Raw genomic sequence first — 53,547 nt, 5'->3', positions numbered from 1 at the left:
CACGACACCATGAAGCTCGACTTCGTCTCCGGCTCCGCCGAGAACCTGGCCCCGGGCCGGATCGCCGTCTCCAGCACCCTCGCCCGCGAGCACGGGGTGACCACCGGCGGCCTGCTGAACGTCCGGCTGGGCCGCGAAGGGAAGTTCGCCGCGTACAAGGTCGTGGGTGTCTACAAGGACAGCCCCGTCGCCCACGACGCGCTCGGCAGCCGCGCCGAGGTCGCCAGGAACAGCTTCCTGCCCGGCTCCGTCCAGCGCGTCCTGCTGCGCACCGACGGCCCGGGGACGAAGGAGTTGGAGGCCCGGCTGCGCACCGCCGTGGGCAACAACCCGCTCCTCAAGGTGCAGGACCGGGACCAACTCGTCCGCGAGGCGGCGGGCACCATGGCCGACCTGCTGAACGTGATGTACGGGATGCTCGGCATCGGCGTCGTCATCAGCGCGCTCGGCATCGTGAACACGCTGGCCATGTCGGTCGCCGAACGCACCCGTGAGATCGGCGCGTTGCGGGCTCTCGGCATGGACCGCGCGGGCGTCCGCCGGATGATCCGTCTGGAGGCGCTGACCGTCGCGGGCTTCGGGACGTTCCTCGGCCTGGCGGGCGGACTGTTCGGCGCCTGGTCGGTCGGCTCCCTCGCCAACGGCGCCATCGACCAGTACGCCCTGGCCCTGCCCTGGGGGACGCTGCTCCTCGTGTGCCTGCTCTCCCTCGCGATCGGCGTCCTCGCGGCCGCCGTCCCGGCCCGCCGGGCGGCCGCCCTGAGCCCCTTGGAGGCGGTCGCGGACGTCTGACGCGCGGTGCGGGGCCGTGGGAAGCCACCGACGACGCCGGCGGGTTCCCGGACCTCTCCGGCGCCGGAGAGGTCCGGGAACCGGACGACGAGGAGGCCGTGGTCGGCAACGCACGCCTCCTTACACCTGGCACATCGCCGGCCCAGACGTCCCGGGGCGGGGGCCGAGGCGCTCGGCGGCCTCGTCGACCGTACGGAGGCGGCCTTCGATGGCACCCGTGTGGCGTCACCTGTCTCCAAGGCGCATTCTGGTGGCGAGATCACCGGTGACGGGCCCGGCTTCTGCCCGGCTTCCCGGCCCGCCGGGCCGCTGCGCGAGGCGCCGCGCAGCCCGTCCGCCGCCCTGCGGAAGGGAGCGGGATGACAGTCGGATCGCCCGGGGATCCGGATCGCTCGGAGAGCTTCGGGGAGAGGCTGCTGGGCGGGCTCCTGGACCGGGCCCACGAGCTGCCGCCCCATCTGGTGGGGCCGGTACTCGCCGACACGGTGGCGCGGCTGGGGGGACGGGATACACAGATCCTGCTCCAGGACTACGGGCAACAGAGGCTGGTCCCCCTGCCGGGCGAAGGACTGGCGGGCGGCGAGCCGCAGTCCATCGACAGCTCGGACGCCGGCCGGTGTTTCCTCACCTCGCGCCCGGTCGAACTCGCGCTGCCCGACGGCGTACGGGTCCTGCTGCCGTTGCTGGACGGGGGCGACCAGGCGGGCGTCCTGGGCGTCACCCTGGACGCCGTCGATGACGACGACCGCCGCCTGCTGCGCAGGATCGCCAGTCTGATCGCCGACCTGCTGCAGACCAAGAACGGCCACACCGACCTCTTCTTCCGGACCCGTCGCGGTGAACCGATGAGCGTGGCCGCGGAGATCCAGTGGTCCTTGTTGCCCCCGCTGTCGATGGTGATGCCGCGCGTCGCGGTCGCCGGAGTCCTGGAGCCCGCCTACGCCGTGGCGGGGGACAGCTTCGACTACGCCCTGAACGGCGACGTCCTGCACCTCGCCATGATCGACGCCATGGGGCACGGCCTGGACGCGGCCACGATGGCCACGGTGGCCATCGGCGCGTACCGCCACGCCCGCCGGATCAGCATCGAACTGTCCGAGATCTACCTCTTCATGGACCGGGCCATCGCCGAGCAGTTCGACCCGGACCACTTCGTGACCGCCCAGATGATGCGCCTGGACACGGACACGGGGCGCCTCCAGTGGGTCAACGCGGGGCATCCCGCGCCGATGCTGATACGCGCGCACCGCGTCGTAGGCCGTCTGGACAGCCCCACGACCCTCCCCGTCGGCTTCGGAGGGGCCCAGCCGCAGGTCAGCGCAGTGGTGCTGGAGCCGGGCGACCGCGTCCTCTGCTTCACCGACGGTCTGATCGAAGAACACGAAAGCGGGCAGGAGCAGTTCGGCGAGGAGCAGCTGATCGGCTGGGTGAACCAGCTGGAGCAGGCTGACCACGGGATCCGCACGGTGGCCAGGAACCTGTCCCACACCCTCAAGCGGGCACGCGGCGAAACCACTTCGGACGACGCGACGCTCGTCCTGTTCGAGTGGCGCGGATGACGGAAGGCCGTGCCACGGCGTGCCGGTGGGAACGGTGAACCAGGAGGCGAGGGTGAGCCGGTCCCCCAGGTCGGACGGGGGCTTCGTCGCTGTCCGGGCCGGCGCCCCGTGTGTCGGGTCACCGGAGCGGGCGATGGCGGGCGGAGCGGCGCGTGCGCAGGCCGATGTAGACGAGATCCGCCACGAACAGCACGATGCCGATGAACAGGAGGAAGAGCAGGCCGTCGACGACGGCGCCGATGAGGCCCAGCACGATCGCCACGATGATCAGGGCCAGGAAGAGCGACATGAGGGCCACCTCTTCGGTCGGTCGGGGGGCTCAGCGACGGGCCAACTGCCGTTCACCGTTCGCCCCGGGCTCGTAGGGGAGGTCGTAGTGCCGGAAGACCGCTTCCTCGTCCCCGGCGGGAAGGACGTCGTCGGTGCCGATCGAAGGGCACTGCTTCACCAGTGCCTTGTCGTGAACGACCTTCACATAGCCCGGCCCCACCACTGCCCCTTCCAGGGGGACGAACACCAGCCGGTGCCGGGTGGGCAGGCCGACCCGGATCGTGGCCATGGCCGGCTCGTCGGTGCCGGTGTCGACGTAGATCGCCTCCAGCTCTCCGATCCTGTGGCCCCGCGTGTCCACCACGTCGTGGGTTCGCCACTCACGGATGTCCGCCATCCGGATCATGCCGACTCCTCGCGGTCGGTCGCTGGTTCGGGAAGCGTGGCGACGAGGATCTCGGCGGCCTGGGTGACGTTGTCGGCTCGGACCGCACGGGCCATGGCGTCACGTGCCGCATCGGGCGTCGTGTCCGGCGGCACCACCAGGAGCGCGAAGTGGTCGTTGTCGCCACGGGTGATGAGGACGGTGTCGTCGCCGACGGGGAAGGAGCCGAGGTGGACGACCCGGCCGTCGACGACCACGCGAGTCGGGACCTCCTCCCAGGCGTCCGTGTCCAGGCCGACCCGCGTGATGGGGCCGAGGTGCGCGGTGAGCGCCTGGATCAGGGCGGGCAGCTCGGTCGGGACGTCCCGGGAGCGGGGCCACCAAGCGCCGTCGAGGACGCCTTCGCGGGAGTGGGTCGTCTGCAGCCGGAGCAGGGCGGTGCCGGGCTTCACCGCTCGGTGGATCTCGTCCGGGAGGAGCCTGGGAGGGGTGGGAGTGTCGGATTCGGCCATGGTGGTCCGCCTGCCTGCGCGGGGCCGCCGGCACCTCACGGCCGGCGAGATACCGCCGTGGTCTCACGTTACTCCGCGCGCCTGTGGTCGTGCCCGTGGCCATCGGCCGGGCGGTGCTCCCGGCGGGAAATCACCTGGTCGGAACGGCTCGTCCGACCGCTGGGCGGAGTACGCTGAAGGTACCGGGAGTAACTCGAGCACCCGCTCCCACGCGGACGTCGTTTCCGGCGATCAAGACACTGGGCCGCCCCGCAGGGCGGCCCGGAGACGGGTCCGCGATCATGACCAGCACCCTGGCACCCACGCTTTCGGCGCGCCTGTCGCTGACACCGAAGACACTCCTCGCCGGCCTCCTGGACGGCGCCTGGTGGCCTCGCTCGCGTGACCTCGCCGCCGAGCTTCCGCCTCTGGTCGACGCGCTGGAAGGGCGCTACGGACGCATCACGCGCGTCACGGTGAACCCCACCCGCTGGCCCGTCGTCCCGCACAAGGTCGCCGTCACCGGGCACACCGTGCACGTCGGCTGGTTCACCGAACAGGATCCCGACAAGATGATCCTGCTCTCCTACAGCGTCGGCCGCTGCGATTTGCTGGTGATTCCGCCCGAGACCGAACGCGCCACAGCCGCCCGGCTCATGACCGCCGCCGCCATCCCCGGCAGCGTCCTGGCCGCCGGTGTCCTGATGTCCGACGAGGCCACGACCGGCCGCCGTATGCGGGACGCCCGAAGCACCGAGGACGCCTGGGAGACCGACGGCGGGGCCGCCCTGCCGCCGCTCCGGCACCCGGTCGTCGGCGCGCGGATGATCCCGCTGCCGGGGAACCCGCGGAGGTGACGTCATGGAGACCCTGATCGCACTCGCGACGCTCACCCTGCTGATCGCGCTCGGCACGCGCCTGATCCACCGGCTCAACGCCCAGCACGACGCACGCATCGCGGCCCACCACTACGCCGAACCCTTCCCGGCCATTCGCCGGCCGCCCGGCCACAGCCACCCCGCGCCGACAGGGCAAGCCTCCCGCCGCAGGATCACGGGCACCTGGCCCTGACCACCCCGGACCACCTCAGACCACTCCTCCGGCCGAAGGCGGCGGGTGGGGCACCCGACACCCGGGACAACCCACCCGCCGGCCTCTCGTTCGCCCGTGAAGGGACCACATCTTGCACCCCACCGACACCGCGACCCTGCCCTCGGTCGGACACGCCGAGATCCGCATCGTCGCCGCCACCCCCGAAGCCGCCCGCGCGGTCGCCCAAGTGATCCGCCGCTCCTTCGCCGGGGCGGAACAGCGCAGCTACCCCGTACCCGATGGCGGCACCCGGCTCCACCTCACCGTCGACACCGAAACCGCCGCGGAACCCGCCCTCTCCTGGCTCACCACCAGCAGACCGTCCTCTGGCACCGGCACCCACGTCGACGAGGTGTGAGGAGGATCGACCGTTCCTCACACGCATGAAAGGACTCGGTCATGGCGACACTCCGCGAGCGACAGGTCTACCGCGAACGCGTCCTGACCGCCCTCTACGAAGCCACCGAAGGCAACCGTCTCCTCGGAGTCCCGGGGCGGAAGCTGCGCAACGACCTGCGCATCCCGGAGGAGGACCTGGCAGCAGCCTGTACCTACCTCGCCGGCGAGGGCCTGATCACCGTCGACTGGGAACCGGGCAACACCCCCGCGATGGTCTCCCTGACCCACCAGGGAATCCGCCGCATGGAGGCCGAAGAGGAGGAAAGCGGCTGAGCGCCCTCCTGACCCCGACCGCTGTCGACGGCCTGGGCGCGAACCTGGCGCAGCGGGACCTGGGCGCCCAGCTTCCGAATCGCCACATTCGGAGTGCACGAATACCTGTGTTCGCGGCCTGAGGTTTTAACGGCCATCGCAGGCAGAGTTTTTATCGGCGCCACACAGGGAGAAATATTCGCGACACACAGGCTGCGGTGACGTGCTACTGTCGAACTCAGTTGCAGTTTTGGTACCCAAAAACTTCAAGCACCTCCGGTCGGCCGCATGCCGCACGGAAGTGCTTTGTATTTCCGGTCATTTTCCGGGCAGGGCATCATCGCGGCGACACGGCGTCCGTACGGTACGGACACCGGCGTACTGCCCCAAGGAGATATGACATGGCTAATGGCACCGTGAAGTGGTTCAACGCGGAAAAGGGTTTCGGCTTCATCGAGCAGGACGGTGGCGGTCCTGACGTGTTCGCCCACTACTCGAACATCGCCGCCCAGGGCTTCCGCGAGCTCCAGGAGGGCCAGAAGGTCTCCTTCGACATCGCGCAGGGCCAGAAGGGCCCGACGGCCGAGAACATCGTTCCCGCCTGACGCTGACGCGTAATACGTAGCTGGGGCCCGCATCCCTCGGGGTGCGGGCCCCAGCTACATGCATTTCTCAGGTCCTCACACGCACCTGGGCCTCTCGCATTTATTTCACGCCCGCTTGTGCCGACATTTTCTCGTCCTGAGCCAAGCCGCCTGCTTTCGCATTCCCTTCGGCCCGTGCCCGTGATTCCCCACGCTGCTTCTCCGCGCGGGAATTCCTCGATACGCGCCGTATCAAAGGAAGGTTCTGAATGAACCCCACACGCACGAACAGCCGTTCCTCCCGCACCCGCCGCAACGGCGGCCACACGTACGACTCCTCCGCCGGAACAGGCCGGGGCGGTCGCGTCGGTTCGTCCGCGCCGAGCCGTTCGGGAGGTCCGAGCCGGTCGGGCGGTTCCGGCCGGCGGGCCGCCCCGGTGCAAGGGGAGTTCGCCCTGCCGAAGACGATCACTCCGGCGCTGCCCGCCGTCGAGGCGTTCGCCGATCTCGACATGCCGAGGCCCCTGCTGGCCGCGCTCACGGCTCAGGGCGTGTCCGTGCCGTTCCCGATCCAGGGGGCGACACTGCCGAACTCCCTGGCGGGCCGTGACGTCCTCGGCCGCGGCCGGACCGGCTCCGGCAAGACCCTCGCCTTCGGCCTGGCCCTGCTGGCCCGCACCGCCGGACAGCTCGCCGAGTCCCGTCAGCCGCTCGCGCTCGTCCTGGTCCCCACCCGGGAACTCGCGCAGCAGGTCACGGACGCCCTCACCCCCTACGCCCGCGCCGTGAAGCTGCGCCTGGCCACCGTCGTCGGCGGCATGCCGATCGGCCGGCAGGCGAACGCGCTGCGGAGCGGCGTCGAGGTCGTCGTGGCCACCCCCGGCCGCCTCAAGGACCTCATCGACCGCGGCGACTGCCGGCTGAACCAGGTCGCGATCACCGTCCTGGACGAGGCCGACCAGATGGCCGACATGGGCTTCATGCCGCAGGTCACCGCGCTCCTGAACCAGGTCCGCCCTGAGGGTCAGCGCATGCTGTTCTCCGCGACCCTGGACCGCAACGTCGACCTCCTGGTCCGCCGCTACCTCACCGACCCCGTCGTCCACTCCGTGGACCCCTCCCAGGGCGCGGTCACCACGATGGAGCACCACGTCCTGCACGTGCACGGCGCCGACAAGCAGCGGCTGACGACGGAGATCGCGGCGCGCGACGGCCGGGTGATCATGTTCCTGGACACCAAGCACGCCGTGGACCGACTCACCGAGGACCTCCTCGGCTGCGGTGTCCGGGCCGCCGCCCTGCACGGCGGGAAGACCCAGCCGCAGCGCACCCGCACCCTCGCCCGGTTCAAGACCGGGCACGTCACCGTCCTCGTCGCCACGAACGTCGCGGCGCGCGGCATCCACGTCGACAACCTCGACCTCGTCGTCAACGTCGACCCGCCGACCGACCACAAGGACTACCTCCACCGCGGCGGCCGGACCGCGCGGGCCGGCGAGTCCGGCAGCGTCGTCACCCTGGTCACCGCCAACCAGCGCCGCGACATGAACCGCCTCATGGCCGCCGCCGGCATCGTGCCCGAGACCACCCAGGTCCGCTCCGGCGAGGAGGCACTCACCCGGATCACCGGCGCGCGGACCCCCTCCGGGATCCCCGTGACGATCACCGCGCCGCCCGCCGAACAGCGCAAGCGCGGCACCACCTCCCGCGGCCGGCGCGGCCCCGCCTCGGCCGCCCGGCGCGCCGGCGGACGGCGTTCCGTTGTCGGCGCGGCAGCCTGAGCGCCACGTGATCCGGAAGCTGACCCATCTCCGCAGGAGGCACGTTGTGACGCCGGTCCAGACGCAGCACAGCTCGACGCACGCCACCCTCGCACCCAGGACGGTGGTCGACGCCGTGGACCCGGCCGGACCACACGTCTGCGACGACATGACCGTCGAGGTGGCCCTTTCCGTCATGGTCGGGGCCCGCACCGGGCACTTGCTCATCTGCGACAACGACGGTCAGTGCACCGGTCTGGTCACGCGGGCCCAGCTCACCGCCGTCCGCGACAGCGCCGTCTACACGGACCGGCTCCAGCTGCGCGACCTCTCCGGCGACGGCGGGCCGCTCACCTCGGCCACCGCCTTGACGATCGGGCGGGCGGTACGTCCCCGGATCGTCACCCCGTCCGTCGTGGGCGAGCAGGACGACGCCCAGGGCGCCCCCGCGCCCGTCCTCGCGTGAACCGCCTCACCACGGCGGAACCATCCCCTTCCCCTCCCTGTGAGGCATCATGCGCTGTGTCATCGCCCGCTTCCCTTTCGACCTCACCAAGAGCGGCGTCCTGGACGCCATGAAGGGCGTCAAGCCCGAAGAGGTCGTCGGCGAGTCCGTGATCATCGGCCGCCGTACCTACCCCGTCAAGCAGGTCGGCCAGGTCATCACCCGCCAGGACCGCCGCGACTTCACCGCCGGTGAAGTCCTCCGCGCCATGACCCGGCTCGGCTTCACCTGCCGCGGCCTCCCCCAGAACACCGCGCCCGCCCGCGCCCTCAACCCCCTCCAGCACGCCTCCGCCATGCTCGGCGCCCCGGCGGCGGCCTGACCGTGACCCACGGGCGACCGTGAGCTGACCCCCGAACAGCCAAGAGGGCCCGACCGGCACCCGCCGGTCGGGCCCTCTCGCGTATCGGTGTATCGGCTTCTCCAAGGGCGGGAAGTCAGTGATCGGAGTAGCTGAAGTCGCCCATGGTCCAGGCGCTGACATTCGCGATCGAGATACGGTACATCCCGCCCGTCTCCGGGATCCCCACCGTGCCCTGAAGAATCCGCGCCATGTGGAAGTGCAGATACGCGGGCGGTCCGTCCCTCCGTGTCGTAGCGGTGAAGGCGGCGGAGAACTCTCCCAGGTGGGCGGAGTCCGCCAGGACCTCCGAGACCCGCTGCCTCCATACCGCTTCGGGCGCCAGTCGGCCGGTGATGACAGCTCCACCGGTGACCACCGTCAGGGACATCTGATTGCTCTGCCCGGACTCCACCAGCGTGGCAATGTCAACGAGCAGCTCGTCAAGCTTCGACATGAGAGCCGATCCTATTCACGGGTCGTCCCCTCCCCTCAACCGGTCGTGCCACTGGGCGAGAAGCGCCGTCACCGTCTTCCCACCAGAGGCACGCCGCGTGGCCGAGGTCGCTATGACGACCGGTTGACCATGTGCCGGCCGAAGCTCCGGTGGCGCGGTTGAGGTCGGGGTGCACATGCGGGGGACGGGTCAGAAGGAGGTGGTTCTGTGCCGGGGTTGGTGGAGTTCGGCTTTGCCGAAGAGGAGGGCGTAGCCGGAGGGGAGTCGGTTGATGATGCGGTCGAGGAGTTCGGGTCCGGCAAGTTGGGATACGGCGGCGAGGACGGCGCCGATGTTCCAGCGGGCGCCGGCGGGTGTGCTGCCCGTGCGCTGGGCGAGGTCCTTGACGAACTCCCACCCGGTGAGGGGTGTGACGGCGGGGACCTGGGCGGTGAGGACGAGGGCTGCCTCGACGGGGAGGCGTGCGGCGAGGTCGACGCGTTCGTCGCCGACGAGCTGTCGCCCCAGAGCGGCGAGCACTGACCGCACGGCTTCGTCGGCGCGTTCGAGGGTGGGGTAGGCGCCCTCGTAGCGCACACGCTCGAGCATCTGGGAGTAGGGCGCCGCGCTGGTGATGCTGCCGTGAGCGGCTGTTGTCGTGGTCTCGGTCTGAAGAGTCATGCCGGTGGAGATCGCCGTTCTCTTCGGGCCCGGCCCCTGGGACCGGGGGAGCGAACACGTTTCAGGGGTTGCCGGCTCACCGGGGGTGGTGTGGCCGGCCGAAGAGGAGGTCGTAGCCGGGTGGGAGCTGCAGCAGGATGCGGGCGGTCAGTTCCTCGCCAGCCGCGTCGGCGGCGACGCTGAGGACGGCGCTGACGTCCCAGGCCGCGGTCCGTTCGGTGGCTCCTTCGATCCAGGCGGCCGTCGCGCGTACGAAGCGTTCCGGTGAGAGAGGCTCGGTGGCCTGGAGCGGGTTGAGGAGCACCAGGGCGAAGGTCTCCGGCAGGCGGGCGGCGAGCGCGGCCCGCACATCACCGACCAAATGGGCGCCGAGCAGCGCCAGCACGGTGCGGGCGGCGCGTTCGGCCTCCTGTGGCGAGCTGTAGTCGCCGCGCTCTTGGACCTTGTCGAGGAAGCTCTGCCATCGCAGTCTCATCACGACCCCCTTGCGCATACATGGATGCGGGGAGCGGAGGACGGAGGAGGGGGAAAGGCTTCCGCCCTCCGCTCCCGGCCTTTCCTGCGGTTCAGCCGCTGATCTGCCTGTGGTCTCCGCCCCGGCCGATGGCGATCTTGCGGGGCTTCGCACGCTCGGCGATCGGAATGCGCAGCGTGAGTACGCCCGCCTCGTAGTCGGCCGTGATCTTCTCGGTGTCGAGGGTGTCGGCCAGCATCAGCTGCCGGGAGAAGACGCCGAGGGGCCGCTCGGACAGCTCCATCTGCACGTCGTCGGCCTTCGCGACGGGGCGGCGCTCGGCCTTGACCGTCAGCATGTTCCGCTCGACGTCGATGTCGATCGCGTCCGGCGCGACGCCAGGCAGGTCGAGGGCGATGACGTAGACGTCACCCTCGCGGTAGGCGTCCATCGGTACCGCGGAAGGCCGTGACCAGGTGCCGGTCGTACCCAGCATTTGCTGGGTGAGGCGGTCGAGTTCGCGGAACGGGTCGGTGCGCATCAACATCGCGAAACACCTCCATCGGGATCAGGCAGTGACTGCCAATGCGCTGCATCTGCCTCCGTTGTAGCATGTCATCCGAACGACGACAAGCTGAATGTCAACGGATGGACGACATGATAAAGAGGGCGTGATCCTGTGACAGGAGCCGACCAACCGGTCACCTTTCCCGCGGCGCTCGCCGCCCTGGCCGCGATCGACGAAGCGGTACGGGCAGCCCGGTCCGCGACCCCCGACACGACACCTCACAGCTCCTCGGAGGAAGCACTCGCCGCCCTCCTCCTCCTGCGTGAGCTGCGCGAACAGCTCGCCGCATGGGAGCCCGGCTTCATCGAGGCCGCCCGCGACGCCGGCGCCAGCTGGGCCGATCTCGCCCACCCCCTCGGCGTCACCAGCCGACAGGCAGCCGAACGGCGCTACCTCCGCGTACGCCCCGGCAGCCCCGGCACCACCGGAGAGCAACGCGTCCAGACCATCCGCGACCGCCGCGCCGCCGACCGCACCATCACGGCCTGGGCCCGATCGAACGCCGCCGACCTACGCCAACTCGCCGGACAGATCACCGCCCTCGACACCTTGCCCACAGACACACAGGCCGACCTCTCCGCGGCCCTCGCGCACAGCGACCCCACCCTGCTCCTCGAACCACTCGCACGCACCCACGCCCACCTGACCCCTCTCCAACCCGAGCTGGCCAAGCGCGTCGACGACCTGACCCGCCGCACCGAAGACCTCCGCGACGAAAGCGACCAGCGTCGATCCCACACCCCACAGCCCTGACCCGGGAACCTCGCAGCGGTCCTCCTCGCCCGTCGCGAGCCCCGCCACCGCCCGATCCTTGGCGTCACTGTTCGGGGTCGATTACCTGCACACCGGACACCCGAAAATCTATGTCGGCCGGAGTAGACATTAGGTGGTGGCGTGGCTATGGTTTCTCTCGTAGCCCAGAGAGACAGCAGGGCCCGGCAGACATGAACTGCCGGGCAAGCGGTACCAGCAGTACAGGTGGTTGCAGTTCGCAGGACGGTGCGGCGGTGGAGTTCCGAAGCCAGGGATGTTGCAGGACGGCGACGGGACTGGCGGCCGGACCGGGTGGCCCGCAGTGATCAGGGGCCGCCGCAGCGGGACCGCGGTCATGTCAGATGCGGTACCCGTGAGTGCAGTGCGCAGTAACCCAGCAGTGAAGAGTGAGCAGTACCCCTGGTGAAGGCGTCGGCTGCGGGCGCGCGCACCGGGAAGTTCGGCAGTGGGGTTCCAAGCCAGAGAAGACGCAGGACGGGCAACGGGGCCGGCTGCCGAAGAGTGGCGCTGTCACAGGCCACTGAGCGGTTCGCATCACCAGCAGTACCCGCAGTACGCAGTACCCCGTAACAAGCAGTTGATCACCGAGGAAGAACGGAGGAACCCGCGCCATCAGGATCGCCCGGGCGGAAGTACTGAACCCGGGTACCGCAGGACATCGATAGTGAGGTGGTCTCCGGTCAAGCAACCGCGATCCCCGCGCCCCCGACAGCAGCCAAGTCGGGTCCGCGGACACAGAACGCCGGCGCAGTATCAGGGCCGGCAGATGGTGTAGTAGTTCCTTCGGGGCCCTGGTGCCAGTACGGCACCAGGGCCCCTCCATGCGTTTCCCAGAGAGGTGCAAATGACAGCAGATGACTCGTACGGCCGTCTCGACGACGACGACTACCCCGCCTACACCATGGGCAGGGCCGCCGAAATGCTCGGCACCACACAAGGATTCCTCCGCGCCATCGGCGAAGCCCGCCTCATCACGCCGCTGCGCTCGGAAGGCGGCCACCGCCGCTACTCCCGCTACCAGCTGCGGATCGCCGCCCGCGCCCGCGAACTGGTCGACCAGGGCACCCCCATCGAGGCCGCCTGCCGCATCATCGTCCTCGAGGACCAGCTCGAAGAGGCCCAGCGCATCAACGCCGAATACCGCCGCGACGCCACATCCGACGCGCCGCCGGACTCGGCTTGAGGTGAGTCAGCTCCTCGTCGGCATCAACCGACGGGTGCAACCCGAAGGCTTGGCGGCGGATTACTCACGAGCAGAAGCCCGCGCGAGGGCCGCCCCCATGTCAGCACTGCGCGTGGCCTGGTAGATGCCGTATGCCCGGCCTGCGCGGAGCACGTTGCGCATCGGTCAGCACTGTCCGCGCCGGGTCGAGAACTCATGTCCGGAGTCGCGCGTCAGGCCGTCGACGCCTGTCGAGACTGCTCCCACTCGGTCCGGGCAGGAGAGCGAAGGCGGCCACGTAGCCGCCGCCCCGCGGAGTGGCGTCGAGGACACTCATGAACGTCGCGTGCCACAGGCACCCGCGCTCCGCGAGCGCCCAAGGTGCCGCTTGACCTCGACAGAGAGGAAGGACGGCAGGTCGCCCGCGCACACACCAGCCGCTGGACTCGGAGTCGCCCTCGATGGGAGATCTTCGCTTACAAGCAGAGCTCTTAACGACAAGTAATCCTTGCGATTTATCGGCGTGGGGTCCACACTCCTCCCATGACCGACAAAGCCCGCACCCGAGCTCCGCAGGCCGCCCTGACCGACAGGCAGAAGCTCGAACTGGACCGGGCGAAGAAGGCCGCCGACGACGCCGTCGCGCACTTCCGTGAGACCGCGGGGCGTATCGCCGTAGACCTCGGCCGCGGCGGAGCTCCGGCCGTCGCCAGGCACATGGAGTGGACACCCCAGTACGCGTCCGCCCTCGCCGCCGCCTACAAGGCCAAGCAGGCTGCCCAGGGCAGCGGGAGCGAGGAGGTGGCGGCATGACAACCGCCCCCAGGCCATCAGGCATCCCGCCCATGCCCGAGCGGAACACGAAGGCGTTGCGCGCCGCGATCGCCGAGCACACACCGCAGCTCCTCGCCGACTTCGACACCCACTGGAAGTGGGCCATCGGCGACGCTCACGACATCGCCCCGGTACCGGCGTTCCTCGCCCAGTGGTGGGCCGAGTTCGCCATCGCCCGCGATCCCGCGCTCGACCGGCACATCCACGATCTGGAAAACCGGGCAGCCGACGCGACGACGAACGCCGAAGCCACGCAGTTGCTCACGCAGGCCGCGCACCTCCGGCGCGAGGCGGGGAAGGCGGAGCCCGGCCAGTGAGCGACTTCATGGGGCCGCCCTGGCAGATGGACTGGGTCGACACGGCCCGAACCACCCGCGACTCCCTGCCCAAGCCGGTCCGCGACCTGATCGACAGCATCCGAGCCGAACTGGTCACCGCCGAGGACCCCTGTTTCCGTGGCATCGACAACATCCCGGATCTCCCGCCCGGCTGCCGTATCGCGCCGCTTCGGTCGACGGTGCCGAACGGGCTGTACGTCTGCTACTTCGATCACGGCCGGGGCTGGATCCACTACACGTTCACCCGACGCACCGCCGACCCTCAGATCATCGTCGAGGAGGTGTTCTGGCAGTGACCTGCCGCTTTCCCGTACACCTGTCCGGTCGGTGGACCAGACAACAGCACCCTCGGGAATCCAGCCCGCGCGAAAGCCGTGCCACAACGTGCCAGTAGGTGCGGTAAACAGCAGTCAACAAGGGGGCCACGGAAGCAGCCACGACGCCGCCGCCAGGGCACGTTCCCGCAGGTCAGGCGTCATACACAGGCCCAAGTGCCGGGTGATTCCCAAGCTTATGGCGCGGGTTCGATTCCCGTCATCCGCTCTTGAACGAAGGCCCTGGTCAGAGACCAGGGCCTTCGTCGTTGTCTAGACCGATTCGGAAGCCACGCACCACCTGTGCACAACCTCGCGCCCGACGCTGAACGGCATCTCGCCCCGCGCTCTACCCGAGATGTCTGGCCAAGAGGTCGGCGAAGCGTGGCACACCAGCCTTCGCAAGTCGGGTGATGGCATCAGCAATCGTGACCGGCGGATTCCGCTTCTCTGCCGCCAGCCTGACCACGGTCTGCACGACCTCGCTCGGCAACTCTCCGTACAGACCGCACAGATACTCGTCCGGGTCGATCACCTGCACTCCGCGCTTCGCCAAGCCGTCGGCAGGGAAGTCGCCAAGGTTCCACGTGATGAGCGCGCCAGCCCCGGCGGCCACCGCTGCCGCCGCATGGTGCCGGTCGTCCGGGTCATCGCCCGGCATCTCGTCCACAAGGTGCGCGTAGGCTGCTGCCGGGATCTCGCAGTCGGAGAAGAACCGCCGGATGGCGCGAGTAACAGCGGCAGCCGAGTCCGCAGAACGTCTGCCTTCCCGGACGATGACCCGTTCCCACTCCGCCAGGAGTCGTTCGGGAAACACGATCTCGTGGATGGAGTCCTCCGTGAGGGCCGGCATCACGTCCATCACTGAGAACGGAAACAGGACGTTGGTGTCCACGAAGACCCGCGCCGCCACGTTCGCCCTTCCTCCCCTTCGACACTTACCGCGCCATCGCGATCAGTACGGCAACCCGGCATCGTCAAGCACATCAGCGATCTGGCGGCGCCCCTCCCGACGGCGCTCGCGCCGCTGCTGGAACGCCAGGACGTCCGCGAGACGCACCACGCGGTGACTACTGCCGGGCAGATTCATCGAGGGGATGTCACCGGCATCAAGCAGGCGCGCAACGAACGGTCGGGACAAGCCCAGAAGCTCAGCAGCCTCAGTGGGCGACAGCTGCACCTCGGACGCCAGCACCGTGACTGCATGCCCCCGGGCCAGTTCGCCGGCCGAGGCGAGAAGAACCCGGACCAGCTCCGCCGGCAGCGCCAGCTCGACACCATCTGGGGTGCGGACCCATACCTCCACCTGCTCCGGCGCCATCCGGGCGGTCGCGGCGAGCGCCCCTTGATGCGAGGGATTCGGTTCGACCTTTTCAGCACGGGCCAGAACGCTCGTTCGAGCCATGTCGGCCTCCCATCCGCTACCCCAGTGAAGCAACCATCTGCAATAACTGTAACCATGGCAGCTCGAGGCAGGCAACCACGAACGAGACGCGCCCCCGAAACGGGCGGCGAGGCCGCTTTGGCCCGCGCTGGACAGCGCCCGCATCGGCCAACGCGATCACGCTCCCGGCAAGCGCCTCACCTGACTCGCACGGGAAGCCGTGCCACAACGTGCCAGTAGGGGCGGTAAACAGCGGTCGACAAGGGGGCCGGCGAGGCGGCCAGATCAGAGCGGGAAGTGGTCGTTTTCGCAGGTCAGCGGGCATGCGCGCACCGCAGTGCCGGGTGATTCCCAAGCTTATGGCGCGGGTTCGATTCCCGTCATCCGCTCTTCGAACGAAGCCCCAGGTCAGCGACCTGGGGCTTCGTCGTTGTCTAGATCGTCGGCCCGACCGGAATCCGGTCAGAACTTCAGCACCTCGCGGTCCAGCGGATACCGCGCGCGGTGGGGGCCGTCGTACGGCGAGGGCGTGATCGGCAGGACGCCGGTCGGCTGGAGGCCCAGGTTGTCGTCCCAGATGCGGGGTTCGACCTGTCCGACGACGCGGAACTCCCGGAAGGTGAACGGCGGGCTGTCGGTCGGGAAGAACTCGGCTGTGGTCATCACCTGGAAGTGCAGGTGCGGCGTGGTCGAGTTGCCGCTGTTTCCGATCAGCCCGAGGATCCGGCCGGGTTCGACGTGGTCGCCTTCGCGGACCTTGAGGGAGCCGGGCTTCAGGTGGGCGTAGAGCAGGTAGCGGCCGGGCGCGACCTCGACGGTGACGTGGTTGCCGACGGTCTGCTCGATCGGCGGGACCGGCGGCGTGACCGGCGGCGTGTTGTCCGGGATCCCGTCCTGGACCTCCACCACCCTGCCGCCGGCCGCCGCCACGACCGGCTGCCGGTAGCTCAGGTAGCTGGTGAGCCGCGCGGGGTCGCCTTCCCAGGTCTGTCCCCGCTCGCCGACCTTGTACCAGTCGATCGCGAAGCGCTGCGGTACGTAGAAGCGGCCGTTGATCGGGCCGAGGCCGCGGCGGTGGTGGGTGTTGCCGCAGCACGACTCGCTGGAGTACCAGGTGCCGGGGCGGACCGGCGCGTCCAGGTCCAGCGGAGCGGTGCGATCGGTCGGGGTGATCTGGACCGTCTCCTCGAACGGGGAGGAGCCGGAGGCGGTGAGGACGGCGCCCGAGAGGTGGTGTTCGAGGACCTTGGGCACCCGCTGACCGCGGTCGAGGGCCAGGTCGAGCCAGACCACCCACTGCTGGGAGCCCGGGATGACGGTCGGCGTCGGCCCCGGGGGCGCCGGCGTGTACCCGTCCGCACCCGGCAGGGGATCACCCACCGGGTTGGCGGCATCGGCCAGCGCCTGCCCGCTCAGCGCGCCCACCACCCGGTGCGTGCGGGCGTCCCGGACCTCGACCCGGTCCAGCCGTACCCGTGCGCTGCTGGGCAGCGCGTTCGTAGTGAGCAGTTCGTACGAGAGGTGCGTCTTGCCGTCCGTCGCGCGGAACGGCGCCGGTTCGGTCATCACGGCCGCCGTCAACGGCGTGAACTGGGGGCGGGGCGCCGGCGGGGCCGCGCCAGTGCCGTATCCGGGTCCCGTTGAAGCCGTCAGCATGCCGACCGCGAGCACGGCGGCGGCGAGCCCGCGACGTAGCGGACTGCGGCCGGTGCGGTTGCGAAAGTGGCGCTCTGCCATGGTGCTCTTCCAGTCGTCAGGTCCGGGACCGTGAAGGCACCGGCACGCCCCGCGCCGAGGCGCAGGCCCATGTAATCCGGCCGAGCGGCGCTCCCGGCGGACGGCGCCGGAGTCGGGTGCCGAACTACACCCGTCCAGCCGCAACGGGCCGCCGGGTGGGAGCGGGTACGTGCCCCGTCCGTGCCCTCCAGGACGGTGAACAGCGGTCACCACGGGTATGAGCAGAGCCTCACGGCAGGACCCGCGAAGAGACTTGTCCGCAGGTCAGAGGCCATGTGGGCGGCCAAAGCGGCGGTGATTCCCAAGCCTGTAGCGCGGGTTCGATTCCCGTCATCCGCTCCATAGCAAAGCTCCAGGTCAGAGACCCGGGGCTTCTGTGTTGCCCGATCCAGATCCGGAGCCTCGCACCATTTGCGCACCACACGGGCCCACACATGAACCGTAGTTGGCGTCCAGCTGGCGCGGGCCGCGTAGGGTCCGGTCAGGGCGCCGCATTGCGCAGGTCCAGGCGGTTCCTGGGCAGCCCGAAGCCCGCCATCTCCTTCTCCTCGTAGGACAGGAACCCCAGGCTTCGGTAGAACGCGTGGTTACGCTTGCCCTCCGGTGACGACTCATGGTCTGTGGAGAGGAGGAAGAAGCGGCAGTGCGAGTACCGTCGCACGAGGTGCTCGACCAGGGACCGGCCCACGCCCTGCCGGTGGTGCGCAGGGTTGACCACGACATCCTGGACGCCAGTGCTCGCCGTGCGTCCGTGTGCCCCGTGCGGCGGGAGTGCGGGAGTGTGGGAGTGGCGGGTCCGGCTACCACCATGCCTGGTTGTTGGGCCCGGTCTGCCACAGGCGGTCATCACTCGGGTAGGAGTAGTCCAGGCGGACTGTGTCCCATTGGTCGTTGTTGGTGTTCTGAAGGGCCATGGCGACGTTCACGTTCTTCACCGGACGCCAGATCCACCAGCGCTCCGGGTTGCCGCCCTTGGTCTCCAGGCGCAGGCTCCACTTCTGCTGATCAGAGCCGTCGCACGCGCGGACCACGACGCGGTTCCCCCGGGCCGGGTTGGTGGACTCGGGCTCGATGCACCGGTTCGCGGCACGGTTGCGCAGGGTCGCGGTCCACAGCTGGTTGGTGCTGTCGTAGGTGCCTTCCCAGTCCCACGCCTCCGTGATGTAGCTGTCCCAGCGGGTACCGCGGAGCGCGATCACCTCGGCCCCTTCCGCAGTACTGTCCGAGCCCAGGGCCAGGCGGCTGCCGTGCATCTTGTTCACCAGGTCTTGGTTGATGAGCGAGTCCGCCGACGCCGGCGAGGCACCGGCCAACACGATCGGAACCGCCGCGCACACAGCGGCGAGCAGCGAGAGCCTGCGCTTGGGCATCACATTCCGTCCCTTCCGAATGCGGGCACGACGGCGCGGCGGCGCCGTCTGTCACCCGGGAGTGGACGTGACCCTTTCATGCCGTATTGCGCCGCTTCTGCCGCCGCGCCCGAACGTATATCGCAGAAACGATCCCCTGTGCCCGAAAGGCTCCACGAAGCGGAGGCGGGCGCGCGTGGCGCCATCAAGTGGGGCGGGTTCAGTGGGGCGGCCGCTGCGGAGTGCTCGCCACCCCTGTCTTTCGGCCGCTCAGTGCGGCGTCCAGGGTCTGCTGGGCCGTGCGCATGGCGTCGGCGTACTTCGGCTCGGACATGCGCTCCCAGGCGCGGTCCGGTGCGACGTCCTCCACTCGGCTCGTCACCCACCAGATGTTGCCGAACGGGTCCCGTACCCGGCCGCCGCGATCCCCCCACGCGCTGTCGGCGCACTCGGTGATCACCTGCGCCCCGTGCGCGACCGCGGCTGCCATGGCGGCGTCCGCGTCGGGGACGTAGACGCGCAGCAGGGAGGGCATCACCGGCCAGTCGGGGCGTCGATCGAAGGCCAGGACGACCGTGTCGCCGACGCGGATCTCGCCGTGCCCGATGGTGCCGTCCTCGACCGGCACCCGCGCGAGTTCCTCGCCGCCGAACGCGGCGGTGACGAAGTCGAGCAGTGCGCCGGTGTCGTCGGTGACGACCCACGGTGCGACGCTGGTGTAGCCCTCGGGTGCGGTGTGACTCATCGATCTCGTCCCCTCGTGCGGTTCTTCGTGACGTGTCGACCCTAGGACTGAACTAGGACAGTTGCGGGCCTAGTTCGCACGGAAGCCGGCGCCACCATGGCCGCAGCGCCGACTTCTTGACCTCAAGGTCAAGAATGCTGCTACGGTGACACCATGGGCAGGCCGAAGCAGTTCGATCCGGACGTCGCGGTGGAGCGCGCCATGGGCGTGTTCTGGCGCAAGGGGTACGCGGCGACGACGCCTCAGGATCTCGTGGACGAGATCGGCATCGGCAAGGGCAGCCTGTACAACACCTTCGGCAGCAAGCACGCGCTGTTCGAGCGGGCGCTGGCACGGTATCGGGACTCGCAGGCCGCATGGCTGGAGGAGCTTCTCGATCACCCCGGTTCGACGAAGGACCGGCTGCGCGGCGCCCTGGAGGCGCTGGTCCACCTCGACCTGGGCGACCCGGACCGGCGCGGCTGCATGGCGGTGAACACCGCCGCCGAGCTGGCCTCTTCGGACGCCGGGACGGCCGACACGGTGCGCAGGATGTTCGCGCGCACCGAGAGCGCGTTCCGTGCCACCGTCGAGGAGGGGCAGCGGGCCGGTGATATTGCCGGCGACCGCGACGCGGCCGAGGTGGCCGCCTGGCTGCTGGCGACAGTGATCGGCATGCGCGTGCTGGCGAAGACCGCCGAGGACGCAACGCAGTTGAAGCGGGTCGTGGATGCGGCGATGAGGTCGCTGTAGGCAGTGTGGTCGGCAGAGTCGGTGTGGGCGGCTTGGTCGGTGTGGGCGGCTTGGTCGGTGCCGACCGTTGGCCGGGTTTTTTGTGGCGTTGTTTTGTACCTTCAGTTCAAGAATCTGTTGGGAGTCTGACATGGAACTCGATCTCGTCGGCAAGACCGCGGTCGTCACCGGAGCCAGCCGGGGTGTCGGCCTCGCGGTCGCCCGGCAGCTCGTCGCCGAAGGCGTCCGCGTGGTCGGCGCCGCCCGGACGGTCACGCCCGAGTTGAAGGAGGTCGGAGCCCACCCGGTCGCGGTCGACCTCAGCACTCCGGAAGGCGCCGAGGAGCTGGGGGCGCAGGCGCTCGCCGCACTCGGCGGGGTGGACATCCTGGTCAACAACCTGGGCGGCGGTGACGAGTTCACCCTGAACGGTTTCCTCGCGACCAGCGACGCCCTGTGGGCGCAGAGCTTCGAGGTCAATCTCTTCGGTACGGTCCGGGTCACCCGCAGGCTGCTGCCGAGCCTTCTGGAACGGCGCGGCTCCGTGGTGAACGTCTCGTCGATGAGCGCGCGGCTGCCCGGCACGGGCCCGATCGAGTACGGCGCCGCGAAGGCGGCCCTCAACGCCTTCGGCAAGGCGCTGTCCGAGGAGTTCGGGCCCCGGGGCGTACGTGTGAACACCGTCTCCCCCGGGCCGACGCGCACCGGCATGTGGGAGGACACCGACGGCTTCGGCGCCCGTCTCGCGGAGGCAAGCGGCGTCGAACACCGCGCCTTCCTTGCCGGGGTGCCCGCGGCGATGGGCATGACCACCGGCCGCATGGTCGAACCCGACGAAGTCGCGGCCGTCGTCGCGTTCCTCGCCTCCTCCCGCGCGGCGAGCGTGACCGGGGCCGACTACGTCGTCGACGGAGGCGGCATCAAGACGGTGTGAGGCGTTGGCGGCGACGAGCAGCACCGCTGTGACGTGTTGAACTTCCGTTCGTGTACGGCGAGATCGTCGGCTTCGCCGGTTGTTCCCAGCCGGGCTGCGATACGTTCCCCGACGTGACCGAACCCGGAGCCTTCGCCTGGCCGCCCTCCCCGATACCGACCGAGCGGCTCGTCCTGCGCGCGTCCGAGGCCCGGGACCGTGCCGTGTTCGTCGAGCTGTTCGCCTCGCCGGAGGTCGGCGCCCACGTCGGCGGTGCCCGGCCGCGCGAGGAACTTCAGCGCGCGATGCCCGACGTGCCCGGCCGGCGTCCCGGCTGCTTCGTGGTCGAACTCGACGGAGCGATGATCGGGCTCCTCACGCTCGACCCTCGCGACGCCGGGCGGCGGGGACATGTCCTCCCCGAGGCCGGGGAGGCCGAACTCGGCTACCTGTTCCTGCCGCAGGCGTGGGGCCGCGGGTACGCCTTCGAGGCGTGCGTGGCGGCACTCGACTGGTTCTCCGGCGCGCGCCCCGGCGAGCCCGTGGTGCTCTCCACCCAGAGCGCCAACGAGCGGGCGATGCGGCTCGCGTCGAAGCTGGGCTTCATCGAGGTCGAGCGGTTCGAGGAGTACGGCGCCGAGCAGTGGTTCGGCGTGCGTCGCCCCTCGGCCGCACCGGCCGCCGGCTGACGCACGGCGCCCGCCGAGCGCCCGCTGAGCGTCTGCCGAGCGATCCCCAGGTCGGCGACCTGGGGCTCCGCTGTTTCCGCTGCGTGCGCTGCGTGCGCTGCGTCCGCTCCTACGGGTGGTCGAGCTGGGCGCGTCGGCGGGCGGCGGCGGCCAGGAGCAGGGCGGCCAGGTGGGGGTCCTCGACCTCCGGCACGGTACGGAGCTTGATGTGCCGGGCCAGCTTGCCGGTGCCGGTCAGGAGGCCGGCGCTGTCGAGGGGGAGCAGGGCGACGCCCTCGCTGAACATCAGGTTCACGTGCCGCGTGTGCAGGACGAGTCCCGCGAAGAGCCCTTTGTACGTGCCGGGCGCGAACGTGAATCCGAGCATCCGGGCCGACACGTCGACGTCCTCGGCCGCATCGGGCACGGCCTCGTTCACGACCTCCCTCGCGCGTCGTGCGACCAGCGCCACGATGGGTTCGGCCCCGGCCAACACGTCCTGCCAGCCCTGGGGGCGCGTGTTCTCCGACGTCATGCCCGGAGCTTAGGCGCCCGGAGCTCAGGTGCGAGGGCGCCGTTCCGGCGTTCGGGTTCGCCGGACACACCTTGCGAAGCGGAACGGCGTTCCGTATCGTCCATTGCGGAACACGGTTCCGTTTTGCCGACTCCGGTCGCCTCCGAACGGAAGGACCTGCCATGCCCGACTCGAACGCCACACCCGCCCCCGTGGTCTCGGTGCTCTCCGCCAAGCCGCTCGTCCTGCCCGCGCCGGGCCGCGGTGACGACCTCCAGGTGCGGGTCTCCGCGCCCATCAGCGGGAGCGCGCTGCCCGTCATCGTCTTCTCGCACGGCTTCGGCTGGTCGATGGACGGCTACGCGCCGCTCGCGGACCACTGGGCCGCCCAGGGCTTCGTGGTCGTCCAGCCCACCCACCTCGACTCCCGCACCCTCGCCCTCCCCGCCGACGACCCCCGCACCCCGCACATCTGGCGCCACCGGATCGAGGACATCACCCGCGTCCTCGACGGACTCGACACCCTTGAGGCGGCCGTGCCGGGCCTCGCCGGGCGCCTCGACCGCGACCGCGTCGCGGTGGCCGGGCACTCCTGGGGAGCGCAGACGGTGAGCACGCTGCTGGGGGCCCGGGTGCTCGACGCCGACGGCGCGCCCGGCGAGGACCTGTCCGACCCCCGGGTCAAGGCCGGCGTCCTGCTCGCCCTGACCGGTCTCGGTGACGACCTGACGCCGTTCGCCGCCGAGCACTTCCCCTTCATGCGGCCGTCGTTCGCGACCATGACCACGCCGGCCCTCGTCGTCGCAGGGGACAGCGACCGGTCCCACCTGTCCACGCGCGGACCGGACTGGTTCACCGACCCGTACACGTACAGCCCGGGTGCCAAGAGCCTGCTCACGCTGTTCGGCGCGGAACACTCCCTCGGCGGCATCCCCGGCCACGACGTCAGCGAGACCACCGACGCGTCACCCGCCCGTGTCGCCCTGATCCAACGTCTCACCACGGCCTACCTGCGCGACGCCCTCCAGGGCGACGGCACGGCGTGGAAGGCCGCGATCACCGCCCTGGACACGGATCCCGACCCGCTCGGAACGCTCCGGAGCAAGTGACCGAGGGGAGTGAGGGGAGCAACGACGCGAGCGGGGCGTACGGCGCCGCGCGCAGGGCAGGTTTCCGCCGCCTGCAGAGGGGGACAGAACCCCAGCAGGCGGCGGATCGCAGCTCCCTTCCGTGACGGAAGTTCCACGGAGCCCCGGCCGTCTCGATCGACTCAGAGAGACCGGGAACGGGAAATGGACTACTGCTCCTCGTGCCGGCGGCACCTCAACGGCGCGTTGATGTGCCCCGGTTGCGGCGCGTACGCCCCGGACCTGGCCCCTGACCCGGCCGCCGATGCCTCTGTGGCCGCGCCGGTCGTCGTGGAAGGGCGGGCGGCCAGGCGGCGGCAGCGGGAGCGGTGGCGGAGGAACAAGCGGCGGGCCGTGGTCGCGACCGCCTTCGCGCTCGTGGGCGGCGGCCTGACCGTGTCCGCGATGGAGCGGCAGTCCGGCGACATGTCGCAGGCGGCCACGGCTCCCGAGACCCCCGGGGCCGGCACCGTCGGGGAGGCCGCGGGGCCGGCCGAGAAGGACGTCCGCCCGACGTCCGTACCGCCCGCCCGGCAGCACTCCTCGGCGCCGCGACCGTCCTCCGCGCAGTCGACCGCTCCTGCGCTGTCCGAGAGCCCGCGCCCGCGCTCCGGTGCCCACCTCTCGCCCGCACCACCGCGCGAGCGGTCGGCGGTCACCGTCCCCGTCCAGCCGCGCGCGACGTTCACCCCGGCCGCCCCTCGGCCCGACCGCGCCACCGCTCCGTCTCCCGCGCCCGCCCGGGCCGTGCCCGCCCAAGCCGCACCGGCCAAGACCACGCCCGCCACCCCGGCCGCCCCCGCACCCGCCCCCGCCACACCGGCACCCGACCCGGCCACCGCCTCGCCCGCGGACCTCTGTCTGCTCGTCGTCTGCCTCGACCTCGGCTGAGCGGGCCGTCCGGGGCCGCACACACGGAAGGCCGAACATGACGGAAGTCTGACGTCGTCGACTCCCCCCTGGAGTCCCGGGCCCCGCGGTGCTCGAATCGAGCGGTGACCACAGATCCGACCGACAGCGAAGGGGCCCCCGTCGGGCGCCGCCTTGTGCTCGGCATGCTCGGGCTCGGGGCGGCGGGGCTCGCCGTCGCCCCGTACGCGCAGCGCGCCTTCGAGGGGGCGCTCGCGGCCGCCGCGGAGAAGGACCCGACGGGGCTCACCGGACTCGTCCCCACCGGGGGCGGATTCCGGTACTACTCCGTCACCTCCTCCGTACCGCGGAAGGACGAGCGGAACTACCGGCTCACCGTGGACGGTCTGGTCGACCGCCCCGCGACGTACACCCTCGACGAGCTGCGCGCGCTGCCGCAGACCCGGGTCGTACGCGACGTGCAGTGCGTCACCGGATGGCGGGTGCCCCGGACGGCCTTCTCCGGCGTCACCGTGTCGCGTCTCCTGGACGCCGCGGGGGTACGTCCCGAGGGCAAGGCGATCCGCTTCACCTGCTTCGACGGCGCGTACAGCGAGAGCCTCACGCTCGCGCAGGCCCGGCGCGACGACGTGCTGGTCTGTCTGCGGATGCGGGACGAGCCGGTCAGCCACGCGCACGGCGGCCCGGTCCGGCTCTACGTCGCGCCCATGTACTTCTACAAGTCGGCGAAATGGCTCTCCGGGATCACCGTCACCCCCGACGTCCGCCCCGGCTACTGGGAGGAGCGGGGCTATGACATCGACGCCTGGGTCGGCCGGTCCAACGGCCGCGACGACACGCCGACCGTCTGAACACCCACCGTCCGAACACCCACCGTCCGAACCACTGCCGTCCGAACACCCACCGCCTCACCCCCCGGCGCGTGTCCGCAGGTTCACGCCCGCCGAGCGCTGGGCGCACCGGACGACGGCCGCCCTGACGCTGCTGTGCGTGGCGACCGCCGCCGCCCTGTACGTGGCGCCGATCGCCCAGCTCGTCGGCCGCCGGCACCTCGTCGTCACCGTCCACGAGTGGTCCGGGCTGCTGCTGCCCGTGCCCTTCCTGTTCGGTCTCGTGTCCGCCGCCTTCCGGGCCGACCTGCGCAGGCTCAACCGCTTCGGGCCGCACGACCGGGTGTGGCTGCGCGCGGCCCGCCGCCGCGACCACCGGCCGGAGTTCCGGCCGGCCGGCAAGTTCAACGCCGGGCAGAAGGTCTACGCATCGTGGACGGCGGGCGCCGTCCTGGTGATGCTGGTGACCGGGCTGCTGATGTGGTTCACCCGGCTGACACCGCTGGAGTGGCGCACCAGCGCCACCTTCGTGCACGACTGGCTCGCCCTCGCCATCGGTGTGGTGCTCGCCGGGCACATCGCGAAGGCGTTCGCCGATCCCGAGGCGCGCAGGGGCATGCGGACCGGGTCGGTCGAGCGGGCGTGGGCGGAGCGCGAGCATCCGTTGTGGCGGCCGACGGATACCTCGCCGTGGCGACCCACGGATGCCCCGCCCTCGCGACCCACGGATGCCCCGCCGGCGGACGGTGAGAGGCGGTGGCGAGCGCTCTTGCGCCGACTGGCCGGGGTCCGTCACGCCAACCGGTGAGCCGGGCTGCCGGAAGGCGCAATGACGACGGTCTCCCGTGGTGGGCCCAGAGCCGGAATCACAGACTCCGGAACATGAGAAACCGCACGAGTGTCCGGCCACGGGCGCGCGCCAGAACGCGCGCCAAGGCCGCCGGACTCGCCTACGCCGCCGCCCTCGCGGCCGTCCCCGTCCTCGTCGTCGGCCCCGCCGCGGCCCCCGCGCAGGCCGCACCGCTGCCGGGCGGGCTCGGCCCCTGCGTGCCCGGCACCTGCCCGCCGGGGCCCTACCCCCAGATCGGCAACGGGACCATCCAGTTCCGGGACAACGGGATCAACGTCTTCGTCGGCGACGACTTCCTCGTCCGCGGCTCCGCCGCTGAGGCGGAGGGCCGGGTCGTCGTCCTGGACGACTTCGACATGAACAAGAGCGTCCCACCGGGCGGGAACTACAACATCGGCGAGGCCGGCGTCGGCTCCCGTGTCCCCCCGGCGGTCGGCACGGACTGGATGACCACCGGCGGCGACATCACCGTCGCGGCGAACCAGCAGGTCCTGGCCGAGGCCGGACGCGTACGCCACGCCGGTACGGTCACCGGCACCGTCGTGTCCACGCTCGTCCAGGACGACGACGCCACCGCCCCGTTCACCGCGCTGCGGGACCAGCTGACCACCGCGAGTCGCTGCTACGCCCGCGTCGACGGCAACCCGCGCCCGCCCACCGGCACCGCCGTCAACGAGGGCGAGCAGACGCGCTTCACCGGCGACGGGAGTTCCGCCCTCCAGATCTTCAACGTCGACTTCAACATGACGAAGGCGGACGGGGGCCAGCAGGGCGTCGTCTTCGCCGGTATCCCGGCGAACGCCACCATCCTCGTCAACATCACGGGCCCCAGCTTCACCCTCAACACCTACAGCGGCGGCATCGCCGACGCGACCGACCCGCTCAACGCCTACCGCGAGCGGCTGCTCTGGAACGTCCCGGACGCGACGGCGGTCAACCTCACCGGCACCGGCCAGTTCCAGGGCAGCTTCCTCATCGGCGAGCAGTCCTCGGCGACCACGGTCACCCTGCCGGGCGTCAACGGACGTTTCTTCACCACCGGTTCGCTCACCCACACCAGCGGCCCCGCGGGCACCGGCACCGGCCAGGAGTTCCACGCGTACCCGTTCAACGGCGACCTGCCGGACTGTGGCAACACCCCGCCCATCACCACGGGTGACGTGACGGTGGTCAAGGAGGACGCCGTGACGGGCGCCGCGCTGGGCGGGGCCAGGTTCCAGCTGTGGGAGGAGACCAACGGCATCCCCGGCCTCCAGACCGGCGGCTCCGACCCGGACACCTCCGTCGGCGATGTCTGCACGACCGGGGCGGCCGACGGAGTCTGCTCCCGGACCGTGCCCACCGGGACGTACTACTGGCAGGAGACGGGCGCCCCGCCCGGCTACGACCTGCCCGTCAATCCGGTCTTCGGACCCCTGGTGCTCACCGAGGAGAACGCCGCCGACGGCGTGACCGTCACGGCCGAGAACACCCCCTCCACCAACCCGAACGCGACGGGCGAGGTGCGGGTGCGCAAGACGGACGCGGCGACCGGCGACCCGCTGGGCGGCGCCTGGTTCCAGCTCTGGCGGGAGACCAACGGCATCACCGGGCTCCAGCCCAGCGGCAACGACCCCGACACGCAGGTGGGCAGGCTGTGCGTCACCGGCGCCGACGGCCTGTGCGTACGGACCGTGGAGACGGGGACGTACTACTGGCAGGAGACCCGCGCGCCCTCCGGGTACCAGGTGCCCGACCCCAACGTCTTCGGGCCGCTGGTGCTGACCGTGGAGAACGCCACCGCGGGCGTCACCGTCCAGGCCGCCAACACCGCGATCCCCGTCCCGCCCGTCGACGGCTCGCTCACGATCACCAAGGTCGACGCCAAGACCGGACTGCCGCTGGCCGGCGCCGTGTTCGAGCTGTGGAAGGAGACCAACAGCACCACCGGCCTCCAGACCATCGGCATCAACGCCGACACCCGGATCGGGACCGAGTGCACCACCACCGCCGCGGGCGTCTGCGCCTTCGAGGACCTGGAGAAGGGCACGTACTACGCGCGGGAGACAGGCGTCCCCGACGGTTACGTCCTGCCCGCCGACCCGGTCTTCGGTCCGTACGTCGTCGACGCCGGCCACGAGGACGTCACCGCCAAGGTGACGAACAGCCGTAAGGAGCCCTGCAAGGACATGGGCTACGGCGACGAGAACCCGTGCGAGGACACGGGCTACGGAGACCCGGGCCAGCGCGCCAGTGCCTGACGCGGAACCGTAGGACGACCGCACGAACGACAGACAGGAGCCCGCCCCCGGACCGGACGTCCGGGGGCGGGCCTTTTCGTCACGCGCCGCTGTTCGTCCGCGTGTCCTCGGCCAGGCGGACGAACGCCACCTCGAAGTGCTCCACCGAGACCACCCGCTGCCCCTCCCGGTGGGACGACTCGGCCCTGACCCGGGCCGCCTCCTCCTCGCTCCCCACCATCGAGGCCTCGTCCTCCCACAGGGTCAGCGAGCGCGCCTCGCCCGTCTCCCGCTCCACGAGGTAGTACGCGCCCCGGAACCCCGGGAGGTTCTCGACCATCTTGACGATCGTCTCCGACCTGGCGGCCAGGTCGCCCCCCTGCGGAACCGGTGACCCCTGGTAGGTGCTCAGCCTCGCGTACATCGACGGACGTCCCTTCCTCGGCGTTCCCCGGCCCGTCCCCGGCTTGCCGGGCCGACGGGCGGCTCAGGACCAGCGTGCGACGGCGGGCCGCACCCCGCATGCCGGGGCGACAATGGGGGTGAGGGTGGGGTGCGAGAGGTACGCGCCGTGAGGAGGCGGTGGCCGTGGTGCCGTACATCGCCGTGACCGCCCTGAGCCACGCCGGGCTCCTGCGCGAGCACAACGAGGACAGCCTCGTCGTGGGGCCGTGGACCCTGTGCGGGACCGTCACCGACAGCCCCCAGACCATGGTGTTCCCGCTGGACAGGCCGCTGCTCGTGGCCGTCGCCGACGGGCTCGGCGGGCAGCCGGGCGGCGAGGTGGCCAGCTCGCTGGTGGTCCGGCGGCTCGCGGCGCTCGGTCCCGCGCTCGATGGTGCCGAGACCGTCGGCGAGACCCTGGAGATGTGCAACCGGGCCGTGTACACCGCCGCCGAGGGCCGCCCCGAGCTGGCGACCATGGGCACGACGGTCGCCGGCACGCTCGTGCTGCCGCCGGAGTCGCTGCTGTCCTTCAACGTCGGCGACAGCAAGGTCTTCCACGTGTCCGGGCAGGACGGCCTGCGCCAGATCAGCGTGGACGACAGTCCGCCGCCCGCGCCCGGGCAGCGCACCACGTCGGCCGTCACCCAGACCCTCGGCGGCAGCCATGTGTACGAGGCCCTCACCCCGCACGTGGCCGAGTTCCCGCTCGTTCCGGGCGACCGCTGCCTCGTCTGCAGCGACGGCCTGACCGACCCGGTGCCCGAGGAGGACGTCGAGGCGCTGCTCCGCGTGCACGACGACGGCAAGGCGGCCTTCGAGCTGTGGAAGGCCGCCATGGAGGCCGGCGGGCCGGACAACATCACCCTCGCCCTGGTCCGGGTCGGGGAGGCCGACGGGTGAGGGGCGGGGCTCGCGGCTCCGCTACTTGAGGCTCTGCTCCGGTTCCGGTGCGGGCTCCGGTCCGGCCCCCGGTCCCGCTCCGGGGCCCGGTCCGGCTTCGGGTCCCGCGCCTGGTGCGGACTCCTCCGCCGCCAGGAACTCCGCCACCGCCAGGAGGAACAGGAGCACCAGCGCCAGGCCCACCACCACCCAGCCCGTCGGGTGGTCCCAGAGGACGTACACCAGCACCGCCGCCACCACCAGGATCCAGGTGATCCAGGTGCGGTACCGGCGGACGAACGGGCCCACCGGGCCCGTGCGCAGACCGACGCGGTCGGCCGCCGCGCGGGTCGCGGCGATGCCCGAGTGCCACATCTCACGGACCGTCGTGGCCCACTTGCCCGGGCCCGACAGCCAGGCCGCGAGGGCGAGCACGACCCCCAGGACCACGACCATCCGGATCGTCGTCCGCAGCAGCCGGATCATGGCGTCGTAGACGGAGCCGGCCGCGGCCTGCGAGACGGTGTCGGGCAGCGCGTTGAGGTAGACCGTACGGAACACGGTCAGGCCGACGCCGAGGACGATCGCCGCGAAGGCGAAGCCGAGGGCCGCGGCGATCAGGGAGCGGCGGCGGTGGGCCGAGAGCAGGACGCCGGCCGCCGCGAGCAGCACGGCGATCACCGGCAGCCACAGGCCCATGAGCTGGAGGAGCCGGAAGCCGGTCTTGACCTTCCCGATGTCGTCGGACTTGAGGACCGTGAAGTCGGTGTGGACCTCGGGGATCTTCTCGGCGACCGTGAGGCCGGAGTCGATCAGGCGCTGCTTGACCCGTTCGATCACGGGGGCGAGGTCGAGCGTGACCGTGTCGTTCTTGATCTCCACGGCGCCTTCGCCGCTGCCGGTGAGGGCGCGGACGACGGAGGTGTGGATGGCCCGGTTGGCGTCGGTCCAGACCGTCTCGAAGGCGTCCGAGGCGACGATCTCCTGCGCCTTCTCGTGGACGAAGCTCTGGACGGCGCTTTCCAGGGAGTCCCCGAGCCGGCCCAGGGCCTTCTGGAGGAGCGGGCGCTGTTCGGGGGCGACGCCCTCCAGGATGAAGTTCAGGTCGATGTGCTCCATGACGGCGCCGGTGACCCGGTTCGCCACGGCGGCCTGGACGTCCGGGTCGGAGGCGAGCGGGGCGACGGTGGCGACGTACCGGTCGGTGTCGCCCACCTCGTCGGCCGTCCAGGCGGCGACGATGCCCAGCGGGGCGAGGACGCAGCCGAGGACGATCAGGAGCGCGGCGAAGAAGGAGCGCAGCCGGTGGCGCGGCGGCCGGGCCTTCGCGGCCTCGGCCTCCGCCTCCAGGGCGGCGATCCGGGCCCGGAGGGCCTCCAGTTCGCCGTTGGGTTCTCCCGTGCTTCCCGAGGTGCTCATCGGCGTACCGTCTCGTCGGTCTTGAGGTCGTCGACGGCCTCGTCGAAGTCGTCGACCTGGTCGGGGCAGTACACCTGGAGCACGATCCGCTCGGCGCCGATCGCCTGGCTGTCGGCGATGATGGGCCGCTGGCCGGGGCCCGTGGCCCCGTTGGACAGCTGCTGGAGCCGGTAGAGCGCCGTCTTCAGGGCGCTGCCGGGGTCGTCGCAGACGGCGCCGCCGTCGGTGCCGAGGAGCCGCTCGACGGTGTCCTGGTCGGGGGCCGGGTAGCCGGCCCGCACGAGCTGGTCGCTCAGTTCCTTCGCCTTGGTGGCGGTCTGGTTGTCGCGCCGGACGGCGCTGTACTGGACGAGGCCGACGATCACCATGCCGACCAGGACCACGATCGCGCCGAGGTAGATCCACTTGTGCTCCGAGGCGAAGCGGGTGGGGCTCATGACGCGTCTCCTTCCTGCGCGGCCGCGGTGCGCCAACTGGGCTTGCGGAACTTCAGGAAGGCCCAGGGGATGAGGAAGCCCAGGATGACCAGGCCGCCGCCGACGATGGCGATGTACGCCCAGACGCTGCCGCTGCCGAACTGCGAGCTCGGGACGAAGCCGATGCAGAGCGCGGCGAGCGAGGCGAGCAGCCCGACGACGCACAGGACGCCGAGGGCGGGGGCCCGGTATCCACGGGGGTGGTCCGGCTGGGTCTTCCGCAGCCGCATCGCCGCGGCGAACATCAGCAGGTAGACGATCAGATACACCTGCGTGGTGATGACCGAGAAGATCCAGTAGACGCTGGAGACGTTCGGGATCAGCGCGTACCCCAGGGCGATGACGGTGGTCACGACGCCCTGGGTGACGAGAATGTTCTGCTGGATGCCGTACTTGTTGAGCTTCTGCAGGAACGGGGGCAGGTAGCCCTCCTGGCGGGAGATCTCCAGGAGGCCCTTCGACGGTCCGGCGAGCCAGGTCAGCATGCCGGCGAGGGACGCGGAGATCAGCATGACGGCGGCGATCGGCGTCATCCAGCCGATGTTGAAGTACGAGAAGAACGCGTCGAAGGCCTGCATGACGCCGGCGGTGAGGCTGAGTTGGTCGGCCGGGACGACCCAGCTGATCGCGAGCGCCGGGAGGATGAAGATCAGCAGCACCAGACCTGTCGCCAGGAACATCGACTTCGGGTACTCCTTGCCCGGGTCCTTCAGCGAGGAGACGTGGACGGCGTTCATCTCCATGCCCGAGTACGACAGGAAGTTGTTGACGATCAGGACGAGGCTGGCCAGACCCGTCCACTGCGGGAGCAGGTGCGAGGCGGTCATCGGGGCGGCGGAGGGGTTGCCCTGGCCGAGGAAGACCATGCCGAGGACCACGAGCAGGGTGCCGGGGATCAGGGTGCCGATGATCAGGCCCCAGCTGGCCAGCCCGGCCAGCGCCTTCGTACCGCGCGAGGAGACCCACACGCCGGTCCAGTAGAGGACCACGATGACGATCGCGGTGTACGGGCCGCTGGAGGCGAGCGCCGGATCGATGATGTACGCGATGGTCGACGCGACGAACCCGAGGAGGCTCGGGTAGTAGAAGATCGTCATCGCGAACTGGCACCAGACCGCGAGGAAGCCGAGCGGCTTGGAGAGGCCCTCGGAGACCCAGCGGTAGACACCGCCGTTCCAGCCGGAGGCGAGTTCGGCCGAGACCAGGGCGGTCGGCAGCAGGAAGACGATCGCCGGGACGAGGTAGAGGAAGACGCAGGCCAGTCCGTAGACGGCCATGGTGGGCGCGGCGCGCAGGCTGGCCACGGAGGCGGTGGTCATCAGGGCGAGCGTCACCCAGGTCATCGTGGGCACGGCCGGCCTGCGGGCCTCGGCGGCGTGGGTCACCTGGCGGGGCACCTCGGCGGGGAAGTCCATCGAGCTCATGCGTTCCCCCTGGGGCCGTGCTCCCTCATGCCGCTCTCCCTCACCCTGTGTCCGACGACTGCGCCCTACTGCCGTGTCCTACGGCGTGACAAATCAGGGCAATTCTCCGAACAGGGGGTGGTTCTGTCGCTCCGGGCGGGCGTCCGGCTGAACCGGCCGCCGACCGTCACCCGGGTGCCGCAGCACCGCGACGCACGACCGGGCCCCCTGTCGTACGATCGCGGCCCGCGCGATCATGAGGGCATGAAGCTCCGTTGTGCCGTGCTCGACGACTACCAGGGCGTCGCCCTCTCCTCCGCCGACTGGGCCCCGCTCGCCGACCGCGTCGACGTACGCGTGCTGCGCGAGCACCTGACCGACCGGGACGCCCTCGTCGCCGCCGTCGAGGACTGCGAGATCCTCGTCGTCATGCGGGAGCGGACCCCGCTCGACGCCGCGTTGCTGCACCGGCTGCCCAAGCTCCGGCTCGTGGTGACCTCGGGGATGCGCAACGCCTCCGTCGACCTCACGACGGCCGCCGCGCTCGGCATCACCGTCTGCGGTACGGCCAGCGCCTCCGAACCGCCCGCCGAACTGACCTGGGCGCTGATCCTGGGCCTCGCCCGGCACGTACCGGCCGAGGCGCGGGCGGTACGCGAAGGGGGCCCCTGGCAGTCGACCGTCGGCACCGACCTGTCGGGGCGCACCCTCGGCCTCGTCGGCCTCGGCAAGATCGGCGGCCGGGTGGCGCGGGTGGGGCTCGCCTTCGGCATGGACGTCGTCGCCTGGAGCCCGAACCTCGACGACGAGCGGGCGGCGGAACACGGGGTCGCGCGGGCCGCGGACAAGCGGGAGCTCCTGGAGCGCGCCGACTTCGTCTCCCTCCACATGGTCCTCTCGGAGCGCACCAGGAACCTGGTCGGGGAGCCCGAACTGCGGGCGATGCGCCCGACCGCGTACCTGGTCAACACCTCACGGGCCGGCCTGGTCGACGGCCCCGCGCTGCTGCGCGCGCTGCGCGAGGACTGGATCGCGGGGGCGGGCCTCGACGTCTTCGCCACCGAGCCGCTGCCCTCGCACGACCCCCTGCGCACCCTCCCCAACGTGCTGGCCCTCCCGCACCTCGGGTACGTCACGCGCGCCAACTACGGCCGCTACTTCGGCCAGGCGGTGGAGGACATCGAGGCGTTCCTCGATGGGAAGCCGGTGCGGACCCTGGGGTAGCGCCCCGGGGGGGGTGGCGGCCGTCGGGGGCCGCGTCGCGAGGCCGCGTCAGCGTCGCGAGGGCACGTCAGCGTCGCGAGGCGCGTCAGCGTCGCGAGGCGCGTCAGCGTCGCGAGGGCACGTCAGCGTCGCGAGGCGCGTCAGCGTCGCGAGGGCACGTCAGCGTCGCGAGGCGCGTCAGAGGAGTTCGGCGCGGACCAGGGTCAGCAGTTCGTCGTCGGTCAGGCCCAGGGTCCGGGCCTCGGTCACGAGGTCGCGGGCGCGTTCGGCGAGGCGGGCTCGGGCGCCCACCGGGGCGCCCGGGACGATGGCGGCGCCCCGGCCCCTGCGGAGCTCGATCAGGCCCTCCTCGCGCAGCCGTTGGTAGCCGCGCAGGACGGTGTGGACGTTCACGCCGAGCGACTCGGCGAGCTCGCGGGCGGCCGGGAGGCGCTCGCCGGGGCTCGCCGAGCCGTCGGCGAGGGCCCCGCGCACGCAGGCGGCGATCTGGTCGCCGAGCGGCACGGCGGAGGCGGGGTCGACCCGGAACAGCATGGTCAGACCCTCCCACGCCGTTCGGCCAGGGTGTTCAACAGGGCGGCGGCCGTGCGCGCGTCGGAGACGGTGACCGCGAACTCCCGGCCGCTCTCCCGCCGTACGACGAGGGCCTCCCCCGAGCGCAGGACCAGGCCCGTGCGGTGGGCGCGCACCCGGTAGCCCCAGCCGCCGAACTCCGTGAGGGCGTCGATCTCCCGGGCGCTCGCGCCCGCGACCTCGTCGAGCGGGACGGCCAGGCGCGGCCAGGGCGTGAGGGCGCTGCGGACGGTGAGGCCGCGCCGGTCGACGGTGACCCGGAGCCGGGACAGGGAGAGGACGAGCAGCCCGGCGGCGCCGAGGACGAGCGCGACGGGCCAGGGCGCCGGGAGCGCGGCCACCGGGGCCGCCGCGACCAGGACCGCGCCCGCGACGGTCATGGGGCGCGAGCCCGTGGCGCGCGACCAGCCGGCGACCTCGCCAGGACCGAGCGGCAGGGTCTCCCCGCCCACGCCCTCCCTCGCCTCGGGCGCCTGCTCCGCCGGGACGAGGCGGGTCAACGCCCAGCCCACGAGCGCGGCGACCCCGCCCGCGCCCGCCGCGACCGTGAGGTTGGCGAGCGGGGAGACCACCTCGGCCGAGTCGGTGACATCGAGGTTGTCCCGGACGAGCAGGAGCATCAGGGCCCCGGTGGCACCGGCGGTCAGCCAGGCGCCCCAGAGCGCGGGGCGCCGGACGAGCGCGGTCCAGCCGACGCCGAGGCCGGCGAGCAGCCCCGAGCTGAGGAGGAGGAAGGCCGTCGGACCGGTCCAGCCGTCGGCGCGGCCGTCGGCCGCGAAGTGCGTCGCGAGCGGATCGGGCAGCCGGTCGGCGGTGAGGCCGAGGACGGTCAGGTGGGCGGCGATCACGAGCAGGAACGGCAGCGCCGCGAAGGCGCGCAGACGGGTCGAGACATGGGTCGGGACACGGTTCATGGAATCCCCCAGAGGACAAGTTGTTTGCACTCTACTAGAACAATGCCTGTAAGGGGTGGTTCGACGCTCAGGACGCCTGGCGTTCCCACCGGTTATCGCTGCCGCCGAGGCTCGGGAACGTGGACGCGGCGGCGCGGGACGTGCCCTCGCGCCCGTGACGGCCGGCCGCGGCTGTGGGACGGTGGGACCATGCCCGTACCCGTGATCCTCGACTGCGATCCCGGTCACGACGACGCGTTCAACATCCTGCTCGCCGCCGCCCACCCGGCCGTCGAGCTCCTCGCCATCACCACCGTGGCGGGCAATCAGACGGTCGAGAAGACCACGCTGAACGCCCGCCGCGTCTGCGCCGTCGCCGGGATCCACGGGGTGCCGATCGCGGCCGGCCGGGACCGGCCGCTGCGCGGCGGACCGGACCGGGAGCCGCGCGTCGCCGCGGACATCCACGGCGGCTCGGGGCTCGACGGCCCCGGCTTCGGCGAGGGCGAACCCGACGTCCCGCAGGACCCGCGCGACGCCCTGACCCTGATCCGGGACACCCTCCTCGCGCACCCGGCGCCGGTGACGCTCGTCCCGACCGGGCCGCTCAGCAACATCGCCACGTTCCTGCTCGCCCACCCGGAGCTGACCCCCCGGATCGAGCGGATCGTGCTCATGGGCGGCTCGACCGGACGCGGGAACACCACCCCGGCCGCGGAGTTCAACATGCTCTGCGACCCGGAGGCCGCCGACATCGTCTTCTCCAGCGGGCTGCCGGTCACGATGTTCGGGCTGAACGCCACGCACCAGGCCCGGGCGACGCCCGAGGTCGTCGCCCGGATCGCGGCGCTCGGCACCCCGCTCGCCCGGCTCTGCGTCCAGCTGCTGACGTACTTCGCCGGGACCTACCGGGAGGTGTTCGGCTTCGACACGCCTCCCCTGCACGATCCGCTCACCGTGGCGCACCTGATCGACCCGTCCCTGATCAGCCTCGTGCGGGCGGCGGTCTCGGTCGAGCTGACCGGCACGCACACCCGGGGCGCCACGGTCGTGGACCTGCACGGGGTGACGGGCCGGCCGGCCAACGCGGAGGTGGGGATGGAGGTCGACGTGCCGGGCTTCTGGGAGCTGATCATCGACGCCGTACGTGTCTTGGGCGAGCCGGCCGAGGGTCCGCCGGACACGCCCTGACACGACCAGGGTCCGCTCAGCCCTCCAGCACCTCGCGCAGGGCCTTCGCGAACTCCGTCGGGGCGCCCTGCTGGCCGTACTCGCCGCCCAGGAAGCCGCCGTGGTTGCTGGGGAAGACGGCGGGCTCGGTGCCCAGGCCCGCGGCCACCTCCACGCCCGCGCGGTGGGCGAGTTCGCCCTCCGACTCGGCGCCCACGGCGACGACCACACGGGCCGGCGCGGCGCGGAGCGCCTCGAAGTCGGGTACGTAGCCGGTGCAGGTGCGCATGTTCTGGCCGAGCAGCGCGTCGTCGCGCGAGCCGTCGTCCTCGGTCGGCAGACCGAACGCGGCGGGCGAGGGGGCGGGCTCGTCGGCCCAGTCCGCCGGGATCTCGCCCTTGCGGCTGGTGAGGACGAGGAACTTGGCCATCGCGGGCCCCATACCCTCGCGCAGGTACGTCTCGCGGACGTCCAGGCAGGCCGCGAGGGCCGGATCCCGGTCCGGGAGCACCCCCACGGCCGGCGGCTCGTGGGCGACGAGGGTGCGCACGAGGTCGCCGTGGCGGGCGACGAGTTCGAGCGCGTTGACCGCGCCGCCGCTGCTGGCGAAGACGTCCACCGGGCCGGTGCCGAGCGCCTCGATGACCCGGCGCAGGTCGTCGGCGTGCTCGGCGGGCGTCGTCTCGGCGGCGCCGTCGGTGCGGGGGCTGCGGGCGACGCCCCTGGGGTCGTAGGTGACGACGGTGCGGTCGGTGAAGTGGGAGGCCAGCGTGGTGAAACCGGTCGCGTCCATGGGCGAACCGACCAGGAGCAGCGGGGCGGTCGTCGGCTCGCCGGGACGGATGTCGTAGCTCAGGGTGGCACCGGTCGCGTCGAGCGTGCGGGTGTCGATCTCGGCCATGGTTCCTTCTCCTCTGGTCTCTCTCGGTTCGAAGGGGTAGACGGCCGGCGGAGGCGAAACTCATCGCTCCTGCGACGACTTCCCCCAAGACGGGACGAGACGAGACGCAGCGTCTTGCGCAATCGCTCCAGGCGTCCTACAATCTTCACATCGAGACGAGACGTCTCGTCTCGCAGATCAGATCGTCGACGACAGGAGTCGCTCTTGTTCCGTGTCCATCTCACCGACGTCACCAAGCGCTACGACGACCGGCTGGTCCTCGACCGGGTCTCCCTCACCGTCCGGCCCGGCGAGCGCGTCGGCGTCGTCGGCGACAACGGCTCCGGCAAGTCCACCCTCCTCCGGCTCCTCGCCGGACTGGAGCGGCCCGACAACGGCACCGTCACCGTCGAGGCCCCCGGCGGCCTCGGCCACCTCGCCCAGACCCTGGACCTCCCGGGCACGGCCACCGTCGGCGACGCCGTCGACCTCGCGCTCGCCGACGTACGGGAGCTGGAGCGGGCCATCCGCGCGGCCGAGGCGGCCCTCGACCGCACCGGGGACCTCGACGGCTACGCGGCACTCCTCGCCGCGTACGAGGCACGCGGCGGCCGGGACGCCGACCGGCGCGTCGAGACCACGCTGCGGCAGCTCGGCGAGCGCGCGCCGCTCGACCTGGACCGCCGGCTCTCCACGCTCTCCGGCGGACAGCGCTCCCGCCTCGCGCTCGCCGCCACGCTCGCCGCAGACCCCGAACTGCTCCTCCTCGACGAGCCGACCAACGACCTCGACGACGAGGCCGTGACCTGGCTGGAGGAGCGGCTGCGTGCCCACCGCGGCACCGTCGTCGCGGTCACCCACGACCGGGCCTTCCTCGACCGGGTCACCACCGCCGTCCTGGAGGTCGACCACGAGCTGCGGACCGTACGCCGGTACGGCAACGGCTACGACGGCTACCTCACCGGCCGCGCCGCCGAACGGGCCCGCTGGGAGCGGGAGTACGAGGAGTGGCGGGCGGAACTCGCCCGGTACTCGGCCCTCGCCGACGCGACCATCGACCGCTTCTCCGCCATCCCGCGCAAGGCCCCGGCCGCCTTCAGCGGGGCGGGCGCCTTCCGGGCCCGGTCACGGGCGCACGGCGCGATGAGCAGGATCCGGGCCGCCCGCGAGAAACTGCACCGGCTCACCGAGCACCCGGTGGCCGCGCCCCCGGAACCGCTGCGGTTCACGGCCGCCTTCGAAGGCGCGGCGGCGGGCCCGGTCGCCCTGACCGACGTACGCGTGGCGGGCCGCCTCGCGCTGGACTCCCTGCACCTGGCGCCCGGCGAGCGGCTCCTCGTCACCGGCCCCAACGGCGCCGGCAAGTCCACGCTGCTCAAGGTCCTCGCGGGCGAACTCGCCCCGGACAGCGGCACGGTGACGGCCCCGCGCCGGGTCGGGACGCTCCGCCAGGACACCGCCCTGCCCGACGACCCGCGCACCGTGGCGGAGGCCATCGGGGCGGGCCGGGAGGACGAGCTGCTCCGGCTCGGGCTCTTCGCGGCCGCCGACCTGGCCGTACCCGTACGGGAGTTGTCCACCGGCCAGCGACGGAAGCTGGAACTGGCCCGCCTGGTCACCCGCCCGGTGGACCTGCTCCTCCTCGACGAACCGACCAACCACCTCGCCCCCGGCCTGGTGGAGGAGATGGAGGCCGCGCTCGCCCACTATCCCGGCACCCTTGTGATCGTCACCCACGACCGCAGGATCCGGACCGGCTTCCGGGGCCGCCGCCTCGAACTGGCCCCGGAAGCCCTGGTGACGCGCTAGTCGTCGCCCTCCAGGTCGCCCTCCGACTCCAGGAACACCTGGCGCAGGGCGGCCAGGGTCTCGGGGTCCGGCTTCTCCCACATGCCGCGCGACTCGGCCTCCAGGAGGCGCTCCGCGATGCCGTGCAGGGCCCAGGGGTTGGCCTCCTTCAGGAAGGCCTGGTTCTCCGGGTCGAGGACGTACGTCTCGGTCAGCTTGTCGTACATCCAGTCGGCGACCACGCCGGTCGTCGCGTCGTAGCCGAAGAGGTAGTCGACCGTCGCCGCCAGCTCGAACGCGCCCTTGTAGCCGTGGCGGCGCATCGCCTCGATCCACTTGGGGTTGACCACCCGGGCCCGGAAGACCCGCGAGGTCTCCTCGACCAGCGTCCGGGTGCGGACGGTCTCCGGGCGGGTGGAGTCGCCGATGTACGCCTCGGGCGCGGTGCCCGTGAGCGCGCGGACCGTCGCCACCATGCCGCCGTGGTACTGGAAGTAGTCGTCGGAGTCGGCGATGTCGTGCTCGCGGGTGTCCGTGTTCTTCGCCGCGACCGCGATCCGCTTGTACGCCGTCTCCATCTCGGCCCGCGCCGGGCGGCCTTCGAGACCGCGGCCGTAGGCGTAGCCGCCCCAGACCGTGTACACCTCGGCGAGGTCCGCGTCCGTCCGCCAGTCGCGCGAGTCGATCAGCTGGAGGATGCCCGCGCCGTACGTGCCCGGCCGCGAACCGAAGATCCGGGTGGTCGCGCGCCGCTCGTCGCCGTGCTCGGCCAGGTCGGCCTGCGCGTGCGCCCGTACGTAGTTGTCCTCGGCCGGCTCGTCCAGCGCGGCGGCGAGCCGTACGGCGTCGTCGAGGAGCCCGATGACGTGCGGGAACGCGTCCCGGAAGAAGCCCGAGATGCGCAGCGTGACGTCGACGCGCGGGCGGCCCAGCTCGGCGAGCGGGATCGGCTCCAGACCGTTCACCCGGCGCGAGGCGTCGTCCCAGGTGGGGCGGACGCCCAGGAGGGCGAGCGCCTCGGCGACGTCGTCGCCGGCCGTGCGCATCGCGCTCGTACCCCACAGGGAGAGGCCGACGGAGGTCGGCCATTCTCCGTTGTCGGAGCGGTAGCGCTCCAGGAGCGAGTCGGCGAGCGCCTGGCCGGTCTCCCACGCGAGACGCGAGGGGACGGCCTTGGGGTCGACGGAGTAGAAGTTCCGGCCGGTCGGCAGGACGTTGACCAGGCCCCGGAGCGGCGAGCCCGAGGGGCCGGCGGGCACGAAGCCGCCGTTCAGCGCGTGCACGGCGTGGGCGAGTTCGTCGGTGGTCGCGGCGAGGCGCGGCACGACCTGCTCGGCGGCGAACCGGAGCACGGCCGCCACGTCGGGGCCGTGCGCGGCGGCGACCTCCGCGACCGCGTCCACGGACCAGTCGGCCGCCTCCATCGCCTCGACCAGCGCGCGGGCCGTCGCCTCCGCCTCGTCGGCGGTGGTCCGGGTCGCGGCCGACTCGTCCAGGCCGAGCGCCTCGCGCAGACCCGGCAGGGCCTGCGTACCACCCCAGATCTGCCGGGCGCGCAGGATCGACAGGACCAGGTTGACCCGCTCGGGCCCGGTCGGTGCCCCGCCAAGGACGTGCAGACCGTCGCGGATCTGGGCGTCCTTGACCTCGCAGAGCCAGCCGTCGACGTGCAGCAGGAAGTCGTCGAAGCCGTCGTCCTCGGGGCGGTCCTCCATCCCCAGGTCGTGGTCGAGCTTGGCCGCCTGGATCAGCGTCCAGATCTGCGCCCGGATCGCGGGCAGCTTCGACGGGTCCATGGAGGAGATCTGCGCGTACTCGTCGAGCAGCTGCTCCAGGCGCGCGATGTCGCCGTACGAGTCGGCGCGGGCCATCGGCGGCACCAGGTGGTCGACGAGCGTGGCGTGCACGCGCCGCTTGGCCTGCGTGCCCTCACCCGGGTCGTTGACGAGGAACGGGTAGACCAGCGGGATGTCACCGAGCGCCGCGTCCGGGCCGCACGCGGCCGACAGGCCCGCGTTCTTGCCGGGCAGCCACTCCAGGTTGCCGTGCTTGCCGAGGTGGACCATCGCGTCCGCCCCGAAGCCGCCGTCCTCGGCGCGCGCCGCGATCCAGCGGTAGGCGGCCAGGTAGTGGTGGGACGGCGGGAGATCGGGGTCGTGGTAGATCGCGATCGGGTTCTCGCCGAAGCCGCGCGGCGGCTGGATGAGGATCAGCAGGTTCCCGCGGCGCAGCGCGGCGAGGACGATGTCGCCCTCCGGGTTGCGGGAGCGGTCGAGGAACATCTCGCCGGGCGCGGGGCCCCAGTGCTCCTCCACGGCCTCCCGCAGCTCGGCGGGGAGCTGCGCGTACCAGCGCTTGTAGTCGGCGGCCGGGATGCGGACCGGGTTCTTGGCCAGCTGCTCCTCGGTCAGCCAGTCCTGGTCGTGGCCGCCGGCCTCGATCAGGGCGTAGATCAGCTCGTCGCCGTCGCCGGAGACGAGCCCCGGGATGTCGGCCTCGGCCCCGAAGTCGTACCCCTCGGCGATCAGCCGCCGCAGCAGCGCGACGGCGGAGGCGGGGGTGTCCAGGCCGACCGCGTTGCCGATCCGGGAGTGCTTCGTCGGGTACGCGGAGAGGACGAGCGCGAGCTTCTTCTCCGCGTTCGGGATGTGCCGCAGGCGGGCGTGGCGGACCGCGATCCCGGCGACGCGGGAGGCCCGCTCGGCGTCGGCGACGTAGGCGGGGAGCCCGTCCTCGTCGATCTCCTTGAAGGAGAACGGCACGGTGATCAGGCGGCCGTCGAACTCGGGCACGGCGACCTGGCTGGCCGCGTCCAGCGGGGAGAGCCCCTCGTCGTTCTCCTCCCAGGCGGCCCGGGAGCCGGTGAGGCAGAGCGCCTGCAGGATCGGTACGTCGAGGGCGGCGAGCGCGCCCGCGTCCCAGGCGTCCTCGTCGCCGCCGGCCTGCGCCTCGGCGGGCTTCGTGCCACCGGCGGCGAGGACGGTCGTGACGATCGCGTCCGCGCGCTGCAGCGTCTCGATCAGCTCGGGCTCGGGGGCGCGCAGCGAGGCGACGTAGAGCGGCAGGGCGCGGGCGCCCGCGTCCTCGATCGCCGAGCAGAGGGCGTCGACGAAGGCGGTGTTCCCGCTCATGTGGTGGGCGCGGTAGTAGAGCACCGCGACGGTCGGGCCCTCGGTCGTCCGGGCCGTGCGCTCCAGCGGGCCCCAGGTGGGCGCGGCGGCCGGGGCCTCGAAGCCGTGGCCGGTCAGCAGCACGGTGTCGGCGAGGAACCGGGCCAGCTGCTCCAGGTTGGCCGGGCCGCCGTGCGCGAGGTAGGCGTGGGCCTCGGTGGCGACGCCGACGGGGACGGTGGAAGCCTCCATGAGCTGGGCGTCGGGGGCCTGTTCGCCGGAGAGCACGACGACCGGCTTCCCCGCCGCGCGCACGGCCGTCAGGCCGTCCTCCCAGGCCCGCAGGCCGCCGAGCAGGCGGACGACGACGAGGTCGGCCTCGTCGAGGAGTCCGGGCAGGTCGTCCGGGGCGAGCCGGGAGGGATTGGCGAACCGGTAGGCGACCGGACCGCCGGCCGCGCGGGCGCTGAGCAGGTCGGTGTCGGAGTGCGACAGCAACAGAATTCGCATGCGTGCGCAGGCCTTCCTCGGGGTTGTCCGCGCCCCGGGTGGTCGTGTGGGTTGGGGCCTCCCCTGCTCGAGCGAAGCCGAGAGCTTGGGGAAGGGAGTTCCTGACTCACCGGGACCCTTCCGGGGCCCGGCTCACAGTGGCGGGACCGCGCCGGATTCTCACCGGGCTTCCTCCCCGGGGTCCTGGGACCCCATGCCGATCTGCATAGTAGATCGTGCGTCCGCCGGGCCGGTCTGGCCCGTCGGCGTCGTGGGTATGCTCGCCGCCATGCCGCCCACCCCACCCACTCCACCCAACCCGGGCGAACCGCCCGTACGGGACCGTGGTGACGCCTGCCCCGGGGCGCTTCGACTGCACGCCGCCGACGACGGGCGGCTGGCCCGACTGCGACTGCCCGCAGGGTTGTTGACGGCACGTCAGGTACTTACCCTGGCCTCGGTGGCCGAGGAGCTCGGGGACGGGCGGGTCAGTGTCACGTCCCGGGGGAACCTGGAGCTGCGCGGGCTCGGCGAGGGCTGCGGGGCGGAGCTGGCGGGGCGGCTCTCGGGCGCCGGGCTGCTGCCCTCCGAGACCCATGAGCGGGTCCGGAACATCGTGGCCTCCCCGGCGGCCGGACTCGACGGACTCGGCCACGGAGACGTGCAGTTGTGGGCCCGCGAGCTGGACGCGCTGCTGTGCGCGCGGCCGTGGACGGCGGCCCTGTCCGGCCGGTTCCTCTTCGCCCTGGACGACGGGCGGGGCGATGTGGCGGGGCTCGGCGGAGATGTGACGTTGATCGCAGAAGGCCCGTCGGTACGGATGCGGGTGGGCGGCCGGGACGTCCGGGTCGGCGCCGCCGACGCGCCCCGTGCCGCGCTCGCCGCCGCAGGGGCCTTCCTGGACGCCGCCCGCGCCGCCGGGAACGGCGCCTGGCGCGTACGGGAGCTTCCGGAGGGCCACAAGCCGGACGTGGCCGGCGCGCTCGCGGGCGCCGGGATCGTGTCGGAGCCCGTAACCGCGGCGGAACCGCCGCACGCGGAGCCGCACGCCGGGCCGCCCGCCCCCGGGCCCCTCGGCGCGACCGCCCTGCACGTGCTCGCGCCCCTCGGGCGGCTGACCGCAGGCCAGCTGCGGGCGCTCGCCGCGAGCGGCGGCGAGGTGCGGCTCACACCCTGGCGCGGGGCCGTCGTCACCGGCCTCGCGGGCCCCGGCGCCGTCGCGACCCGGCTGCGCGAGCTCGACGCCCACGGTCTCGTCACCGACCCGCGCTCCCCCTGGGCCGGGGTCGGCGCCTGCACCGGGCGCCCCGGCTGCGCGAAGTCCCTCGCGGACGTGCGCGCCGACGCCACCCCGGGCAGCGGCCACCGTTCCGGCGGGCTGCCCGTGTACTTCTCCGGGTGCGAGCGGCGCTGCGGCCACCCGCACGGCGCCTGGGTCGACGTCCTCGCCACCGGCGACGGCACGTACCTGGTGAACGGCGTCCCCACCCCCCGTACCGCCCTGCCCGACGCCGTCGCGGCGGCCCGCGTCCCCACAGCAAACACGAGATGAGCGAGAGCAGCAGGATGTTCGACTACGAGAAGGACGGCACGGAGATCTACCGCCAGTCCTTTGCCACGATCCGCGCCGAGGCGGACCTCGCGGGTCTGCCCGCCGACGTCGCCCAGGTCGCCGTCCGCATGATCCACGCCTGCGGGATGACCGACCTGGTCGCCGACCTCGCGTACTCCCCGCAGGTCGTCTCCCGGGCCCGCGCCGCCCTGCGCGCGGGCGCGCCGATCCTCTGCGACGCGCAGATGGTCGCCAGCGGCGTCACCCGCAGGCGGCTGCCCGCCGACAACGAGGTCGTCTGCACGCTCTCCGACCCGTCCGTGCCCGCGCTCGCCGCCGAACTCGGCACCACCCGCAGCGCCGCCGCCCTCGAACTCTGGCGCGACCGCCTCGAAGGCTCCGTCGTCGCCATCGGCAACGCGCCCACCGCGCTCTTCCACCTCCTGGAGATGGTCGCCAAGGGCGCCGGGAAGCCCGCCGCCGTCCTCGGCATACCCGTCGGCTTCATCGGCGCCGCCGAGTCCAAGGACGCCCTCGCCGACCGGGCCCGGACCCTCGGACTCGACTACCTCGTCGTCCGCGGCCGGCGCGGCGGCAGCGCCATGACCGCCGCGGCGATCAACGCCCTCGCCCACGAAGCGGAGATCCAGGCATGAGCACGCCCCCCACGCCCACCACAGGCAAGCTGTACGGGGTCGGCCTCGGGCCCGGCGACCCGGAGCTGCTCACCCTCGCGGCGGTCAGGGCCATCGCCTCCGCCGACGTGATCGCGTACCACTCGGCCCGGCACGGCCGGTCCATCGCCCGCTCGATAGCGGCCGAGCACATCCGGGCCGACCAGATCGAGGAGCGGCTGATGTACCCGCTCACGGTCGAGACCACGGACCACCCCGGCGGCTACCGGGGCGCGCTCGACGACTTCTACGCGGAGGCCGCCGCCCGGCTCGCCGCGCACCTGGACGCCGGTCGCACGGTCGCCGTGCTCGCCGAGGGCGACCCGCTCTTCTACGGCTCGTACCAGCACATGCACAAGCGGCTCGCGGACCGCTACGACACCACGGTCATCCCCGGGGTGACCTCGGTCAGCGCCGCCGCCGCCCGGCTCGGGGAGCCGCTGTGCGAGGCCGAGGAGGTCCTGACGATCATCCCCGGCACGCTTCCCGAGGACGAGCTGACGGCCCGGCTCGCGGGCACCGACTCGGCGGTCGTGATGAAGCTCGGCCGGACGTTCCCGACCGTGCGGCGCGCCCTGGAGCGGGCGGGCCGGCTCGAGGACGCGCGGTACGTGGAGCGGGCGTTCATGGCGGGCGAGCGGACCGGGACCCTGGCGGACGTGGACCCGGAGACGGTCCCGTACTTCTCGGTGGCCGTGCTGCCCTCCCGGATCGACCAGGCCCCGCCGGTACGGGAGCGGGGCGAGGTCGTGGTCGTCGGCACGGGACCGGCGGGCGCGCCCTGGCTGACGCCCGAGTCGCGCGGCGCGCTCGTCAACGCCGACGACCTCGTCGGCTACACCACGTACCTCGACCGGGTCCCGGTGCTGCGGCCCGGGCAGCGGCGGCACGGCTCGGACAACAAGGTCGAGTCCGAGCGCGCCGAGTTCGCGCTCGACCTGGCCCGGCGCGGGCGGCGGGTCGCGGTCGTCTCGGGCGGCGACCCGGGTGTCTTCGCCATGGCGACGGCGGTCCTGGAGGTGGCCTGCGACCCCGCCTACGCGGACGTGCCGGTACGGGTCCTGCCGGGGGTGACGGCCGCGAACGCGGCGGCTGCCGCGGCGGGCGCCCCGCTCGGCCACGACTACGCCACGATCTCGCTCTCCGACCGGCTCAAGCCCTGGGAGGTCATCGCGGCCCGGCTGCGCGCGGCGGCCGAGGCGGACCTGGTCCTGGCGCTGTACAACCCGGGCTCCAAGTCCCGTACGCACCAGGTGGCGGCCGCCCGTGAGCTGCTGCTCGAACTCCGCTCGCCCGAGACGCCTGTGGTCGTCGCGCGGGACGTCGGCGGCCCGGAGGAATCGGTGCGGGTGGTGACCCTGAAGACCCTGGAGCCGAGCGAGGTCGACATGCGCACGCTGCTCCTTGTCGGCTCGTCGCAGACGCGGGCGGTGGAGCGCGCCGACGGCCGCACGATCGCCTGGACGCCCCGGCGCTACCCGGAGGCGTGACGGGTCAGGTCAGGCCTCCGCCCGCCCACGGACCCAGGCGGCCGCCTCCGTCACGGCGGCGGCCGTTTCCACGCCCTCGGGGACGGGCGGGCGGCGGACGACGACCACCGGGACGCCGGACTCGCGGGCGGCCCGGAGCTTGGGGGCGGTCGCGGCGCCGCCGCTGTCCTTGGTGACGAGGACGTCGATACGGTGCGAGCGGAGGACCTCGCGCTCGCCGTCGAGGGTGAACGGGCCGCGGTCCAGGAGGACTTCGGTGCGGGCGGGCATCGGGGGCTCGGGCGGGTCGACGGAGCGGACCAGGAACCACTGCGGGCAGTCGGCGAAGGCCGCGAGCCCCATGCGCCCGGTCGTCAGGAACACCCGGTCCCCGAGCCCGTCCAGGGCGCGCGCCGCCTCGGCCAGGGAGCCGACCGGGTGCCAGTCGTCCCCGGCCTCCGGGACCCAGCCGGGGCGGCGCAGGGCCAGCAGGGGAACATGGGCGGTGGCGGCCGCCCCGGCCGCGTTGAAGCTGATGGTCTCCGCGAAGGGATGGGTGGCGTCGATGACCGCGTCCACGTGGTGCTCGCGCACCCAGGCCACGAGCCCGTCCACGCCGCCGAACCCGCCGATCCGGACCTCACCGGCGGGCAGCCGGGGCGCGGCGACGCGGCCGGCGAGGGAGCTGGTGACGCGTACCGTGCCGCCGTCCGTGCCGTGCAGGCGCTCGGCGAGGGCGCGGGCCTCGCTGGTCCCGCCGAGAATGAGTACGTGCACGGGAGCCACGGGAGTCACGGAAGCCACGGGGGTCCTTTCGTGAGTGCGGGCGGCGGGCGAGACGCCCAACTCAAGCACACCGGTCTGCGGCCCGGCTGGACGACCGGCGCCTGCGCGACGGCGGCGACGACGGCCGCGTACACGGCGCTGCTCACCGGCGACTTCCCCGACCCGGTGACGATCACTCTGCCGAAGGGCCAGCGTCCGGCGTTCGCGCTCGCGGCGGAGGAGCTGGCCGGCGGCGCGGCGATGGCGGCGGTGGTGAAGGACGCGGGCGACGACCCGGACGTCACGCACGGCGCGCTGATCCGCTCGACGGTCCGGCTGCTGCCGGCCGGTTCCGGCGTCGTCTTCCGGGCCGGTCCCGGCGTCGGTACGGTCACGCTGCCCGGCCTGCCCCTGGAGGTCGGCGAGCCGGCGATCAACCCGGTACCGCGGCAGATGATGCGCGACCACGTGGCGGAGGTGGCGGCGGCGCACGGGGGCGGCGGCGACGTGGAGATCACGGTCTCCGTCGACCACGGCGAGGAGATCGCCCGCTCGACGTGGAACCCGCGGATCGGGATCCTCGGCGGTCTGTCGATCCTCGGCACGACGGGCGTGGTCGTCCCCTACTCGTGCTCGGCGTGGATCGACTCTATCCGCCGGGGCGTGGACGTGGCCCGCGCGGCGGGCCTCCGCCACGTGGCGGGCTGCACCGGCTCCACCTCGGAGAAGACGGTGGCGACGCTCTACGACCTGCCGGAGATCGCCCTGCTCGACATGGGCGACTTCGCGGGCGCGGTCCTGAAGTACATCCGCCGCCACCCCGTGGACCGCCTGACGATCTGCGGCGGCTTCGCGAAGCTCTCCAAGCTGGCCGCGGGCCACCTGGACCTCCACTCCGCCCGCTCCCAGGTCGACAAGGCCTTCCTCGCCGACCTGGCCCGCACGGGCGGCGCGAGCGACGCCCTGGCCGCGGAGATCGCGGCGGCCAACACGGGCCTCGCGGCCCTGCGCCTCTGCGAGTCCGCCGGCGTCCCCCTCGGCGACCTGGTCGCCGCCCACGCCCGCGACGAGTCCCTCACGGTCCTGCGCGGCGCCCCGGTCACCGTGGACGTCATCTGCATCGACCGCGCGGGCACGGTCGTGGGCCGCTCGACGCCGGCGGGGCCTTCGCGGGCGGGCTGAGCCCGCAGGGCTCCCGGAGCCGCCTTCCACCGGATGCGACGCCCGCTACCCGAATCTAGGCTTACCAGGACAAAGCCCCGTCCGAGAGGGAGTCCCATGGCGAAGCGCGGCAACAAGAGGCGGGCCCGTAAGAAGAAGAAGGCCAACCACGGCAAGCGGCCCAACGCCTGAGCTGTGGCGATGACCGAACCGGGCCGGGTCCCCCGCGGGGCCCGGCCTTCTTGTGTCCGCTCCGGTGTCAGCAGGTGTGGCGGTCGCGGGCCGGGTCGTAGAGGTGGCTGTCGCGGAACTGGGAGGCCGCGAGGGTGCGGCCGACCAGGATCACCGCCGTCTTCGTGATGCCGGCCGCCTTCGTCTGGTCCGCGATGTCCGCCAGGGTGCCCCGCAGCACGACCTCGTCCGGGCGGCTGGCCATCGCCACGACCGCCGCCGGGCAGTCGGCGCCGTAGTGCGGGGTGAGTTCGGCGACGACCCGGTCGACGTAGCGGGCCGCCAGGTGGAGGACGAGGAGGGCGCCGCTGCGGCCGAGGGTCGCCAGGTCCTCGCCCTCCGGCATCGGGGTGGCCTGCTGGGCGATCCGGGTCAGGATCACCGTCTGGCCCACCGTCGGAACGGTCAGCTCCCGCTTGAGGGCCGCCGCGGCCGCCGCGAAGGCGGGGACGCCCGGCACGACCTCGTACGGGATGCCCCGCGCGTCGAGCCGCCGCATCTGCTCCGCGACCGCGCTGAAGACGGACGGGTCGCCCGAGTGCAGCCGCGCCACGTCCTGGCCCGCCTCGTGGGCGCGGACGAACTCGGCCTCGATCCGGTCCAGGTCCAGGTCCGCCGTGTCCACCAGGCGCGCGTCCGGCGGGCACTCGGCGAGCAGCTCGCGCGGGACCAGGGAGCCCGCGTACAGGCACACCCCGCAGGAGGCCAGCGCCCGGGCGCCGCGCAGCGTGATCAGGTCGGCCGCACCCGGGCCCGCGCCGATGAAGTAGACGGTCATGCTCCAGCTCCTGCTTTCGTTACGGACCACTGCGTGACCGGCATCGCCTGCCGCCAGCCGGTGAAACCGCCCACCGGGACGGCCTGGGCGACGGCGAGCCTGACCAGCTCCCCGCCGTGCTCGCCGTACCAGCGCGCGAGCAGCGCCTCGGACTCCAGGGTCACGGTGTTCGCGACCAGCCTCCCGCCCGCGGGCAGCGCCGCCCAGCAGGCTTCGAGCAGGCCGGGGGCGGTCAGACCGCCGCCGACGAAGATCGCGTCGGGGGTCGGGAGGGCCGCGAGGCCGTCCGGGGCCGCCGCCGTCACCACCCGCAGCGCCGGGACGCCGAGCGCCTCCGCGTTGCGGGCGATCCGCGCCGCCCGCGCCGGGTTCTTCTCCACCGCCACCGCCCGGCAGGAGCGGTGCGTCCGCATCCACTCGATGCCGATCGAGCCCGAGCCGCCGCCGATGTCCCAGAGCAGCTCCCCGGGCGCGGGCGCGAGCGCGGCGAGCGTCGCCGCGCGGACGTAGCGCTTGGTGAGCTGGCCGTCGTGCTCGTACGCCTCGTCCGGCAGACCCGGTACGGCGCCGAGCCGCGGCGCGTCGGGGGAGCGGACGAGGTCGAGGGCGATCACGTTCAGGGGGTCCACCGGCACGTTCAGGGGGTCCGCCGACCCCGTCCGCGGCCAGGTCTCCGCCGTCGCGTCGACCGTCCGCTCGCGGTCCGAGCCGAGCTGTTCCAGTACCCGCATCCGGGTGCCTCCGAAGCCCTTCTCCCGCAGCAGGCCCGCGACCTCGCCCGGGGTCGAGCCGTCCGCGCTGAGGACGAGGAGCCGGCGGCCGTCGTGCAGGGCGGCGGAGAGCCCCGCGAGGGGCCGGCCCACCAGCGAGACGGTCTCCACGGTCTCCCCGGCCCAGCCCAGGCGGGCGCAGGCGTACGAGACGGAGGAGGGGTGCGGCAGGACGTCCAGGCGCTCGGCGCCGACCGTCTCGGCGAGGGTGCGCCCGATCCCGTAGAAGGTGGGGTCCCCGCTGGCGAGGACGGCCACGGCACGGCCCTCGTGGGCGGCGAGGAGGCCCGGCACGGCGGGCCGCAGCGGCGAGGGCCAGGCGATCCGCTCGCCGGGGCACTCGTCGGCGGGCAGCAGATCGAGCTGCCGGACGCCTCCGATCAGGACCTCGGCGGCGCCGAGGACGCGGCGGGACCGCGCGGGAAGGCCGTCCCAGCCGTCCGCGCCGATCCCGACGACGGATATCGCGGCCGGAGGAACGGTGCTGGTGCTCACGTCGGCGAACTCTACGGGAGGCCGTCCAGCGCCATCCGAGGCGGTGAAGCGGATAACTATCCGGTAACGTGACGCACCCGGAATACGGCAACCGGGTGCACGGCTGAGCGTGATGGTTTAAGATTCAACCATCAGCCCCGAGAAGGCACCCCAGCGAGAGGTGAGCACGATGCAGTTCGGGATCTTCACCGTCGGCGACGTGACGACCGACCCCACCACCGGCCGCACCCAGACCGAGCACGAGCGGATCAAGAACACCGTCGCCATCGCGCTCAAGGCGGAAGAGGTCGGGCTCGACGTCTTCGCGACCGGCGAGCACCACAACCCGCCCTTCGTGCCGTCCTCCCCGACCACCCTCCTCGGGCACATCGCCGCGCGGACCGAGAACCTGATCCTCTCCACCTCCACCACGCTGATCACCACCAACGACCCGGTGAAGATCGCCGAGGACTACGCGACCCTCCAGCACCTCGCCGACGGCCGCGTGGACCTGATGATGGGGCGCGGCAACACCGGCCCCGTCTACCCGTGGTTCGGCCAGGACATCCGCCAGGGCATCCCGCTCGCCATCGAGAACTACGCGCTCCTCCACAGGCTGTGGAGGGAGGACGTGGTCGACTGGGAGGGCAAGTTCCGCACCGCCCTCCAGGGCTTCACCGCCACGCCCCGCCCGCTGGACGGCGTCCCGCCGTTCGTCTGGCACGGCTCGATCCGCTCCCCCGAGATCGCCGAGCAGGCCGCGTACTACGGCGACGGCTTCTTCGCCAACCACATCTTCTGGCCCAAGCAGCACACCGAGAAGATGGTCCGCCTCTACCGCCAGCGCTACGCCCACTACGGCCACGGCACCCCCGAGCAGGCCATCGTCGGCCTCGGCGGCCAGATCTTCATGCGGAAGAACTCCCAGGACGCCGTACGGGAGTTCCGCCCGTACTTCGACAACGCGCCGGTCTACGGCCACGGCCCCTCCCTGGAGGAGTTCACCCGCGAGACCCCGCTGACCGTCGGCTCCCCGCAGGAGGTCATCGAGCGCACCCTCTCCTTCCGCGACTACGTCGGCGACTACCAGCGCCAGCTCTTCCTGGTCGACCACGCCGGCCTGCCCCTGAAGACCGTCCTGGAGCAGCTCGACATCCTCGGCGAGGAGGTCGTCCCGGTGCTGCGCAAGGAGTTCGCCAACCTGCGGCCCGCCGGCGTCCCGGAGACCGCCCCGCTCCACCCCTCCGTCCAGCAGAAGGCCGCCCAGCAGGCATCGCAGCAGAACCAGGAGGCATGAGCCATGCAGACCCTGAAGCTGGTCGCCGTGTCCGCCGGACTCAGCGCGCCCTCCTCCACCCGGCTGCTCGCCGACCGGCTCGCCAAGGCCGCCGAGCAGCGGCTGGTCGAGCAGGAGTACGTCGTCGAGGTCCAGGTGGTCGAACTGCGCGACCTCGCCGTCGACATCGCGAAGAACTTCGTGAGCGGCTTCCCCTCCGGGCAGCTCCAGGCGGCGATCGACGCGGTGACCGGCGCCGACGGGGTGATCGCGGTGACGCCCGTCTTCACCGCCTCGTACAGCGGCCTGTTCAAGTCCTTCTTCGACCTGATCGACCCGGCCGCGCTGACCGGCAGGCCGGTGCTGATCGGCGCGACCGGCGGCACGGCCCGGCACTCGCTCGTCCTCGACCACGCGCTGCGCCCGCTCTTCGCCTATCTGCGGGCCCTCGTCGTCCCGACGGCCGTCTACGCGGCCTCGGAGGACTGGGGTTCGGGCGGCGACGAGTGGACGGACGGCCTGCCGTCCCGGATCGCCCGGGCCGGGCACGAACTCGCCGACCTGGTCGCGGCCAGGGGCCCGGCGGGCGCGGCGGACGACGACGAGGTCGTCCCCTTCGAGCGACAGCTCGCCGACCTGCGCCTGGATTGAGCGTCTTTGTTACGTTGGGGGCGAATGCGTGATCCAGCGAACGGAGACCGACATGGCCGGCAGGATCGTGGTGGGCGTCGACGGTTCGGAACCGTCCCTCAAGGCGCTGCGGTGGGCGGCCGGGCAGGCCGCCCTCACCGGGGACGAGCTCCAGGTGGTGTCCAGTTGGGAGTACCCGGCGTCCTGGGCGACGCTCATGCCCGGAGTGCCGCCGGAGTTCGACCCGGAGCGGCTCGCCAAGGAGATCCTGGACCAGTCCCTGGCCGAGGCGCTCGCCCCGGCCGTCGCGGCCACGGTCACTCGCACGGTCGTCGGCGGCAACCCGGCCCAGGCCCTGCTCGACCAGGCCCCGGGCGCGTCCCTGCTGGTCGTCGGCGACCGCGGGTACGCGGGCTTCAAGGCGGCGGTCCTGGGCTCCGTCTCCACCCATGTGACCCAGCACGCGCCGTGTCCGGTGGTCGTGGTCCGGGGCGAGTGAGACGCCGGGCCGAGTGACGGGTTCGCGGTTCGCCGAGTGCCGGGTTGCCGTGCGGCGAGTGACGGGTTTGCCGTGCGGCGGGCGCCCGGCGGGCGCATGATGCCCTCATGGACATCAAGCTCGAACTGATCGGCGTGCCCGTCACCGACATCGACCGGGCCAAGGCCTTCTACGAGAAGGTCGGCTTCCACGCCGACCACGACGTGACGGTCAACGAGGACATCCGCTTCGTCCAGATGACCCCGCCGGGCTCGGCCTGCTCGATCGCGTTCGGCAAGGGCATCACCGAGATGAAGCCGGGCTCCCTCGACAACATGCAGGTCGTGGTCTCCGACATCGAGGCGGCCCACGCCGACCTGTCCGGGCGCGGGGTCGAGGTCACCGCCATCGACGACCAGCCGTGGGGCTCCTTCGTCTACTTCGCCGACCCCGACGGCAACCGCTGGGCGGTCCAGCAGATCACCCCGCGCGGCAAGTGACCGCGGCCGGTGCTCACTTGCGGTTGTAGAGCCGCATCGTGATCGCGCCGAAGACCACAACGAGCACCGCCGACCAGCCCAGCGACCAGGCGATGTCCGCCGCCGGCCAGTTCCCGGCCATCAACTCCCGT

62 protein-coding genes and 1 riboswitch (2 of these 63 only partly in view) are annotated in these 53,547 nt (G+C 72.1%); of the genes, 36 read left to right on the top strand and 26 right to left on the bottom strand.

The features are described 5' to 3' along the window. A protein-coding gene (locus tag ACF09C_RS10670; RefSeq protein WP_392090977.1) for an ABC transporter permease crosses the window boundary here: on the top strand, positions 1-792 show its 3' end. The gene continues 1,767 nt to the left of window position 1, outside the view; 792 of the gene's 2,559 nt are visible here — the last part of the coding sequence; its start codon lies beyond the left edge, outside the window; its stop codon occupies positions 790-792. Positions 793-1,151: 359 nt separating this feature from the next. After that, entirely contained in the window at positions 1,152-2,351 is a 1,200-nt protein-coding gene (locus tag ACF09C_RS10665; protein WP_392090976.1) for a PP2C family protein-serine/threonine phosphatase, read from the top strand. Positions 2,352-2,469: 118 nt separating this feature from the next. On the opposite strand, the gene ACF09C_RS10660 is transcribed toward ACF09C_RS10665, so the two are convergent. Genes ACF09C_RS10660 through ACF09C_RS10650 form a run of 3 tightly spaced genes read right to left on the bottom strand, consistent with a single transcriptional unit; the run spans position 2,470 to position 3,518 of the window. After that, on the bottom strand, positions 2,470-2,640 hold the full coding sequence (locus tag ACF09C_RS10660) for a hypothetical protein (protein WP_392090975.1): 171 nt from the start codon (positions 2,638-2,640) through the stop codon (positions 2,470-2,472). Positions 2,641-2,670: 30 nt separating this feature from the next. Continuing rightward, the gene (locus ACF09C_RS10655; protein WP_392090973.1) at positions 2,671-3,027 is read right to left on the bottom strand and encodes a PRC-barrel domain-containing protein; all 357 of its coding nucleotides are present in this window, start codon (positions 3,025-3,027) and stop codon (positions 2,671-2,673) included. Further along, entirely contained in the window at positions 3,024-3,518 is a 495-nt protein-coding gene (locus tag ACF09C_RS10650; protein WP_392090972.1) for a DUF5994 family protein, read from the bottom strand. Before ACF09C_RS10650 ends, ACF09C_RS10655 begins: the two co-directional genes overlap by 4 nt. A gap of 281 nt (positions 3,519-3,799) precedes the next feature. Between ACF09C_RS10650 and ACF09C_RS10645 the strand changes: the two genes are divergently transcribed. The 8 genes from ACF09C_RS10645 (at position 3,800) to ACF09C_RS10610 (ending at position 8,411) form a co-directional block, all read left to right on the top strand. Beyond that, entirely contained in the window at positions 3,800-4,354 is a 555-nt protein-coding gene (locus ACF09C_RS10645) for a DUF5994 family protein (RefSeq protein ID WP_392090971.1), read from the top strand. A gap of 4 nt (positions 4,355-4,358) precedes the next feature. Further along, positions 4,359-4,568, top strand: a complete 210-nt coding sequence (locus ACF09C_RS10640) for a hypothetical protein (RefSeq protein ID WP_392090969.1) — start codon at positions 4,359-4,361, stop codon at positions 4,566-4,568. Positions 4,569-4,680: 112 nt separating this feature from the next. Then, positions 4,681-4,947: a hypothetical protein gene (locus tag ACF09C_RS10635; RefSeq protein WP_392090968.1), complete on the top strand. Its 267-nt coding sequence runs from the start codon at positions 4,681-4,683 to the stop codon at positions 4,945-4,947. A gap of 41 nt (positions 4,948-4,988) precedes the next feature. Further along, positions 4,989-5,261: a hypothetical protein gene (locus ACF09C_RS10630; RefSeq protein WP_392090967.1), complete on the top strand. Its 273-nt coding sequence runs from the start codon at positions 4,989-4,991 to the stop codon at positions 5,259-5,261. A gap of 380 nt (positions 5,262-5,641) precedes the next feature. Next, a complete protein-coding gene (locus ACF09C_RS10625; RefSeq protein WP_392090965.1) occupies positions 5,642-5,845 on the top strand; it encodes a cold-shock protein in 204 nt (67 codons plus the stop codon). 248 nt (positions 5,846-6,093) lie between these two features. Further along, positions 6,094-7,605, top strand: coding sequence for a DEAD/DEAH box helicase (locus tag ACF09C_RS10620; RefSeq protein ID WP_392090964.1), 1,512 nt, complete (start codon positions 6,094-6,096; stop codon positions 7,603-7,605). A gap of 46 nt (positions 7,606-7,651) precedes the next feature. Then, positions 7,652-8,050, top strand: coding sequence for a CBS domain-containing protein (locus ACF09C_RS10615; RefSeq protein ID WP_392090963.1), 399 nt, complete (start codon positions 7,652-7,654; stop codon positions 8,048-8,050). Positions 8,051-8,099: 49 nt separating this feature from the next. Beyond that, the gene (locus tag ACF09C_RS10610) at positions 8,100-8,411 is read left to right on the top strand and encodes an SCO5918 family protein (RefSeq protein WP_392090961.1); all 312 of its coding nucleotides are present in this window, start codon (positions 8,100-8,102) and stop codon (positions 8,409-8,411) included. A 115-nt stretch (positions 8,412-8,526) separates the two neighbouring features. Here the strand turns inward: ACF09C_RS10610 and ACF09C_RS10605 are convergent, their stop codons facing one another. From ACF09C_RS10605 to ACF09C_RS10590, 4 genes are all read right to left on the bottom strand, one after another. Next, entirely contained in the window at positions 8,527-8,886 is a 360-nt protein-coding gene (locus tag ACF09C_RS10605) for a hypothetical protein (RefSeq protein ID WP_362005735.1), read from the bottom strand. Between the two features lie 189 nt (positions 8,887-9,075). Further along, the gene (locus tag ACF09C_RS10600) at positions 9,076-9,474 is read right to left on the bottom strand and encodes a DUF2267 domain-containing protein (RefSeq protein ID WP_392091402.1); all 399 of its coding nucleotides are present in this window, start codon (positions 9,472-9,474) and stop codon (positions 9,076-9,078) included. A 148-nt stretch (positions 9,475-9,622) separates the two neighbouring features. Further along, on the bottom strand, positions 9,623-10,021 hold the full coding sequence (locus ACF09C_RS10595; RefSeq protein ID WP_392090959.1) for a DUF2267 domain-containing protein: 399 nt from the start codon (positions 10,019-10,021) through the stop codon (positions 9,623-9,625). Between the two features lie 91 nt (positions 10,022-10,112). Beyond that, complete coding sequence (locus ACF09C_RS10590; protein WP_392090958.1) at positions 10,113-10,547, bottom strand: Hsp20/alpha crystallin family protein; 435 nt, start codon at positions 10,545-10,547, stop codon at positions 10,113-10,115. 132 nt (positions 10,548-10,679) lie between these two features. On the opposite strand from ACF09C_RS10590, the gene ACF09C_RS10585 reads away from it, so the two are divergent. From ACF09C_RS10585 to ACF09C_RS10565, 5 genes are all read left to right on the top strand, one after another. Then, positions 10,680-11,321, top strand: a complete 642-nt coding sequence (locus tag ACF09C_RS10585) for a type III effector protein (RefSeq protein ID WP_392090957.1) — start codon at positions 10,680-10,682, stop codon at positions 11,319-11,321. 865 nt (positions 11,322-12,186) lie between these two features. Further along, complete coding sequence (locus ACF09C_RS10580; RefSeq protein WP_361968811.1) at positions 12,187-12,525, top strand: MerR family transcriptional regulator; 339 nt, start codon at positions 12,187-12,189, stop codon at positions 12,523-12,525. A 522-nt stretch (positions 12,526-13,047) separates the two neighbouring features. Continuing rightward, complete coding sequence (locus ACF09C_RS10575) at positions 13,048-13,317, top strand: hypothetical protein (protein ID WP_362005723.1); 270 nt, start codon at positions 13,048-13,050, stop codon at positions 13,315-13,317. Further along, positions 13,314-13,655 (top strand): hypothetical protein, encoded by a 342-nt coding sequence (locus ACF09C_RS10570; protein ID WP_327375401.1) that lies wholly within the window; start codon positions 13,314-13,316, stop codon positions 13,653-13,655. Before ACF09C_RS10575 ends, ACF09C_RS10570 begins: the two co-directional genes overlap by 4 nt. Beyond that, positions 13,652-13,972, top strand: a complete 321-nt coding sequence (locus tag ACF09C_RS10565; RefSeq protein WP_392090956.1) for a hypothetical protein — start codon at positions 13,652-13,654, stop codon at positions 13,970-13,972. Before ACF09C_RS10570 ends, ACF09C_RS10565 begins: the two co-directional genes overlap by 4 nt. Positions 13,973-14,339: 367 nt before the next feature. Here ACF09C_RS10565 and ACF09C_RS10560 read toward each other — a convergent pair whose 3' ends face one another. The 6 genes from ACF09C_RS10560 to ACF09C_RS10535 all read right to left on the bottom strand — a co-directional run bounded on the left by ACF09C_RS10560 (position 14,340) and on the right by ACF09C_RS10535 (position 19,205). Beyond that, on the bottom strand, positions 14,340-14,903 hold the full coding sequence (locus tag ACF09C_RS10560; protein ID WP_392090955.1) for a PIN domain-containing protein: 564 nt from the start codon (positions 14,901-14,903) through the stop codon (positions 14,340-14,342). 42 nt (positions 14,904-14,945) lie between these two features. Next, positions 14,946-15,395, bottom strand: coding sequence for a helix-turn-helix domain-containing protein (locus ACF09C_RS10555; protein WP_392090953.1), 450 nt, complete (start codon positions 15,393-15,395; stop codon positions 14,946-14,948). A gap of 441 nt (positions 15,396-15,836) precedes the next feature. Next, on the bottom strand, positions 15,837-17,111 hold the full coding sequence (locus ACF09C_RS10550; RefSeq protein WP_392090952.1) for a M23 family metallopeptidase: 1,275 nt from the start codon (positions 17,109-17,111) through the stop codon (positions 15,837-15,839). A 481-nt stretch (positions 17,112-17,592) separates the two neighbouring features. Next, on the bottom strand, positions 17,593-17,958 hold the full coding sequence (locus ACF09C_RS10545; RefSeq protein WP_392091400.1) for a GNAT family N-acetyltransferase: 366 nt from the start codon (positions 17,956-17,958) through the stop codon (positions 17,593-17,595). Next, the gene (locus ACF09C_RS10540) at positions 17,912-18,481 is read right to left on the bottom strand and encodes an RICIN domain-containing protein (RefSeq protein WP_392090950.1); all 570 of its coding nucleotides are present in this window, start codon (positions 18,479-18,481) and stop codon (positions 17,912-17,914) included. The genes ACF09C_RS10545 and ACF09C_RS10540 overlap by 47 nt, the downstream gene beginning before the upstream one ends. A gap of 199 nt (positions 18,482-18,680) precedes the next feature. Next, complete coding sequence (locus ACF09C_RS10535) at positions 18,681-19,205, bottom strand: VOC family protein (RefSeq protein WP_392090948.1); 525 nt, start codon at positions 19,203-19,205, stop codon at positions 18,681-18,683. A gap of 153 nt (positions 19,206-19,358) precedes the next feature. Here ACF09C_RS10535 and ACF09C_RS10530 point away from each other — a divergent pair, with 153 nt between their 5' ends. From ACF09C_RS10530 to ACF09C_RS10520, 3 genes are all read left to right on the top strand, one after another. Next, positions 19,359-19,937, top strand: a complete 579-nt coding sequence (locus ACF09C_RS10530; protein WP_392090947.1) for a TetR/AcrR family transcriptional regulator — start codon at positions 19,359-19,361, stop codon at positions 19,935-19,937. Between the two features lie 130 nt (positions 19,938-20,067). Further along, positions 20,068-20,850 carry an oxidoreductase gene (locus tag ACF09C_RS10525; RefSeq protein WP_392090945.1) on the top strand — a complete coding sequence of 261 codons (783 nt, stop codon included), beginning with the start codon at positions 20,068-20,070 and terminating at the stop codon, positions 20,848-20,850. Positions 20,851-20,963: 113 nt separating this feature from the next. Then, positions 20,964-21,518: a GNAT family N-acetyltransferase gene (locus tag ACF09C_RS10520; RefSeq protein ID WP_392090943.1), complete on the top strand. Its 555-nt coding sequence runs from the start codon at positions 20,964-20,966 to the stop codon at positions 21,516-21,518. A 109-nt stretch (positions 21,519-21,627) separates the two neighbouring features. Here the strand turns inward: ACF09C_RS10520 and ACF09C_RS10515 are convergent, their stop codons facing one another. Next, entirely contained in the window at positions 21,628-22,032 is a 405-nt protein-coding gene (locus tag ACF09C_RS10515; protein ID WP_392090941.1) for a hypothetical protein, read from the bottom strand. Between the two features lie 161 nt (positions 22,033-22,193). Here ACF09C_RS10515 and ACF09C_RS10510 point away from each other — a divergent pair, with 161 nt between their 5' ends. The 5 genes from ACF09C_RS10510 to ACF09C_RS10490 all read left to right on the top strand — a co-directional run bounded on the left by ACF09C_RS10510 (position 22,194) and on the right by ACF09C_RS10490 (position 27,928). Next, positions 22,194-23,120 (top strand): alpha/beta hydrolase family protein, encoded by a 927-nt coding sequence (locus tag ACF09C_RS10510; RefSeq protein WP_392090940.1) that lies wholly within the window; start codon positions 22,194-22,196, stop codon positions 23,118-23,120. Positions 23,121-23,303: 183 nt separating this feature from the next. Further along, a complete protein-coding gene (locus tag ACF09C_RS10505; protein ID WP_392090939.1) occupies positions 23,304-24,029 on the top strand; it encodes a hypothetical protein in 726 nt (241 codons plus the stop codon). Between the two features lie 164 nt (positions 24,030-24,193). Then, on the top strand, positions 24,194-24,859 hold the full coding sequence (locus ACF09C_RS10500; protein ID WP_392091399.1) for a molybdopterin-dependent oxidoreductase: 666 nt from the start codon (positions 24,194-24,196) through the stop codon (positions 24,857-24,859). Next, positions 24,801-25,646: a cytochrome b/b6 domain-containing protein gene (locus ACF09C_RS10495; protein WP_392090938.1), complete on the top strand. Its 846-nt coding sequence runs from the start codon at positions 24,801-24,803 to the stop codon at positions 25,644-25,646. Before ACF09C_RS10500 ends, ACF09C_RS10495 begins: the two co-directional genes overlap by 59 nt. Positions 25,647-25,720: 74 nt before the next feature. Next, on the top strand, positions 25,721-27,928 hold the full coding sequence (locus tag ACF09C_RS10490; RefSeq protein ID WP_392090937.1) for a choice-of-anchor A family protein: 2,208 nt from the start codon (positions 25,721-25,723) through the stop codon (positions 27,926-27,928). 79 nt (positions 27,929-28,007) lie between these two features. Here the strand turns inward: ACF09C_RS10490 and ACF09C_RS10485 are convergent, their stop codons facing one another. Beyond that, complete coding sequence (locus ACF09C_RS10485; RefSeq protein ID WP_392090936.1) at positions 28,008-28,331, bottom strand: hypothetical protein; 324 nt, start codon at positions 28,329-28,331, stop codon at positions 28,008-28,010. A gap of 167 nt (positions 28,332-28,498) precedes the next feature. Here ACF09C_RS10485 and ACF09C_RS10480 point away from each other — a divergent pair, with 167 nt between their 5' ends. Then, complete coding sequence (locus tag ACF09C_RS10480) at positions 28,499-29,254, top strand: PP2C family protein-serine/threonine phosphatase (RefSeq protein ID WP_392091398.1); 756 nt, start codon at positions 28,499-28,501, stop codon at positions 29,252-29,254. 21 nt (positions 29,255-29,275) lie between these two features. Here the strand turns inward: ACF09C_RS10480 and ACF09C_RS10475 are convergent, their stop codons facing one another. The 3 genes from ACF09C_RS10475 to ACF09C_RS10465 are packed head-to-tail and all read right to left on the bottom strand — an operon-like array spanning position 29,276 to position 32,552. Further along, entirely contained in the window at positions 29,276-30,652 is a 1,377-nt protein-coding gene (locus tag ACF09C_RS10475; RefSeq protein WP_392090935.1) for a hypothetical protein, read from the bottom strand. Beyond that, the gene (locus tag ACF09C_RS10470; RefSeq protein WP_392090934.1) at positions 30,649-31,089 is read right to left on the bottom strand and encodes a hypothetical protein; all 441 of its coding nucleotides are present in this window, start codon (positions 31,087-31,089) and stop codon (positions 30,649-30,651) included. The genes ACF09C_RS10475 and ACF09C_RS10470 overlap by 4 nt, the downstream gene beginning before the upstream one ends. Beyond that, a complete protein-coding gene (locus ACF09C_RS10465; RefSeq protein ID WP_392090933.1) occupies positions 31,086-32,552 on the bottom strand; it encodes an APC family permease in 1,467 nt (488 codons plus the stop codon). The genes ACF09C_RS10470 and ACF09C_RS10465 overlap by 4 nt, the downstream gene beginning before the upstream one ends. Positions 32,553-32,795: 243 nt before the next feature. Here ACF09C_RS10465 and ACF09C_RS10460 point away from each other — a divergent pair, with 243 nt between their 5' ends. Further along, positions 32,796-33,755, top strand: coding sequence for a D-2-hydroxyacid dehydrogenase family protein (locus ACF09C_RS10460; protein ID WP_392090932.1), 960 nt, complete (start codon positions 32,796-32,798; stop codon positions 33,753-33,755). Between the two features lie 177 nt (positions 33,756-33,932). On the opposite strand, the gene ACF09C_RS10455 is transcribed toward ACF09C_RS10460, so the two are convergent. Then, the gene (locus tag ACF09C_RS10455) at positions 33,933-34,289 is read right to left on the bottom strand and encodes a GntR family transcriptional regulator (protein WP_392090931.1); all 357 of its coding nucleotides are present in this window, start codon (positions 34,287-34,289) and stop codon (positions 33,933-33,935) included. A 2-nt stretch (positions 34,290-34,291) separates the two neighbouring features. After that, entirely contained in the window at positions 34,292-35,242 is a 951-nt protein-coding gene (locus ACF09C_RS10450; protein ID WP_392090930.1) for a DUF1648 domain-containing protein, read from the bottom strand. A 189-nt stretch (positions 35,243-35,431) separates the two neighbouring features. On the opposite strand from ACF09C_RS10450, the gene ACF09C_RS10445 reads away from it, so the two are divergent. After that, positions 35,432-36,412 carry a nucleoside hydrolase gene (locus tag ACF09C_RS10445; protein WP_392090929.1) on the top strand — a complete coding sequence of 327 codons (981 nt, stop codon included), beginning with the start codon at positions 35,432-35,434 and terminating at the stop codon, positions 36,410-36,412. A gap of 16 nt (positions 36,413-36,428) precedes the next feature. Here the strand turns inward: ACF09C_RS10445 and ACF09C_RS10440 are convergent, their stop codons facing one another. Beyond that, positions 36,429-37,292: an alpha/beta fold hydrolase gene (locus ACF09C_RS10440; RefSeq protein WP_392090928.1), complete on the bottom strand. Its 864-nt coding sequence runs from the start codon at positions 37,290-37,292 to the stop codon at positions 36,429-36,431. 204 nt (positions 37,293-37,496) lie between these two features. On the opposite strand from ACF09C_RS10440, the gene abc-f reads away from it, so the two are divergent. Next, complete coding sequence (abc-f, locus tag ACF09C_RS10435; RefSeq protein WP_392090927.1) at positions 37,497-39,080, top strand: ribosomal protection-like ABC-F family protein; 1,584 nt, start codon at positions 37,497-37,499, stop codon at positions 39,078-39,080. On the opposite strand, the gene cobN is transcribed toward abc-f, so the two are convergent. Further along, on the bottom strand, positions 39,077-42,679 hold the full coding sequence (gene cobN, locus ACF09C_RS10430; RefSeq protein WP_392090926.1) for a cobaltochelatase subunit CobN: 3,603 nt from the start codon (positions 42,677-42,679) through the stop codon (positions 39,077-39,079). The two genes, abc-f and cobN, sit on opposite strands and share 4 nt — an antisense overlap. Before the next feature lie 76 nt (positions 42,680-42,755). Continuing rightward, positions 42,756-42,889: riboswitch (cobalamin riboswitch) on the bottom strand. 46 nt (positions 42,890-42,935) lie between these two features. Here cobN and ACF09C_RS10425 point away from each other — a divergent pair. Genes ACF09C_RS10425 through ACF09C_RS10415 form a run of 3 tightly spaced genes read left to right on the top strand, consistent with a single transcriptional unit; the run spans position 42,936 to position 46,374 of the window. After that, positions 42,936-44,210: a cobalamin biosynthesis protein CobG gene (locus ACF09C_RS10425; protein ID WP_392091397.1), complete on the top strand. Its 1,275-nt coding sequence runs from the start codon at positions 42,936-42,938 to the stop codon at positions 44,208-44,210. A gap of 14 nt (positions 44,211-44,224) precedes the next feature. After that, positions 44,225-44,866 carry a precorrin-8X methylmutase gene (locus tag ACF09C_RS10420; RefSeq protein ID WP_392091396.1) on the top strand — a complete coding sequence of 214 codons (642 nt, stop codon included), beginning with the start codon at positions 44,225-44,227 and terminating at the stop codon, positions 44,864-44,866. Continuing rightward, on the top strand, positions 44,863-46,374 hold the full coding sequence (locus tag ACF09C_RS10415) for a precorrin-2 C(20)-methyltransferase (RefSeq protein ID WP_392090925.1): 1,512 nt from the start codon (positions 44,863-44,865) through the stop codon (positions 46,372-46,374). The genes ACF09C_RS10420 and ACF09C_RS10415 overlap by 4 nt, the downstream gene beginning before the upstream one ends. Positions 46,375-46,383: 9 nt before the next feature. On the opposite strand, the gene ACF09C_RS10410 is transcribed toward ACF09C_RS10415, so the two are convergent. Beyond that, positions 46,384-47,130, bottom strand: coding sequence for a cobalt-precorrin-6A reductase (locus ACF09C_RS10410; RefSeq protein ID WP_392090924.1), 747 nt, complete (start codon positions 47,128-47,130; stop codon positions 46,384-46,386). Between the two features lie 39 nt (positions 47,131-47,169). On the opposite strand from ACF09C_RS10410, the gene ACF09C_RS10405 reads away from it, so the two are divergent. Together ACF09C_RS10405 and ACF09C_RS10400 are read left to right on the top strand one after the other, a co-directional pair. Further along, complete coding sequence (locus ACF09C_RS10405) at positions 47,170-48,300, top strand: cobalt-precorrin-5B (C(1))-methyltransferase (protein ID WP_392090923.1); 1,131 nt, start codon at positions 47,170-47,172, stop codon at positions 48,298-48,300. 96 nt (positions 48,301-48,396) lie between these two features. Further along, entirely contained in the window at positions 48,397-48,471 is a 75-nt protein-coding gene (locus ACF09C_RS10400; protein ID WP_100661309.1) for a 50S ribosomal protein bL37, read from the top strand. Positions 48,472-48,538: 67 nt separating this feature from the next. On the opposite strand, the gene cobM is transcribed toward ACF09C_RS10400, so the two are convergent. Continuing rightward, positions 48,539-49,288 (bottom strand): precorrin-4 C(11)-methyltransferase, encoded by a 750-nt coding sequence (gene cobM / locus ACF09C_RS10395; RefSeq protein WP_392090922.1) that lies wholly within the window; start codon positions 49,286-49,288, stop codon positions 48,539-48,541. Continuing rightward, positions 49,285-50,553, bottom strand: a complete 1,269-nt coding sequence (gene cbiE / locus ACF09C_RS10390) for a precorrin-6y C5,15-methyltransferase (decarboxylating) subunit CbiE (RefSeq protein WP_392090921.1) — start codon at positions 50,551-50,553, stop codon at positions 49,285-49,287. Before cbiE ends, cobM begins: the two co-directional genes overlap by 4 nt. A 169-nt stretch (positions 50,554-50,722) precedes the next feature. Between cbiE and ACF09C_RS10385 the strand changes: the two genes are divergently transcribed. The 4 genes from ACF09C_RS10385 to ACF09C_RS10370 all read left to right on the top strand — a co-directional run bounded on the left by ACF09C_RS10385 (position 50,723) and on the right by ACF09C_RS10370 (position 53,416). After that, the gene (locus ACF09C_RS10385) at positions 50,723-51,829 is read left to right on the top strand and encodes an LLM class flavin-dependent oxidoreductase (protein WP_392090920.1); all 1,107 of its coding nucleotides are present in this window, start codon (positions 50,723-50,725) and stop codon (positions 51,827-51,829) included. A gap of 3 nt (positions 51,830-51,832) precedes the next feature. Further along, the gene (locus ACF09C_RS10380) at positions 51,833-52,459 is read left to right on the top strand and encodes an FMN reductase (RefSeq protein WP_392090919.1); all 627 of its coding nucleotides are present in this window, start codon (positions 51,833-51,835) and stop codon (positions 52,457-52,459) included. Positions 52,460-52,511: 52 nt separating this feature from the next. Next, positions 52,512-52,937 carry a universal stress protein gene (locus ACF09C_RS10375; protein WP_392091395.1) on the top strand — a complete coding sequence of 142 codons (426 nt, stop codon included), beginning with the start codon at positions 52,512-52,514 and terminating at the stop codon, positions 52,935-52,937. Positions 52,938-53,044: 107 nt separating this feature from the next. Beyond that, positions 53,045-53,416, top strand: a complete 372-nt coding sequence (locus ACF09C_RS10370; protein ID WP_392090918.1) for a VOC family protein — start codon at positions 53,045-53,047, stop codon at positions 53,414-53,416. A 13-nt stretch (positions 53,417-53,429) separates the two neighbouring features. Here ACF09C_RS10370 and ACF09C_RS10365 read toward each other — a convergent pair whose 3' ends face one another. After that, positions 53,430-53,547, bottom strand: the end of a protein-coding gene (locus ACF09C_RS10365; protein ID WP_392090917.1) for an ABC transporter permease. The gene runs 749 nt beyond the window's last position; the window shows 118 of its 867 coding nt (coding positions 750-867); its start codon lies off the right edge, out of view; it ends in the stop codon at positions 53,430-53,432.

It is taken from the genome of Streptomyces sp. NPDC014870, assembly GCF_043081505.1.
Taxonomy (GTDB): Bacteria; Actinomycetota; Actinomycetes; order Streptomycetales; family Streptomycetaceae; genus Streptomyces.
Note: the sequence above shows the minus strand (reverse complement) of the source record. Positions and strands in the feature narration are given on the sequence as shown.

Excerpts from the sequence above, each read along its gene's own strand:
- ACF09C_RS10515 (WP_392090941.1), bottom strand. The coding sequence starts at position 22,032 with ATGACGTCGGAGAACACGCGCCCCCAGGGCTGGCAGGACGTGTTGGCC.
- ACF09C_RS10650 (WP_392090972.1), bottom strand. The coding sequence starts at position 3,518 with ATGGCCGAATCCGACACTCCCACCCCTCCCAGGCTCCTCCCGGACGAG.
- ACF09C_RS10600 (WP_392091402.1), bottom strand. The coding sequence starts at position 9,474 with ATGCTCGAGCGTGTGCGCTACGAGGGCGCCTACCCCACCCTCGAACGC.
- ACF09C_RS10535 (WP_392090948.1), bottom strand. The coding sequence starts at position 19,205 with ATGAGTCACACCGCACCCGAGGGCTACACCAGCGTCGCACCGTGGGTC.
- ACF09C_RS10370 (WP_392090918.1), top strand. The coding sequence starts at position 53,045 with ATGGACATCAAGCTCGAACTGATCGGCGTGCCCGTCACCGACATCGAC.
- ACF09C_RS10460 (WP_392090932.1), top strand. The coding sequence starts at position 32,796 with ATGAAGCTCCGTTGTGCCGTGCTCGACGACTACCAGGGCGTCGCCCTC.
- ACF09C_RS10485 (WP_392090936.1), bottom strand. The coding sequence starts at position 28,331 with ATGTACGCGAGGCTGAGCACCTACCAGGGGTCACCGGTTCCGCAGGGG.
- ACF09C_RS10450 (WP_392090930.1), bottom strand. The coding sequence starts at position 35,242 with ATGAACCGTGTCCCGACCCATGTCTCGACCCGTCTGCGCGCCTTCGCG.
- ACF09C_RS10490 (WP_392090937.1), top strand. The coding sequence starts at position 25,721 with ATGAGAAACCGCACGAGTGTCCGGCCACGGGCGCGCGCCAGAACGCGC.
- ACF09C_RS10610 (WP_392090961.1), top strand. The coding sequence starts at position 8,100 with ATGCGCTGTGTCATCGCCCGCTTCCCTTTCGACCTCACCAAGAGCGGC.
- ACF09C_RS10655 (WP_392090973.1), bottom strand. The coding sequence starts at position 3,027 with ATGATCCGGATGGCGGACATCCGTGAGTGGCGAACCCACGACGTGGTG.
- ACF09C_RS10580 (WP_361968811.1), top strand. The coding sequence starts at position 12,187 with ATGACAGCAGATGACTCGTACGGCCGTCTCGACGACGACGACTACCCC.
- ACF09C_RS10530 (WP_392090947.1), top strand. The coding sequence starts at position 19,359 with ATGGGCAGGCCGAAGCAGTTCGATCCGGACGTCGCGGTGGAGCGCGCC.
- ACF09C_RS10510 (WP_392090940.1), top strand. The coding sequence starts at position 22,194 with ATGCCCGACTCGAACGCCACACCCGCCCCCGTGGTCTCGGTGCTCTCC.
- ACF09C_RS10415 (WP_392090925.1), top strand. The coding sequence starts at position 44,863 with ATGAGCACGCCCCCCACGCCCACCACAGGCAAGCTGTACGGGGTCGGC.
- ACF09C_RS10605 (WP_362005735.1), bottom strand. The coding sequence starts at position 8,886 with ATGTCGAAGCTTGACGAGCTGCTCGTTGACATTGCCACGCTGGTGGAG.
- ACF09C_RS10475 (WP_392090935.1), bottom strand. The coding sequence starts at position 30,652 with ATGAGCACCTCGGGAAGCACGGGAGAACCCAACGGCGAACTGGAGGCC.
- ACF09C_RS10505 (WP_392090939.1), top strand. The coding sequence starts at position 23,304 with ATGGACTACTGCTCCTCGTGCCGGCGGCACCTCAACGGCGCGTTGATG.
- ACF09C_RS10385 (WP_392090920.1), top strand. The coding sequence starts at position 50,723 with ATGCAGTTCGGGATCTTCACCGTCGGCGACGTGACGACCGACCCCACC.
- ACF09C_RS10525 (WP_392090945.1), top strand. The coding sequence starts at position 20,068 with ATGGAACTCGATCTCGTCGGCAAGACCGCGGTCGTCACCGGAGCCAGC.
- ACF09C_RS10455 (WP_392090931.1), bottom strand. The coding sequence starts at position 34,289 with ATGCTGTTCCGGGTCGACCCCGCCTCCGCCGTGCCGCTCGGCGACCAG.
- ACF09C_RS10645 (WP_392090971.1), top strand. The coding sequence starts at position 3,800 with ATGACCAGCACCCTGGCACCCACGCTTTCGGCGCGCCTGTCGCTGACA.
- ACF09C_RS10625 (WP_392090965.1), top strand. The coding sequence starts at position 5,642 with ATGGCTAATGGCACCGTGAAGTGGTTCAACGCGGAAAAGGGTTTCGGC.
- ACF09C_RS10495 (WP_392090938.1), top strand. The coding sequence starts at position 24,801 with ATGACATCGACGCCTGGGTCGGCCGGTCCAACGGCCGCGACGACACGC.
- ACF09C_RS10445 (WP_392090929.1), top strand. The coding sequence starts at position 35,432 with ATGCCCGTACCCGTGATCCTCGACTGCGATCCCGGTCACGACGACGCG.
- ACF09C_RS10420 (WP_392091396.1), top strand. The coding sequence starts at position 44,225 with ATGTTCGACTACGAGAAGGACGGCACGGAGATCTACCGCCAGTCCTTT.
- cobM (WP_392090922.1), bottom strand. The coding sequence starts at position 49,288 with ATGACCGTCTACTTCATCGGCGCGGGCCCGGGTGCGGCCGACCTGATC.
- ACF09C_RS10500 (WP_392091399.1), top strand. The coding sequence starts at position 24,194 with ATGCTCGGGCTCGGGGCGGCGGGGCTCGCCGTCGCCCCGTACGCGCAG.
- ACF09C_RS10640 (WP_392090969.1), top strand. The coding sequence starts at position 4,359 with ATGGAGACCCTGATCGCACTCGCGACGCTCACCCTGCTGATCGCGCTC.
- ACF09C_RS10380 (WP_392090919.1), top strand. The coding sequence starts at position 51,833 with ATGCAGACCCTGAAGCTGGTCGCCGTGTCCGCCGGACTCAGCGCGCCC.
- ACF09C_RS10470 (WP_392090934.1), bottom strand. The coding sequence starts at position 31,089 with ATGAGCCCCACCCGCTTCGCCTCGGAGCACAAGTGGATCTACCTCGGC.
- ACF09C_RS10375 (WP_392091395.1), top strand. The coding sequence starts at position 52,512 with ATGGCCGGCAGGATCGTGGTGGGCGTCGACGGTTCGGAACCGTCCCTC.
- ACF09C_RS10595 (WP_392090959.1), bottom strand. The coding sequence starts at position 10,021 with ATGAGACTGCGATGGCAGAGCTTCCTCGACAAGGTCCAAGAGCGCGGC.
- ACF09C_RS10540 (WP_392090950.1), bottom strand. The coding sequence starts at position 18,481 with ATGCCCAAGCGCAGGCTCTCGCTGCTCGCCGCTGTGTGCGCGGCGGTT.
- ACF09C_RS10550 (WP_392090952.1), bottom strand. The coding sequence starts at position 17,111 with ATGGCAGAGCGCCACTTTCGCAACCGCACCGGCCGCAGTCCGCTACGT.
- ACF09C_RS10465 (WP_392090933.1), bottom strand. The coding sequence starts at position 32,552 with ATGAGCTCGATGGACTTCCCCGCCGAGGTGCCCCGCCAGGTGACCCAC.
- ACF09C_RS10440 (WP_392090928.1), bottom strand. The coding sequence starts at position 37,292 with ATGGCCGAGATCGACACCCGCACGCTCGACGCGACCGGTGCCACCCTG.
- cobN (WP_392090926.1), bottom strand. The coding sequence starts at position 42,679 with ATGCGAATTCTGTTGCTGTCGCACTCCGACACCGACCTGCTCAGCGCC.
- ACF09C_RS10590 (WP_392090958.1), bottom strand. The coding sequence starts at position 10,547 with ATGTTGATGCGCACCGACCCGTTCCGCGAACTCGACCGCCTCACCCAG.
- ACF09C_RS10665 (WP_392090976.1), top strand. The coding sequence starts at position 1,152 with ATGACAGTCGGATCGCCCGGGGATCCGGATCGCTCGGAGAGCTTCGGG.
- ACF09C_RS10555 (WP_392090953.1), bottom strand. The coding sequence starts at position 15,395 with ATGGCTCGAACGAGCGTTCTGGCCCGTGCTGAAAAGGTCGAACCGAAT.
- ACF09C_RS10620 (WP_392090964.1), top strand. The coding sequence starts at position 6,094 with ATGAACCCCACACGCACGAACAGCCGTTCCTCCCGCACCCGCCGCAAC.
- ACF09C_RS10570 (WP_327375401.1), top strand. The coding sequence starts at position 13,314 with ATGACAACCGCCCCCAGGCCATCAGGCATCCCGCCCATGCCCGAGCGG.
- ACF09C_RS10575 (WP_362005723.1), top strand. The coding sequence starts at position 13,048 with ATGACCGACAAAGCCCGCACCCGAGCTCCGCAGGCCGCCCTGACCGAC.
- ACF09C_RS10660 (WP_392090975.1), bottom strand. The coding sequence starts at position 2,640 with ATGTCGCTCTTCCTGGCCCTGATCATCGTGGCGATCGTGCTGGGCCTC.
- ACF09C_RS10630 (WP_392090967.1), top strand. The coding sequence starts at position 4,989 with ATGGCGACACTCCGCGAGCGACAGGTCTACCGCGAACGCGTCCTGACC.
- ACF09C_RS10545 (WP_392091400.1), bottom strand. The coding sequence starts at position 17,958 with ATGACCGCCTGTGGCAGACCGGGCCCAACAACCAGGCATGGTGGTAGC.
- ACF09C_RS10425 (WP_392091397.1), top strand. The coding sequence starts at position 42,936 with ATGCTCGCCGCCATGCCGCCCACCCCACCCACTCCACCCAACCCGGGC.